This is a genomic window from Burkholderia sp. 22313, assembly GCF_052045245.1.
Classification (GTDB): Bacteria; Pseudomonadota; Gammaproteobacteria; order Burkholderiales; family Burkholderiaceae; genus Burkholderia.
In genome coordinates, this window is the sequence record NZ_JBQEON010000010.1 from 111,166 (window position 1) to 168,453 (window position 57,288).

Genomic DNA, 57,288 nt, shown 5'->3' on the forward strand with positions numbered 1-57,288 from the left:
GGCCTCGGACTGCCCACGATCGCGATGGGGCTGCTCACGCTCGCGATGCCGCCATCGGCCGCCGCCAGCCTGCTGCTCGTGCCGTCGTTCATCACCAACGTGTGGCAGCTGTGGCTCGGCCCGTCGTTCGGGCCGCTGCTGCGGCGCCTGTGGCCGCTACTCGTCGGGCTGACGATCGGCACGCTGACGGGCGGGCTGCCCGCGCTCGCCGCCGGCAGCGCGTGGACCCACGCGGCGCTCGGCGTCGTGCTGGTCGCATACGGCTGTTGGGGGCTCGCCGCCGCGCGGCTGCCGGCGCCGGGGCATCACGAAAAGTGGCTGTCGGCGGTGGTCGGCTATCTGACGGGTGTCGTGACGGCCGCGACCGGCGTGTTCGTCGTGCCGGCCGTGCCGTACCTGCAGGCACTGCGCCTGTCGAAGGACGACCTGATCCAGGCGCTCGGGCTGTCGTTTACCGCCTCGACGCTCGCACTCGGCCTGCAATTGCGCGTGACGGGTGCGCTGCAGACGGTCGATCTCGGTGTCTCGGCGCTGGCGCTCGTGCCGGCGCTCGCCGGCATGATCGGCGGTCAATATGCGCGGCGCGTGATGAGCGAGACGATGTTCAAGCGCTGCTTCTTCCTCGGGATGATCGCGCTCGGTGCGTATATGGCCGCGACGGGGTTGCGGTAAGCGTCGTGCCGCCCGGCATCGTCACAGCTGCGCTTCGATCGCGGCCTTGTCGATCACCGACCAGACCTGCCGGATCCTGCCGTCGTGAAATTCGTAGAACACGTTTTCGGCGAACGTGACGCGCGTGCCGTCGACGGCGAGCCCCATGAACGTCCCTTTCGGCGCGCACGCGAAGCGCAGCCGGCATGCGACGCGCGGCGGCTCGCACACGAGCAGCCGGATCTCGAAATGGAGATCCGGAATGTCGCGGAAATCCTGCTCCAGCATCGCGCGGTAACCCGTGAGGCCGAGCGGCCGGCTGTTGTGGATCACGTTGTCGGCGACGTACTCGCCGAGCGCCGGCCAGTCCTGCCGGTTCAGGCAGTCGATGTACGCGCGGTAGCGCATCGCGAGGTCGGGTTCGGTCATGGTTGCGGGGCCTCCTCGGGTGTGTCGTCCGGTTGTGCCGGACGGTGCGGGTGGTTCAGCGCGGCGGCGTCTCGCCCGACAGATACGACACGAACGCCTGCGTGTATTTCGGCAGTGCGTCGAACGCGCGCGCGCAGAGCGTCAGCTTGCGGTGGCTCCACGGGTCGGACAGCTCGACGAGCCGCACGTCCATCGTCTGCATCGCCCGCTCGGCCGCATGGCGCGACACGATGCCGATCCCCACGCCGCTTTCGATCACGCGGCAGATCGCGTCGAAACTCTTCAGTTGCACACGGTAGCGGATCCGCTTGCCGAGCGCACGCGCCTGGTCCGCGAGATGGACCTGCAGCGCGCTGCCGTCGGTCAGCCCGATGAAATCCGCATCGGCGATCTCGTCGAACGCGACCGTGTCGCGCGCGGCGAGCGGATGCCCGGCCGGCACGACCGCGATCAGCCAGTCCTCGCGGAACGGCTTCTGTTCGAGCCCGCCGAGCCCGACCGAATCGGCGACGATGCCGACCTCGGCCGTCTTGTTGCGGATCGCATGCACGATCTCCTGGCTCGAGCGCTCCTCGACGCTGATCGACAGTGTCGGATGGTGCGGCAGATACGCGGCGAGCGCGTCGGGCAGGTATTCGCTGAGCGACGCCGTGTTGCACAGCAGCCGGATATGTCCGCGCAGCCCCTGGCCGTATTGCTGCAGTTCGCCGCGCATGTGATCGATCTGCTGCAGCACCGTGCGTGCGTGGTGCTCGAGCGTGCGGCCGGCGTCGGTCGCCTGCGCGCCCGACTTGGTCCGGTGCAGCAGCGGGACCCCAAGCTCGTCCTCCATGCCGCGGATGCGCTCGCTCGCGGCCTGCAGCGTGATGTGGGTCCGCTCGGCGCCGCCCGTGATCGTGCCGGCCTCGCAGATGTTCAGGAAGAGCCGCAGGTCGGTGAGGTCGAAGCGCATGGTGGGGTTGGGGACGTAAGGATCGGGCTTGGCCGATAAGTTAGCAGGAACCGCCGCGCCAGTCTCAGTCTGGGCTTGAGGCCCCGTTCGGCGGTTCCGCATTTTCGGGGCGGGATCGATGCCGGATCATGGCCGCATATCAACCGCGGAGACCGTCATGCGCATCGATTCGTCATGGGGCGTGTCGTTCAAGCTCGCGTTGCACCTGTTGTTCCTGTGCATCGGCGTCGCGTGGGCCTGTGCGGAGCTGGTCGACTGGCTGCGTTGAGCGGGCGGCCGGCGCTGGCTGATCCGGCGGTCCGGCGCGGCCGCTCGCGGATTGAAAGGCATTCGAAATAAGAGCGTGCCACGAAATTTTTTCCGCCCGACGTGCCGAAACACGTCAAGTTTTTCCGAATTCGACCGTATTACCGGTAGCAAGTCGCTGCCGGCGTCGGATTCGTGATCGTTTGTCATCAATGTTTGCATCCGGTTACACGTCGGCCGTTCCGTTTTTGAGATGCTTGAAAGATTGTCAAACCGGAGTCGATCGTCCATGAAACAGCGCGAGATTTACCGCAAGGCGGCCTGGCTGTCCGGCCTGGCCGCCGTGCTCGTCATGGCCGGTTGTGCAAGCACGCAGTCCGTTGCGCCGAGCGACACGCTGGCGGGGGCGCCGTCGGGCCAGCCAGCCGCTGCGCCGTCGGCCACGCCCGTCGCACCGCCGCCGGCACCCATTCTCGTCGCGCAGAAGTACGTGGTGAAACGCGGCGACACGCTGTCGGGCATCGCGTCCGCGAACGACTGCAGCGTCGCCGACCTGCGCACCTGGAACAAGCTCGGCGCGCGCGTCAAGCTGCGCCGCGGGCAGGTGCTGCGCATCGTCCGGCAGCAGCCGCTGCAGGCGGCGGGCGCGATCGCCAGCGCACCGGCTGCCGCGCCGGCCGTCGGGAGCAATGCGACGGGCGGCGCGCAGGCGGGCGCGTCGTCGGCGAGCGATCGGCAGGTCGTGAAGGAAACGAAGCGGCATGCCGGCGGGGTGGCGCTCACGTGGCCCGCGCGCGGCAAGATCGTCGATGCGTTCCGGCCGGGGCAGAACCGCGGCATCCAGATCGCCGGCCGCCCGGGCGATCCGGTGCGCGCGGCCGCCGATGGCCGCGTGATGTATGCGGGCACGGGCCTGAACGACTACGGCAGCCTGATCATCGTCCAGCACAACGCGGATTTCCTGACGGCCTATGCGCACAACCGCAAGCTGCTCGTGAAGACCGGCGACATCGTGCACCAGGGCGACGAGATCGCCGAGATGGGCGACCTCGACAACGCGCGTGTCGCGCTGCTGTTCGAATTGCGGCGCGACGGCAAGCCCGTCAATCCGATGCCGTACCTGCCATCGTCGCAAGGCTGAAGCGGGCCGCGCCGCTGGAACGCGGCCGCGGTCGCTGATACGCTAGGATCTGTTCATGCGAGTCCCGCGCGTGCGGGCCGACGGGCGTCTTTGGGGGATGCGCGGCGAATGCCGTCGCGAGCCGGCCGTCGGCATGAACGCGCGCACATCGCGAATGTGCGCGCGCGTTGCTTCGTGCCACCGTTTCCGACAGACCACCATTCATCCATGGAACATTCTCCGACACGCCGCTCGCTGTTGCTCGCCGCCGTCGCCGCGCCATTCGTCGCCGCGTGCTCGTCGGCACCCGTCGCCGACCAGGGGCGCGCCCATGCCGCCCAGGCCGAACTCGCCGCGCTCGAAAAAGCGTCGAACGGCCGGCTCGGCGTCGCCGCACTCGATACGTCGGGCGGCACGCGCATCGCGCACCACGCGCGCGAGCGCTTCCCGCTGTGCGGCACCTATGCGGTCGTTGCCGCCGCCGCGATCCTCGCGCGCGGTTCGCTCGACGCGTCACTGCTGCCGCGCCGCATCCTGTATCGTCGCTATGACGTCGTGGCCGGCTCGCCGGTGACGGAAAACCACGTCGACACGGGGATGACGATCGCGCAGCTTTGCGCGGCGATGCTGCGGTCGGGCGACAAGGGCGCGGGCAACCTGCTGATGGGCGTGCTCGGCGGCCCGCAGGCCGTCACGTCGTTCGCGCACGAAAGCGGCGACACCGCGTTCCGTCTCGACCGCTGGGAACCCGAGCTGAACGAGGCCGCGCCCGGCGACGTGCGCGACACGTCGACGCCGGTCGCGATGGTCGACATGCTGCAGCGGCTGCTGCTCGGCGACACGCTGGGCGAACCGCAGCGTGCGCAGCTCACCGAATGGATGACCGGTGGCGCGCGCGGCGCGACCGGGATCGCGGCCGGCGTGCCGCCCGGCTGGCGCATCGCCGACAAGACCGGCAGCGGCGGCTACGGCACGACGACCGACGTCGCGGTGCTGTGGCCGCCGTCGCGCGCGCCGATCGTGCTGGCCGTGTCGTTCACCCAGCCGCGTGCCGACGCGGCGGCACGCGCGGACGTCGTCGCGTCGGCGGCGCGCATCGTCACGGGCGCATTCACCGCCACGGCCTGAGCGTCCGGCGCACCTCGCGCAAAGCCGGCGTTTGGCTTATCGTGTCGATCAGCGCGCGCCGGTGTCGGCGCGCGATCTTGCCGCGCCGTCGTTCGGCGCGGTCGATCCGTCTACCCCTTCCTCATGCGCCGACTTCCGCCCCTGCACGCGCTGCAGATTTTCTCGACGGTGGCCCGCCACCGCAGCTTCACGCGCGCGGCCGAGCAGCTGTGTCTCACGCAGGGCGCGGTGAGCCGGCAGATCCAGACGCTCGAGGCGCACTACGGCTTCCCGCTGTTCAAGCGGCACGCGAAGGGCCTCACGCTGACGGCGGAGGGCGAGCAATTGCTGCCGGTCGTCAACGAGAGCTTCGCGCGGATCGAGGACATCTCGATGAAGCTCACGCGGCAGCGCACCGATCTCGCGCTGAAGGTACCGACCTGCGTGATGCGCTGGATGCTGCCGCGCATCATGCGCTTCCAGGGCGAGCATCCCGAGCTCCACGTGCAGATCACGACCGCGTGGCAGCACGTCGTCGATTTCTCGACCGAGCCGTTCGATGCGGCGATCGTCTACGGCACGTCGCCGGGCACGGGCGTGTGCGCGCTGCCGCTGTTCGACGAGCGGTTGACGCCGGTGTGCGCACCCGAGCTGCGGCAGGCCGCGCCGCTCGACGCGGTTGGCGATCTCGCGCGCCATACGCTGCTGCATCCGACGCGCGACCATCGCGACTGGCGCGCGTGGCTCGATCACGCGGGCGAGCGCGCCGTCGACGCGGAGCGCGGGCCGACCTTCGACACGCTCGATCTCGCGACGAACGCGGCGATGCAGGGCTTCGGCGTCGCGATCGGCGACGTGACGCTCGTCGACGACGACGTCAGCGCGCGCCGGCTCGAACGGCCGTTCGACATCGTGCTCGAGACCGGCGCCCGCTATTTCTTCGTCTATCCCGAGACCATCGGCAGCCAGCAGAAGATCCGCGCGTTCAGCGACTGGATTGCCTGCCATCGCGACTGACGCGCGACGCCTCCGGCAACGGGCTTTACTGGTAGGTCACGACGGCGATCATCGGCGCGTTCGCGTTGCCCGGGCGATCCGGTAAAACGATTGCGCGCGAGGCCTGCGTAAAGGTCGTGGTCTTGATCGTGCGCAGGCTGGCCGCGTCGACGAACGCGACTTGCCCATTCGCCGGGCGCGGGCAGTCGGGGCGCACGTGCGCATGCGCGGCGTCGGCCGTGTCGAGCGCGAACGAGCAGGGCGGCTCGACGATCATGCCGGTGAAGTGGATGATGCCGGACGCGCCGGCGGCAAATGAAGAGGACGAGGCCAGAAGCGAGGCAGCCAGGGCAAACGAGGCGGCAAACAGGCGATGCTTCATGACAGGCTCCAGAGAGGAAGCGCGTCGCAGCGGGGCCGCTCGAATGGCAGTCCGTCAACGCCGCGGTGCTGTATGCGTAAACGGCAACTTCATCGAACCTCTTGAGTGGAAAACCGGAAATAGCGGCGATAAGCAAATGACGCCGTATTCCTTCAATCAATTTATCTCAAATTTGTATGGGCGCAAGACAGGGTATTGCCGATGGCGTAGCCTCTGGGGGCGCGCGCCAGTGGATGCAGGATTTGCCGGCAAATCGTTGAGGACTCAACGAATCCACGATCCTGCGAATGACGATGCGCCAAAAGAAAACGGCCGCTCGTGCGTGACGAGCGGCCGTGTAGCGCCGGAGCGGGCGAGGATGGCCGTCAGCCCGCGCGCTTGCGCACCGCGCCGACGATCACGAGCAGCACGATCGCGCCGATGATCGACGCGATCCAGCCGGCACCCTGGCCCGGCGCATACCAACCGGCAGCGCGGCCGACGTAGCCCGCGACGAGCGAGCCGACGACGCCGAGCACGATGGTCATCACGATGCCCATCTTGTCGTCGCCGGGCTTGAGCGCGCGGGCGAGGAGGCCGACGATGAGCCCGACCACCAGGGTTTCGATGAATTGCAGCATGAACGCCTCCCTGTTGCGTTGTTGACGAAAGAAGATGGACTCGTCAGGCACACCGTGGTTCCCCGTGGAGCCGGACCAGCGCGCGGCGTGCCGAGGATCGCGCGCCACCGGGTCGCGCTCGGGTCAGGTGATGCGACGCGCGCGCAGGGCCGTACTGTCGTCGTCCGGCGCGTATCAGGCCGCCGGCGCGTCGACGGCCGGGTCGAGCCGGCGATAGCCTTCGGTCGCGCGCAGCAGCGTGCGCGTGTAGTCGCGTGCGACCTGTCCGGCACGCACGTCCTCGATTCGCAGCTGTTCGACGATCTCGCCATGCTGCATCACCGCGATGCGCTGGCACAGGAAGCCGATCACCGCGAGGTTGTGGCTCACGAGGATCATCGTCAGGTTGCGCTCGCGATGCAGGCGGCGCAGCAGGTTCAGGATCTCGGCCTGTACCGACACGTCGAGCGCGGAGGTCGGCTCGTCGAGCAGCAGCACGCGCGGCTCGACGATCAGCGCGCGCGCGATCGCGACACGCTGGCGCTGGCCGCCCGACAACTGGTGCGGATAGCGGAAGCGGAACGCCGGGCCGAGCCCGACTTCGGACAGCGCGCGGGCGATGCGCGCGTCGGGTTCGCCGATCCCGTGGATCGACAGCGGCTCGCGCAGCGTCTGGTCGACCGTGAAGCGCGGATGCAGCGACGCATACGGATCCTGGAACACCATTTGCACGTGGCGGCGAAATGCGCGATCCGGCGTGCCGCCGACGGGCCGGCCGTCGATCGACAGGCTGCCGCCCGCGAGCGGCACGAGGCCGGTCAGCGCGCGCAGCAGCGTCGACTTGCCGGAGCCCGACTCGCCGACGAGCCCGAACACCTCGCCGTCGCGCACCGCGAAACTCGCATCGCGCACGGCGTCGACATGGCCCGTGCGGGTCGGGAAACGGATCGAGGCGTGATCGACGTCGATCATCGTGTGGACTCCTGTTGCTCCATCGGCGCGCTTGCCGGCGAGACGGCGTCGAGCCACGCCGGATCGCGCCGCAGCACCGGCAGTTCGTCGGGCGGGTTGGCGAGCGGCGGGTTCGCCGCGAGCAAGCCGCGCGTGTACGGATGCGTTGCATCGCGCAGGTCGCGCGCCGCGCAGGTCTCGACGACGCGGCCCGCATACATCACCGCGACGCGATCGCAGAACGACATCACGAGCGGCAGGTCGTGGCTGATGAACATCAGGCCCGTGCCGTGCCGCGCGATCATCGCGTCCAGCACCGCGAGCACCTGCATCGACACCGCGACGTCGAGCGCGGACGTCGGTTCGTCGGCGATCAGGAGGCGCGGGCCGGTCGACACCATCATCGCGATCATCACGCGCTGGCCCATGCCGCCCGACAGTTCGTGCGGATATGCATCGGCGACGCGCGCCGGATCGCGGATCTGCACGGCCGCGAGCGCGTCGACGATCCGCTCGCGCAGCGCACGGCCGCGCAAGCCGGGCGTGTGCAACCGGAACGCTTCGCCCATCTGCTTCGCGACGGTCATCACCGGGTTCAGCGAATACTTCGGATCCTGCAGGATCATCCCCATCTGGCTGCCGCACAGGCGCTGGCGTTCGCGCGCCGGCATCGCGATCAGGTCGTGGCCCGCGAAGCGCATCGTGCGGGCCGAGCAGTGCGCGGCTTCGGGCAGCAGGCCGAGCAGCGCGCGGCCCGTCAGCGATTTACCGGAACCCGATTCGCCGACGATGCCGAGCCGCTCGCCGGGCGCGAGCGTCAGCGACAGGTCGCGCACCGCGTCGGTGACGACGCCGTCGTGCCCGCGAAAGCCGATCTTCAGGCCGTCGATCTCGCAGAGCGGCGCGGGTGCGTTGACGGAATTCAGTGGCATGTCACGCTCCATGACGCGGATCGAAGACGTCGCGCAGCCCGTCGCCGAGCAGGTTGAACGCGAGGCTGACGAGCAGGATCGCGATGCCGGGCAGCGTCGCGACCCACCAAGCGTCGAGCAGCACGTTGCGGCCCGACGCGACCATGAAGCCCCATTCCGGGCTCGGCGGCTGCGCACCGAGGCCGAGGAAGCCGAGGCCGGCGACGGTCAGGATGATGCCGGCCATGTCGAGCGTCGCGCGCACGATCACCGACGACATGCACAGCGGCATGATGTAGCGCAGCAGGATTCGCGGGCCCGACGCGCCTTGCAGCCGCGCCGCGTGGATGTAGTCGGCCTGCGCGATGCGGATCGTTTCCGCGCGCGCGAGCCGTGCATATGCGGGCCACGCGGTGATCGAGATCGCGACGACCGCGTTGATCACGCCCGGCCCGAGCGCGGCCGCGAACGCGAGCGCGAGCACGATCTTCGGGAACGCGAGCGCGATGTCGGTGAAGCGCATCAGCACGCTGTCGACGAAGCCGCCGCAGTAGCCGGCGGTCATGCCGATCAGCAGGCCGATCGGCACGACGATCACGACGACGAGCAGCGCGATGCCGAGCGTGAGGCGCGAACCGGCGATCATCCGCGAAAGGATGTCGCGGCCGAGCTGGTCGGTGCCGAGCCAGTGCGACGTCGAACCGGGCGGCAGCAGGCGGTCGGGCAGCACCTGGTGCAGCGGGTCGTGCGGCATGATCAGCGGGCCGACGATCGCGACGACGATCAGCGCGACCAGGATCGCCAGACCGAACAGGTTGAGCGGATTGACCGCGAAGCGGCGCCAGCGGCGGTACGCGAGGCCGAGCGCGGCCTGCGAGCGCGACGCGGGCGCATCGGACAGAAGCCACGCGCGCAGCGTGAGACGCTCGGCATTCATGATTGGACGGCCTTCGGCATGGACGGGGAAGGAAGCAGGGGAAACACGGTCATGTCGACGCAGCCCTCAGCGTGCACGCGGATCGAACACGCGGTACAGCGCGTCGGTCAGCAGGTTGACGGTGATGAACATCGCGCCGATCACGAGCGTCGCGCCGAGCACCGCGTTCATGTCGGCGTTCAGCAGCGCGCCGGTCAGGTACGAGCCGATGCCTGGCCACGCGAACACGATCTCGGTCAGCACCGAGCCCTCGAGCAGGTTGCTGTAGGTGAGCGCGATCACGGTGAGCAACGGCACCGCGATGTTGCCGAACGCATGCCGCCAGATCACGCGACGCTCGGACAATCCCTTCGCGCGCGCGGTGACGATGTATTCCTGGCTCAACTGGTCGAGCATGAACGAGCGCGTCATCCGGCTCAGGTACGCGACCGAGTAGTAGCCGAGGATCGCGGCCGGCAGCGCGATGTGCGACACCGCGTTGCGGAACACGTCCCACTCGCCCGCCAGCGCCGCGTCGATCAGCAGGCTGCCCGTGCGCGGATCGACCATCCCGTCGTACACGGGATCGAGCCGGCCGGGGCCGCCGACCCAGTGCAGCCGCGCATAGAACAGCAGCAGCCCCATCAGCCCGAGCCAGAACACCGGCACCGAATTGCCGATCAGCCCGACGAAGCGCGCGATGTGGTCGATCGGCCGGTTGTGCTTCACCGCGGCCGCGACGCCGAGCGGCACGCCGATCGCGATGCCGATCACCGTCGCGATCGTCGCGAGTTCGAGCGTGGCCGGAAACACGCGCCGGATGTCGTCGAGCACCGGGTTCGACGTCAGCAGCGACATGCCGAGATTGCCGTGCAGCACGTCGCGCGCGTAGATCAGGAACTGCGTGACGAGCGGCTTGTCGAGGCCGAGCGCGATGCGCTCGGCCGCGTATGCCTCGGCCGACGCGCGATCGCCGAGGATCGCGAGCACGGGATCGATCGGCACCTTGCGGCCGATCACGAAGGTCAGCGCGAGCAGCCCCGCGAACGTGACGGCGAGCGTGAGCGCCCAGCGCAGCACGCGCAGCGCCCAGCGGACGGCCGGGCGCCGCGCGGGCAGCGTGCGCAGTGCTTCGAGGGAGGAGGCGGGAGTCGACATGCGGCGAATCTTATGGCTTCTTCAGGTTACGGTACGACACGAGATCGTTGATCGGTCCGACTTCGAGCCCGCTCACGCCGGGCCGCGTCGCGACCTGCGCGACCTTCTCGAACATGATCACGAACGGCGAGCGCGCGAGCACGGCCTTCTGCATCGCCTGATACCGCTGCGCGCGTTGCGCAGGCGACGGCTCGGCGAGCGCGGCGTCGGTCTCCTTCGTCAGTTGCGGAATGTCCCAGCTGTTGCGCCAGGCCAGCATTTTATAGCTCGACTTGTCGGAGTTGTCGGGGTTCCATGCAAAACCCTGCGCGTTGCTGTGCGGGTCGATATAATCGGCCGACCATTCGCCGATGTAGATGTCGTGCTGGCGCGCGCGGTATTTCGCGAGCGTCTGCTTGTTGTCGCCGGGGATCAGCTGCACCTTGATGCCCGCTTGCGCGAAGTTCGCCTGCACGGCCTGCGCGATCTCCGTGTACGGATAGTCGTTGCGCACGTCCATTGTCACCGCGAAGCCGTTCGGCACGCCGGCCTTCGCGAGCAGCGCCTTCGCCTTCGCGACGTCGAGCTTGTACGGATTCGCATTCAGCGTGCCGAGGAAGCCTTCGGGCAGGAAGGTCTGGTGCACCTGGTAGGTCGTCTTCACGACGTTGGCCTGGATCCCCGCATAGTCGACCAGCCACTTCAGCGCTTCCTGCACGTCGGGTTTCGCGAGCGTCGGATTCCTCGTGTTCAGGCCGAGATACAGCAGCGTCGCCTGCGGCGAGGCCGTGACCTTCGCCTTGCCGGACTTCACGACCGCCGCGAGATCGTCGGGGCTCAGGTCGCGCGCCGCGTCGACATCGCCGTTTTCCAGCAGCAGGCGCTGGCTCGCCGCTTCGGGCACGTGGCGCAGCACGATGCGCTTCATCGCGAGCGGCAGCCGGTAGCCGTCGAAGCGCTGCAGCACGATGCTGTCGCCGGGCGACCACTTGACCAGCTTGTAGCCGCCGGAGCCGGCCTCGTTGGTCTTCAGCCACGCGTTGCCGAAATCGTTGCCCTGCTGGTGCGACAGCAGCAGCTTCCTGTCGACCACCGACGCCGGCCACGAGCCGAGCACGTTCAGCACGAAGGTCGGCGCGTACTTGTGGTCGGTCGTGATCGACACCGTCTGGTCGTCGAGCTTCTTCACGTTCGCCGCGACGTTCGCCTTCGTGAGGCCGATGCCGGTCAGCACCGCGGCCGGGCCCTTGTCGAGCAGCACCGCGCGCTGGATCGACCAGGCGACGTCGTCGGCCGTCAGCGGGTTGCCCGAGTGGAACTTGAGGCCAGTGCGCAGCTTGAACGTATAGGTCAGCCCGTCGGGGCTCGCCGTCCACGACTGCGCGACGTCGCCGTTGAATTTCGACGGATCGCGCAGGTCGACGCGCACGAGCCGGTCGTAGGTGTTCGCGACATACTCCTCCGGCACCAGCTCGTAGATCTCGCCGGGATCGAGCGTCGTGAATTCGTCGAGCAGCGTGGCCATCACGAACATGTCCTTCGGCGTTTCCGCGTGCGCGGCCGAAAGCGGAACGGCGGCGAGCACGGACGCGGCGGCCAGCGCCGCGACGAGCCGGGAGGTCGGGAGTTTCATGAGCGTTTCTCCTTCTGTCGTTGAAGTCGTGGAACGTGAACGTGCATGAACGACGGTGCGCGGGTGGTCGTTACATCAGCCGCCACGGGCCGCTCGCCGCGTTGTCGATCTGCGGCAACGCGCGCGAGCCCGGCAGCTCGTAGTGCCACCACTCGCTGTCGATATGTGCGAAGCCGGCCGCGTGCATCACGCCGAGCAGCAGCAGCCGGTTGCGCTGCACGGCTTCGGGCAGCCCCGCGTGGAAGTGGCCCGACGCGGCCACCATCTCGTCGAAGCCGGTGCCCATGTCGAGCGGCTCGCCGTTTGCGCCGATGAGCGTCAGGTCGAGCGCGGTGCCGCGGCTGTGGTTCGAGCCGCGGCCGAGATCGGCGATGAAGTTCGGATCGGGCAGGAAATCCCACAGCACCTGCTGTGCCTGCGGCGGCCGGTACGCGTCGTAGATGCGCAGCGTGAAGCCGGCCTGCGCGGCGACGTCGACCGCACGGCGCAACGCGGCTTCGGCCGGCTCGAGCAGCAGGCAGTGCGCGCGGCGGTAGATCGGCTTGCCGGTCAGGTTGCGCGCGGTCGCGTAGACGAGATCGATCTCGACGCGATGCGTGGCGGGCGTGATTTCGACGAGGCGGGAAGGGTTCATTGGCGGTCGGGGGCGCTCAGGATTCGCTCAGGATTCGAATTGGTCGAACGTGTGCTGCAGTTCGCGGTTGCGCGCGACGCGCCGGTCGATCGCGGGACCGAGGCGGTCGACCACGGCGGTGATCAGCAGGTTGAACAGGCAGGTGAGCGGCGCGAGCGAATCCCAGAACTGGCCGACGTCGGTTTTCACCTGCAGCAGGTCGGCCGGCCATTCGCGTGCCCACGGGCAGTACAGGTCGGTGACCAGCGCGAACGGCTGGCCGCGTTCGGCGGCCGCCTGGCAATAGCGGCGCGCGCTGCGCGAATAGGCGCGCGTATCGGTGACGATGCAGTACGGCCGCTCGAACTCGGAATTCAGCGAATCGACGTACGAGCCGGATTGCCCGTCGGAATAGAACACGCGCGGGCGCAGGTATTCGAGATAACTGCTGAACGCATTGCTGATGCCGCGGGTCGACTGGATGCCGAGGATGAACACGGCGTCGGCATGCGCGATCCGGTCCGCGACCTGCGCGAACACCGGTTCTTCGGCGAGTCGGTACACGTGGCGGATCGCGTCGAGTTCGCGATCGAGCGACGAGGCCAGCGTGCCGTCGCTGCGCGCGTGGTCACCGTTGCCGGCGGCCGTGGGCATGGCGGCGGTGCGGCGGTATTCGTCGAGGCGATCGGTGATCATCCACGGGCGGTCGCTGCCGCCGCGCAGTTCGCGCTTCAGGTCGTCGAGGTTTCGATAGCCGACGCTGCGCAGGAAGCGCCCGACCGAGATGCCGCTGGTGCCGGCCTGCTGCGCGATCTGGCCGGCGGTTTCGAGCCCGAGCCGGTCGAGATTCGCGAGCATGTAGCTCGCGATGCGCTTCGCGGTCGGCGTCAGCTCGGCAAAGCGGGATTCGACGGTATGGGCGAACGCGCAGGTCATCGGACGGTTAGATATTTGTCATCGGATGATTCGGTGTCATCCATCTAACAAAGCCAAAATCATCCGCGCCAGCAGATAAAAACTATGGATGGATGATGGGTGATAGGGATAGGTGACATTCCCAGGGAAGAGATTGCGGTAGCGAAAAAATATTTCTGACAGAAATATTTTGCGTTTATCTCTGGCGGGAATAATTTGCGTTTATGCCTGTCGGAGATATACTGCATTTATTCGCCAACTGGACCTGCGCCGTGAATCTCATCGTCAATACCCCTGGGCAGCTGGGTGAAATCCTGTCCTCCGCGCGTCAGGCCAAGGGGCTGACGCAAGCCGAGGCGGCGGCACGCATCGGCGTCGGCCAGCCGCGCCTGTCGTCGCTCGAGACCACGCGCACCGCAAGCCTGTCCCTTAGCCAATTGCTCGAATTGACCGCGCTGTACGGCCTCGAGCTCAGCATCCGCACGAAGGACGGGCGTGCCGCTTCCGACGTCGAGTGGTAAGCGATGGGGCGCAAATCACACACGCGCGCGCTATCGGTCTGGGCCAACGGGCAGCGGGTCGGAACATGGCGCATTCCGGCGCGCGGCGACATGGAGTTGCTGTACGACATCGGCTGGAAGCAGTCCGATGCCGGGCGTCCGTTGTCGCTGTCGCTACCGTTCGGCATCGGCGACGCGCCGTTGCGCGGCGAACGCGTGAACCACTACTTCGACAACCTGCTGCCCGACAGCGACGCCATTCGTCGCCGGCTGGCGTCCCGGTTCGGCACGGCGACGATCGAGCCGTTCGATCTGCTCGCCGCGCTGGGCCGGGATTGCGTCGGCGCGGTGCAGTTGCTCGGCGAGGATGAAACACCGACCGGCCATGACCGGATCGACGGTACGCCGTTGTCCGACGACGAGGTGGCACGCGTGCTCGATCAGGCGAGCGGGGTGGCGGGCAGTGCGCAGGATGACGACGACTTCCGCCTGTCGCTGGCGGGCGCGCAGGAAAAGACCGCGCTGCTGTTTCACGACGGGCGATGGATGCGCCCGCATGGCGCGACGCCGACGACGCATATCCTCAAGTTACCGCTCGGGCTGGTGGGCAACAAGCGTGCGGACCCCACGGCATCCGTCGAAAACGAGTGGCTGTGCCTGGCGATTCTGCGCGCGTTCGGCTTGCCGACGGCGGAGGCCGACATCGTGCGTTTCGGCGCACACACGGTGTTGTCGGTCGCGCGTTTCGATCGTGCGCTGCATCGTGACGGCGGATGGCTGTTGCGTTTGCCGCAAGAGGATTTCTGCCAGGCACTCGGCGTGCCGCCGCATCTGAAATACGAATCGCAGGGCGGCCCCGGTGTACCCGATCTGGCCGCGATCCTGCGCCGGTCGGAAACGCCGCAGGCCGACCTCGACACGCTGTTCACCGCGCTGATCGTGTTCTGGATGCTCGCCGCACCCGACGGGCATGCGAAGAACTTCAGCCTGCGCCTGCTGCCCGGCGGCCGTTTTCGCCTGACGCCGCTTTACGACGTGATGTCGATCTGGCCGGTGGAGGGGGATGGCGCGAACCAGTGGTCGTGGCACAAGGCGAAGCTCGCGATGGCCGTGCACGGCAAGCGCAAGCACTATGCGATGCGCGACATCACGCGACGGCACTTCAGCGCGATGGCCGAACAGTGTCTGCTCGGCGATATCGCGACGCCGATCGTCGAACGGCTCGTCGCCACGACACCGCACGTGATCGAATCGGTCGGCGCGGCGCTGCCGGCAGGGTTTCCGGCGAGGATCGCCGAACGCGTCCTGGGCGGATTGCGCTTTGCCGCCGAGCGCCTCGCCGACATGCCACGCACCTGACGTCGGGCGGCCACCCCCGCCGCATCTCCAACCGCTGACTGCTGGATGTCCGGCGCCTTGCGCAGCCGGCGTTATTTTGCCAGCGTCCGGTACGACACCAGATCGTTGATCGGTCCGATCTCGGGGCCGGTCGTGCCGGGGCGCGTCGCGACCTGCACGACCTTCTCGAACATGATGATGAACGGCGAGTTCGCGAGCACGGATTTCTGCAGCGCCTCGTAGCGCTGCGCGCGCTTCGCGGGCGACGGCTCGACGAGCGCGGCCTCGGTGTCCTTCGTCAGTTGCGGGATGTCCCAGCTGTTGCGCCACGCGAGCATCTTCGTCGTCGACCGGTCGGAATTGTCAGGATTCCACGCGAAGCCGCGTGCGTTGCTGTTCGGGTCCATGTAGTCGGGCGACCATTCGCCGATGAAGATGTCGTGCTGGCGCGCGCGGTACTTGCCGATCGCCTGCTTCGCATCGCCCGGGATCAGCTTCACGCGGATGCCGCCTTGCGCGAAGTTCGCCTGCAGCGCTTGCGCGATCTCGATGAATGGATAGTCGTTCGGCATGTCCATCGTCACGTCGAAGCCGTTCGGCAAGCCGGCTTTCGCGAGCAGCGCCTTCGCCTTCGCGACGTTGAGCTTGTACGGGTTCGCGTTCAGCGTGCCGAGGAAGCCTTCCGGCAGGAAGGTCTCGTGCACCTTGTAGGTCGTGCTGACGATGTTGCGCTGGATGCCGTCGTAGTCGACGAGCCACTTCATCGCCTGCTGCACGTCGGGTTTCGCGAGGTTCGGGTTCTTCGTGTTCAGGCTCAGGTACAGCAGCGCGGACACCGGCCACGACGCGACCTTGATCTTGCCGGCCTTGGTCAGCGCGGCGAGGCTGTCGGGGCTCAGGTTGCGCGCGGCGTCGACGTCGCCGTTTTCCAGCAGCAGCCGCTGCGCCGACGCCTCCGGCACGTGGCGCAGCACGACGCGTTTCATCGGGTACGGCGCGCGGTACTTCTCAAAGCGCTGCAGCACGATGCTCTCGTTCGGCGTCCACTTGACGAGCTGGTACGGGCCCGAACCCGCGTCGTTGGTCTTCAGCCAGCCGCTGCCGAAATCGTTGCCCTGCTGGTGCGACATCAGCAGCTTCTTGTCGAGGACCGACGCCGGGCATGCGCTCAGCACGTTGAGCACGAAGCTCGGCGCGTACTTGCGGTCGGTTTCGAGCACGAAGGTCTGCGGATCGACCGCGCGCACCTTCTGCATCACGTTCGCCTTCGTGAGGCCGAGATCGGCGAGTACGCCCGCCGGGCCCTTGTCGAGCAGCACGGTGCGCTGCAGCGACCAGGCGACGTCGTCGGCGGTGACCGGGTTGCCGGAATGGAACGCGAGGCCGGGGCGCAGCTTGAACGTGAAGGTGACGCCGTCGGCGCCGACCGTCCAGGACTGCGCGATCTGTCCGTTGAATTTCGTCGGGTCCTTCAGATCGACCCGCACGAGCCGTTCGTAGGTGTTCGCGACGTACTCGGACGGCACGAGCTCGTAGATTTCGCTCGGATCGAGGGTCGTGAATTCGGCGAGCTGGGTGGCGACGACGAAAATGCCGGGCGGCGTCGCGGCCTGCGCCGGCAGCGCCGGAACGAGTGCGACGAGCGCGGCGCTGACGAACAGCCGGGACAGCAGATGCTTCATGCGGGCTCCGTGGGAAGGGAATCGTGGTGCGATTCTCTCATCGACGGCGGCCCGGATGAAAATATTCGATGGGCGCGCAACGGCGCTCGGGGGGGCGCGGCTTGCGGGCCGGGCGCCTGGCGCCGGCGCCGGTCAGATCACGCAGCGCGCGATCGCGAAGCGCATCGCTTCCTCGGCCGGCTCGCTGCCCGAGCCGCGCACGACCTTGACGACGGAGCCGTTGCCCGACGGCGTGAGCGTGACGAAGTACGAGCGCGACCCGACCGTGATGTCGGTCACGCCGTTGTGCTGCGACCGCTCGGTGCCGGACAGGCGGCTGTCGAGGCAATTGGCGATCGCATGGGCCGGGCGTGCCGACGACACGTAGATCATCGGCGCCGAGCCGGACGCGGCCGAATCGGACGACGGCGCGGAACCGCAGGCGGCGAGCAGGGCGGCGGGAAGGAGCAGCAGGAATCGTTTCATGATCGGGATCGTCGTGTGTCTCGTGTCGAGGCTGGGGCGCGGGGTACGCGAAACGCGGAGCTTCGCGACGAAACCGCCGGGATCGTGCCGTTCTTGACGGCCGATGCGGGAGGCGGCTGACGTCGAAGTATACCCGCGGCACTTCACACGAACGACCTGCTGAAACGATTCGATACAACAACAAGCACCCGCTGTCGCGCGGCGGCAGCGGGCGTTTCAGGCGATGGCGAATCGACGTGTGCCGGCCTTACTGGCCGATCGTGTGGCTGACCGCATTTTCCTGCTGGTTCAGCACGTGCTTTTCGCTCTGCGTAATGTGGCCGCGATCCTGCCCGGCCATGTCCCGCTCTTCCTGGCGGATCTTGCGGTCGTCACGGTGCAGGCGCGCGGCCTGGGCGTGCGACATCTCGCCTTCCTTCACTTCGTGATGGATCCGGCGATTCTGGTTGGCGAGGCGCTGGTTGACCTCTTCGCGGCGCGCATGTGCGTGCTGCCACGGCGTGTCGGCGAACGCGGTGCCGGTCAGCACCGACATCAGGGTGGCGGCGATCGCGAGATGGCGGGTAAGGGCTCGCATGCGGTTTTCTCCTGTCGTTGCGCGTCACGAAACGTGTGCGCTTGTCGAAAAAACGCGCCGCGGGCCCCGGCTGTTGACGTTTCTGGCTGTATCGATTGCAAGTCTTTATTACGTTCGCGGACAGCGAATAGCGAGCACGCGTGATAACACCAACGACAGCGCCAACGACAGCGCGCCCGCTGCCGCCGCATCCGCATCGCCGCCACCCGAGCGCGACGGCTTGGTGATCCAGATCAGCGGAATGATCGCGATGAAGATGATCGCCGACACGTAGAAGATGTCGTTCAGCCCCATCACGGCCGCCTGCGAATCGACGGACGCGTTGAAGAACGCGAGCGCCGCATCGGGGCTCAGGTGCAGCAGCGACCGCGCCGCGTCGATCTGCTGCGCGAGGATGGGATTGCCGGCGCTCGCCTGTTCGGTGAGCCGCACATGATGCAGGATCGTCCGGTCGTTCCACGCATTGCTGATCAGCGACGTGCCGACCGCCCCGCAGAACGTGCGGCCGAAATTCGACAGGCCGGCGGCGGCAGGGATCTTCTCGGGCGGCAGCCCGGACAGGATGATCGCCGTGAGCGGCACGAAGAACATCGCCATCGGAATGCCCTGCAGCAGCGTTGGCAGCACGAGATCCCAGTGCGACACGTCCGAATAGAACGCCGTGCGCATCATGAACACGACCGCGAAGCCGATGAAGGCGAGCGTCGCGAGGTAGCTGGGATCGGTGCGCGGCAGGATGCGCCCCATCACCGGCGTCAGCACGATCGCGAAGATCCCGAGCGGCGCGGTGGCGAGGCCGGAATCGATCGCGCGATAGCCGAGATAGCCCTGCATCCACTGCGGCAGCAGCACCAGCGTGCCGAAGAACATCCCGTACGCGACCGAGATCGCGATCGTGCCGCCCGCGAAGTTGCGCTGCGTGAAGAGCCGCAGGTCGACGATCGGATTGGCCGCGGTCAGTGTGCAATTTCATCCTGTTGCCCGCGGTGTCGAGCTTCGAGATGCTCGCGTACACCATCGGCGTGTTCATGATCGGCACGGGGCTCGCGCTGCGTCATCCGCGCACCGCCGCGCTGGCGGATTTCGCGGGGCTCGAACGGAGCTGCGGCGCCGCCGCGCACGGCGGCTTCCTGCGTGGTCGCAGCGACTGAACGGCGCGAAGGTGGCCGGGTGCCGGAGGTTCAGGTGAGCCGATACGCCGGACCGGGCGTCACTTCGGCCGGCGCGGCCGCGCGGTGCAGCAGCACCGGCACCGACTTCGACGTCGGCGTGTTGCACACGTCGCCGACGCTGTCGAGCGGCACCAGCGGGTTCGTTTCCGGGTAGTACGCGCCGATGCAGCCGCGCGGGATGTCGTATTCGACGAGCAGGAAGCCTTCCGCGCGCCGCTCGATGCCGTCGTGCCACACGGTTTCCATGTCGACCCAGTCGCCGGCCGCCAGGCCGAGCATCGCGAGGTCGTCGCGGTTGGCGAACACCACGCGGCGCTGGCCGTACACGCCGCGATAGCGGTCGTCGAGCCCGTAGACGGTCGTGTTGTACTGGTCGTGCGAGCGCGTCGTCATCAGCGTCATCAACCGCTCGCCGTGCAGCGCGCGGGCGCGCTGGATCGGCGTGTCGGCCGGCAGCGCGTGCGCGATGAAGTTCGCCCTGGCGGTCGGCGTGAGCCACTCGCGATCGCGCGACGCCACGCGCAGGTGGAAGCCGCCCGGCCGAGCGATGCGCGCGTTGTAGTCGTAAAAGCCGTCGAGGGTCGCCTCGATCGCGTCGCGGATCTTCGCGTAGTCGTCCTTGTACGCGAGCCAGTCGATCTTGCCGCTGCCGAACAGCGCGTGTCCCATGTGCGCGACGATCGCCGGCTCCGACATCAGGTTCGCCGACGCCGGCTTGTTCATCCCGTACGACACGTGGACCATGCTCATCGAGTCCTCGACCGTCACGCCTTGCGCGACGTTGTCCTGCAGATCGATCTCGGTGCGGCCGAGCGTCGGCAGGATCAGCGCGTCGCGGCCGTGGATCAGGTGGCTGCGGTTCAGCTTGGTCGTGATGTGCACCGACAGATCGCAGCGGCGCATGCCTTCCCACGTGCGCGGCGTGTCGGGCGTCGCCATCGCGAAGTTGCCGCCGAGGCCGATCAGCACCTTCACGCGGCCTTCGAGCATCCCTTCGATCGTCTCGACGACGTCGTAGCCGTGGTGACGCGGCGGTTCGAAGTCGAACACGTGGCCGAGCCGGTCGAGGAAGGCCTGCGACGGCTTTTCCTCGATGCCGACCGTGCGGTTGCCCTGCACGTTCGAGTGGCCGCGCACCGGGCACAGGCCCGCGCCGGGGCGGCCGATGTTGCCGCGCATCAGCATCAGGTTGGTCAGCATCTGCACCGTCGCGACCGAATGCTTGTGCTGCGTGATGCCCATGCCCCACGTCGCGATCACGCGCTCGCTGCGCGCATACAGTTGCGCGAGGCCGTCGATCTGCTCGTAGGGCACGCCGCTCTCGGCGGTCAGCGCGGACCAGCTTTCGTTGCGCAGATCGTCGGCGAACGCGTCGAAGCCGGCCGTGTGCTCGCCGATGAACGCGGTGTCGAGCACGCGCGGCGCACCGGCGGCGCGCGCGGCGTCGTCGAGTTCGAGCACGCGCTTGGCCATCCCCTTGATCAGCGCGAAGTCGCCGCCGATCGTCGGCTGGATGAACGTCGACGCGATCTTCGTGCCGGACATCGTCAACATCTCGAGCGGGCTTTGCGGATCGGCGAAGCGCTCGAGCCCGCGTTCCTTCAACGGGTTGATCGACACGATCGTCGCGCCGCGCTTCGCGCATTCGCGCAGCTCGCCCATCATCCGCGGATGGTTGGTGGCCGGGTTCTGGCCGAAGATCAGCAGCGTGTCCGCGTGCTCGAAATCGTCGAGCGTGACGGTGCCCTTGCCGACGCCGACCGACGCCGGCAGCCCGCGGCTCGTCGCCTCGTGGCACATGTTCGAGCAGTCGGGGAAGTTGTTCGTGCCGTAGCGGCGCACCAGTAGCTGGTACAGGAAGGCCGCCTCGTTGCTCGCGCGTCCGGACGTGTAGAACGCGGCCTGGTTCGGGTCCGGCAGCGCGCGCAGGTGGCGCGCGATCAGTTCGAACGCGTCGTCCCACGCGATCGGCACGTAGCGGTCGGTCGGGGCGTCGTAGACCATCGGGTCGGTCAGGCGGCCGTGCTGTTCCAGCTCGAAATCCGTCTGTTCGAGCAGCTCGGTGACGGTGTGCGCGGCGAAGAATTCGGGCGTCACGCGCTTGCTCGTCGCTTCCGCGGCCACGGCCTTCACGCCGTTCTCGCAGAATTCGAACGTCGATGCGTGCTGGCGGTCGGGCCATGCGCAGCCCGGACAGTCGAAGCCGTCCGGCTGGTTCTGGCGCAGCAGCGTGCGGTAGTTGCCGCCGGTGACCTTTTCCTTGATCAGGTTGATCGTGACGGCTTTCAGCGCGCCCCAGCCGGCGGCCGGGTGGGTGTACGGTTCGATGCGCGCGGCGGCGGATTTCTTTCTCATGATGCGTGATGCACGTGTCAGGGTCGATGCACGCAGAGTACGTGCGGCGCCCCGGCCGCTGTGTGTACACCTTTCATCTTCAAAAAAGAGTACAGTTGCGCCCAATCAAGCAGTGCGGACCCGAACTGTGTTGTTGAAGCGACGTTGAAAGGGAGGCGCGTGAAGCGTTACGAACAACTGGCCGACGATCTGCAGGCGCAGATCGAGCGCGGCGTGTACCGCCCCGGCGAGCGGATTCCGTCGGTGCGGCAGGCGAGCCGGCAGCAGCAGCTCAGCGTCACGACCGTGCTGCGCGCGTATCTGGTGCTGGAGAGCCGCGGCCTGATCGAGAGCCGGCCGCAGTCCGGCTATTTCGTGCGGGCGCGGGCCACGTTGCCGGCCGAGGCCGAGCTGCACGTGTCGGCGCCGGCCGCCGAGCCGTCGGCGGTGGACGTGAGCCGGCTCGTGCTGTCGACGCTGCGCTCGATCTCGCGCGACGACGCGGTGCCGCTCGGCTCGCCGTATCCGGACGCATCGCAGTTCCCGGTGCAGCGTCTCGCGCGCTACGCGCAGGCGATCGGGCGGCGCCGCACGCGCTGGGGCGTGATCGACGACCTGCCGCCCGGCAACCAGGAACTGATCCGCCAGATCGCGCGGCGCTACGCGGAGCGCGGGATCGCGGTCGAGCCGGGCGAGATCGTGGTGACGATCGGCGCGACCGAGGCGATCAATCTTTGCCTGCAGGCGGTCGCCAAACCCGGTGACACGATCGCCGTCGAGTCGCCGACGTTCTACGCGATGCTGCACGCGATCGAGCGGATGGGCATGCGCGCGCTGGAAGTGGCGACGCACCCGGGCGACGGCATCGATCTCGGCGCGCTCGAACGGATCCTCGAGCGCGAGCGCATCGCCGCGTGCATGGTGATGCCCAATTTCCAGAATCCGCTCGGCTTCCAGATGCCCGATGCGCGCAAGCGCGCGCTCGTCGAGCTGCTCGCGAAGCACGGCGTGCCCGCGATCGAGAGCGACGTCTATCACGAGCTGCATTTCGGCGACACGACGCCGAGCGCGCTGAAGTCGTACGATCGGCACGGGCTCGTGCTGCATTGCGCGTCGTTCACGAAGAGCCTGTCGCCGCGCTACCGGATCGGCTGGGCGATGCCCGGACGCTATCGCGACCAGGTCGAGAAGCTGAAATTCCTGAACACGCTCGCGACGCCCGCGATCGAGCAGCTCGCGATCGCCGAATACCTGAAGTACGACGGCTACGATTTCCACCTGCGGCGCATGCGCAAGCAGTACGCACAGCAGGCGAGCCTGATGAGCGCGATGGTGCGGCGTTTCTTCCCGGAAGGCACGCGGCTGTCGCAGCCGCAAGGCGGGTACGTGCTATGGGTCGAGCTGCCGGCGCAGGTCGATGCGATGAAGCTGTATGCGCTCGCGCTCGCGCAAGGGATCACGGTCGGGCCGGGGCACATGTTCTCGGCGACGAACGATTACCGGCATTTCATCCGGCTCAACTACAGCTATCCGTGGTCGCGGCAGATCGAGGACGCGCTGAAGGCGCTGGGGCGGCTCGCGACCGAGTGCGCGGGGCGGTGAGCGGCGCGATGCGCGGTGGCTGCCCGGTAACTGCCCGGTAACTGCCCGGTAACTGCCCGGTAACTGCCCGGTAACTGCCCGGTAGCCGGCGGCGGCCCGTGGCTGGCCGCCGCGGCATGCATTACTGCGCGTTCGTGGCCTGCAGTTCGGCTTGCACCGCGCCGACCATCCGGCGCATGTCGAAGCCCGACGGGTGCTGGTACACGCGCAACCCGAATTCCGGCAGCACCGCGATCAGGTGATCGAACAGGTCGGACTGGATCGCCTCGTAGTCGACCCAGGTCGTCGTGTCGGTGAAGCAGTACAGTTCGAGCGGAATGCCCTCGGCCGTCAGCGGCAGCTGGCGCGCCATCGACGTCATGTCGCGGCGAATGCGCGGATGGCCCAACAGGTAGTTCGCGACGTACGCGCGAAACGTGCCGAGATTCGTCAGCTGGCGGCGGTTCGCCGGGCAGTCGCCGGCCGCGCCGAGCGTGCCGTTCCATTGCGCGATCGCGTCGACCTTGTCTTCCAGGTAATCCTTCAGCAGCGTCAGGCGCTCGAGCCGTTCGATCTCGTCGTTGGCGAGAAAGCGCACGCTGGTCGCGTCGATGAACAGCGCGCGCTTGATCCGGCGCCCCCCGGCTTCGGTCATCCCGCGCCAGTTCTGGTAGCTCTCGGTGATCAGCTTCCAGGTCGGCACCGTGATGATCGTGTGATCGAAGTTCGCGACCTTGACCGTGTTCAGCGTGATGTCGATGACGGTGCCGTCCGCGCCGGCCGACGGCATCGTGATCCAGTCGCCGATCCGCAGCATGTCGTTCGACGACAGCTGCACGCCGGCGACGAGGCCGAGCAGCGTGTCCTTGAAGATCAGCATCAGCACCGCCGACATCGCGCCGATACCCGACAGCAGCAGGCCGATCTGCTTGCCGGTCGCGTCGCCGATCACGACGAGCGCGGCCGTGATGAACATCACCAGCTTGACGAGCTGCATCGCGCCTTTCAGCGACAGGCGCGGCTGGTCGCGCTGGCTCGTGCGGTGCGCGTGTTCCAGCGCGGACAGCGTCGCGCTGATCGTCATCGACACCAGGAACACGATCAGCGCGAACAGCACCTTGTCGGCGGCCTGCGCGGCAGCGGCCGGGATGCCGGGCACCGCGCCGAGCCCGAGCTTGATCACGACGAACGGCACGATGCGGTTCAGCCACCTGAAGGCGCCGAACTCGAACAGCGCATCGTCGATACGGGTCGCCGACAGCCGCGCGAGACGCGCGACCACGCGGAACAGCAGGAAATGGACGGCGGCCGTGATCGCGCCGGCGGCCGCAAGCAGGATGAGGAGGCCGGCGAGCGGCGCAAACCAGGGTTCGTTCAAGGTCATAAGGTCAGGCAGGGTCATTCGCGTGCGTTGAATCGGCGCCGCGATGCGGCGCGCGCCCGATGAAGGGCACATGAAAGGGACCGTGATTGTGCCATCGGGTTCCGGTCGGGGGCGGGACATGCCAGCCTGTCGTCGGGGCTCCCGAACATCCTCACCGTCGTGCGGGTTGCCGTTGCGTCGTGGCGCCTCGTCGTTCAAGCCGCGCAACATACTGTGTACTTGCCACGCGCGGCCCGCTCGGGGCACGATGCGCGAACGACTTCGCAAACCCCGTTACCCCGTTACCCCGTTACCCGGTCAATCCGCTCAGACACGCATTTCACGCATGCCAGATTCCAACGAAAGCCGGTCGTTTCCCGTGCGGCTGCTGAAGGGCATTCTGCCGATTCATCGCGCGTCGGCCATCCGCGACGTGTTCGCGGGCATCTCGCTCGCATCGATGGATATCCCGCAGGTGCTCGGCTATGCACGCATCGCCGGCATGCCGGCCGTGACGGGCCTCTATACCGTGTTCCTGCCGCTGATCGCGTTCGCGTGCTTCGGCGCGTCGCGGCATCTGGTGGTGGCCGCCGACTCCGCGACCGCGACGATCTTCGCGAGCCGCCTGTCGTCGATGGCGCCACAAGGTAGCGCCGAGTATGTCGCGCTGGCCGGCATGGTTGCGTTGCTGACCGCCGCGATGCTGCTGCTGGCGCGCATCTTCAAGCTCGGCTTTCTCGCCGACTTCCTGTCGCGCACGGTGCTGGTCGGCTTTCTCGCCGGTGTCGGCGTGCAGGTGTCGATCGCGATGCTCGGCGACATGCTCGGGCTGGCCGTGCCGTATCCGGCCTCGCGCAGCGTCGCCCAGCTCGACTACGTCGTCACGCACGCCGTTCATGCGCACCGGCCGACGCTCGCGCTGGCGGTGCTCGTCGTCGTCGCGATTCTCGCGTGCAAGCGCTTCCTGCCGCGCGTGCCGATGCCGATGATCGCGGTCGCGGGCAGCATCGCGGCAAGCGCCGCATTCGGCTTTTCCGCGCATGGCATCGCGGTGCTCGGGCCGGTCGCGGGCGGCTTGCCGCCGCTGCGCTGGCCGTCCGTCACGTGGCAGCAATTCCTCGATCTCGTGCCGGTCGCTGCGTCGTGCTTCGTGATGATCATCGCGCAGAGCGCGGCGGCGGCCCGCGTGTTCGCGCAGCAGTACGGCGAGGACGTCGACACCAACGCGGACATCCTCGGGCTGGCGGCCGCGAACGCGGCGGCGGCGGTGGGCGGCGCGTTCGTCGTCAACGGCAGCCCGACGCAGACCGCGATGGCCGACGGCGCGGGCGTGCGCAGTCAGATCGGACACCTGACGTTTGCGGCGGTCGTCGCGGTGGTGCTGCTGTTCCTGAGCCCGACGCTGCAATACCTGCCGCATGCGGTGCTGGCCGGCATCGTGTTCACGATCGCGCTCGGGCTGATCAACGTGCGCAGCCTCGCGGCGATCCGCAAGGAAAGCCCCGGCGAGTTCACGCTCGCGCTCGGCACCGCCGTGGCCGTCGTGACGGTCGGCGTCGAGCACGGGATCCTGCTGGCCGTTGCGTTGTCGTTGATGCGGCACGTGCGTCACAGCTATCAGCCGCACACGATGGTGCTCGAAGCCGCGCAAGGTAACGGGCGATGGCTGCCGGTGCCGGCGCGACCCGGCGCGATGACGGCGCCGGGGCTGATCGTCTACCGGTTCGGCTCCGACCTGTTCTTTGCGAACGACCATCTGTTCGCCGCCGAAGTGATCGAGCTCGTCGACGCGTCGCCGGTGCCGCTGCGCTGGTTCATCGTCGATGCGGGGGCGATCACCGATCTCGATTACTCGGCCGCGCGGACCCTCACCGATCTCGTCGAGGTGCTGCATGCGCGCCGGATCGGCGTGCTGTTCGGGCGCGTGAACCGCTATCTGCACGCGGACATGGAGCGCCATCGGATCACCGGGATCGTCGGCGCGTCGTGCATCTTCCCGACGCTGCATCAGGCGCTGGAAGCGGCGGGCGTGACGCCGGCCCAGCAGGAGCCGGGTGTGGTGTAGCGGGGCGCCCGTCTCTCAGCGCGAACCGGCTCGCGTGGCGCCCGCCGGCCGTCCGCCCGCGCCGCTCGACCACCGCGGCAGCCGCAGCGTCGTCACGAAGCTTGCCGCATGCAGCGCGCAAAGCAGCCCGAACGCCCATGCGTAGGCCGTGCCGTGCGTGCCGCCCGTCGTCGCCGGTTCGAGCTGCAGCCGCCACGCGAGAAACAGCGTGCACAGGGTCGTGAACGTCGGGCCGCCGAGACGCTGGACGATATTGAGCGACGTCGTCGCCATCGGCAGGTTGCGCCGCTCGACCGACGCATACGCGGCGGAAATCGACGGCACGCCGATCGCGCTTTGGCCCATCCCGCGCAGAAACAGCGCGGGCACGAGCGCGTACGGATCGTAGCCGGCCAGGGCGAGAAACACGAACGGCAGCGTCGCGACGAGCGCGAGCAGCGCGCCGGCGGCGGCCAGCCGGCGGACGCCGAACCGGTTCGTCAGCGCGCCCATCGACGGATAGGTGACGAGCATGCCGAGCCCGAGCGGCGCGAGCAGCCAGCCCATCTCGCCGGGCGAGCGGCCGCACGCTTCGATCAGGAACACCGGAATCAGCATCTGGCCCGCGTAGATCGCGCCATTCGACAGGAACTGCGTGGCGGCGGCCGCGCCGAATACGCGCGAGCGAAACAGCGCGAGATCGATCAGTGCGTGCTCGCCCTTGCGTTGCTCGACGCGCAGGAAGGCCGCGAGCAGCAGCACGGACGCCGCGATCGCGGCGAGGCCGGGCGCGGCGTCGAGCCGCTCCGCGCCATACAGGAACAGCACGAGCGCCGGCGACAGCAGCGCGAGGCCGACCCAGTCGAGTTCGCGCCGCTGCGTTTCGTCGCGGTCGCCGGGCAGGAGTCGCGCGGCCAGCACAAGCGCCAGCGCGCCGACCGGCAGGTTCACGAGAAACAGCCAGCGCCATGACGCGTGTTGCAGGATCGTGCCGGCGACGACCGGGCCCAGGATCGGCGCGATCAGCACGGGCACCGCCGCATAACCGACCACGCGCGCCATCTGCTGACCGGCCACGCGCGCGATCATCATCTGCGCCATCGGCGCGAGCAACCCGCCGCTGATGCCTTGCAGCACGCGGAACGCGATCAGCGATGGCGCGGACCACGCGAGCCCGCACAGCGCCGACGTCAGCGTGAACGCGGAGAAGCACCACAGGTACAGCGCCTTGGCACCGATGCGGTCGACCAGCCAGCCGTTCAGCGGCAGCACCAGCGTGAGCGCGAGCAGGTAGCCGCTCGTCACCCACTGGATCGTCGACAGGCTCGCGTGCAGGTCGGTCGCGAGGCTCGACAGCGACACGTTGACGATCGTCGCGTCGAGCTGCGACAGCAGCGAGCCGAGCGTCGCGACCGCGCTGACTTTCCAGATCGACGCATCGAGCCGGCCGGCCGCAGGGCCCGGCGCCGGCTGGGCGCGCGGGTCGCTCACGCGCCGCGCCGGCCGAGCAGCGCGACGATGTCTTGCGTCGAACCCGTTTCGCCGAGACGCGGGAACAGTCGTTCGACGCTGTTGATGTGTGCGTCCGCGTTCAGGTCCGTCATCGCGTCGACCGCGAGCGTCACGTTGTAGCCGAGTTCGTGCGCTTGCCGGGCGGTCGATTCGACGCCAATGCTGGTCGCGATGCCGGCCAGCACGATCTGCGTGACGCCGGCCGCCTTCAGGTAGGCGTCGAGACCGGTGCCGGTAAACGCACCCCAGGTCTTCTTCGTCACGACGTGGTCGCCCGGCTGGCGGTTCAATTCGGGCACGAGTTCGGCCCAGTCGGCCGGGAACGGATCCTTGCGCGGCGGTTGCTGCGTACGGCCCGGTGCGCCGCCGTCAACGTTGACGAGCACGACCGGCAGGCCGCGGCTGCGGAATGCGTCGAGCAGTTCGCGCGTGCGCTCGATCACCGGCGCGACCGGGTGCGACGTGGGCAGGGCGACGATGCCCTTTTGCAGGTCGATGACGACGAGTGCCGTGTTCGTGTCGAGACGGGTTGTGCTCATGATGTCGATGCTCCGGGAATGGGGCGAAAGGAAGCGTGCGCGCGGATGGCGCGCGGCACGCAGGTGGAGGTCACTGGTCGCCGATGCGGCGGATCAGCGGAATCGCGGCGGCGAGCGTGCGGATGTCTTCGGGGTCGAGGTTCCCGATCGCGGCGCCGAGCCACTTGTGCTTCGCGGTGTCGCGCTTGCGCCGTGCTTCCAGGCCGGCCGCGGTCAGCAGGAACAGGATCTGGCGGCCGTCGGTCGGGTGCGGCTCGCGTTCGACGAGCCCGTCTTCCTCGAGGCTCGCGAGAATCGCCTTCATCGACTGCGGTTTCATCGCTTCGGCGCGGGCGAGATCGGCGGTGGTCATCGGGCCCTGTCGTTCGAGCCGCGCGAGCGCACTCGTCTGTGACATGCCGAGCCCCTCGGATTCGATCTCGGAACGCAGCCGGCGGATCAACTGGCCGACCGCGAGGGTCAGGTCGGCGGCGACGGCGTCGGCGCAAGCGCCGGTGGTGCGGGGCGGTGTCATGCGGCGGATCATAGAACACGACAGTCAAACTTGCAAGTTTAACTGTTGAATCGGGCGTGGTTTCACGACATGCGGTGTGTCAGGGCGGTCGGCGCGCGGGGGAGAGGATGGCAAGGCGGCCGCCGGTTTGCGACAGGGCCGTTGCGGGCGACGTGACCGGGCGCTACGCGTGGCGCGGCACCGGCACCGGCACGACGTCGTTGTACCTGGGCGACGCATTCTCGTGCAGCAGGTCGCCGAGATATTGCGCGAGCTCGCCGGCGGCGAGCGCTGACGGAATCTGCAGGTTGGCCGGACGCCGCTTGCCGTCGGTGCCGAGATCGAACGCGGCCCAGCGACCGTTCGAACGCACGACGGCGAGCAGGCGTCCGAACGCGTTGAAACGGTATTCGTCCTGCATCGCGTCGCTCCTTCGTGGTTGAGCGCGCCGGCCGCGTGCGCCGTGTCGCGCTTACTGGATCGAGCAGGCCAGCCAGCGATGGATCTTCAGCGCATCGCTCGACACGCCCGCGCGCGTCGGCGCACCGAGCAGCACGATCGTTTCGCGGCGGCCCTTCACGCGCATGCGCATCACGACGCCGTGCCCCGATTCGTTGATGAAGCCGGTTTTCTGCAGTCGGATCGGCAGGCGGCCGTAGCGGACGAGCGGATCGGAATTCACATACAGCAGTTCGGTGTCGCCGGCCTGCACGGTGGTCGACGTGTCCGTCGAGAAATAGCGGATCAGCGGATCCTGCGCGGCCGCGCCGACGAGCCGCGCGAGATCCTCGGCCGTCGACACGTTGTGCGGCGACAGGCCGGTCGGTTCGCGGAAATGCGTGTTGCGCATCCTGAGCCGGCGCGCTTCGCGGTTCATCGCCTGCACGAACGCGGCGCGCCCACCCGGATAGTCGCGGCTCAGCGCGGCCGCCGCACGATTTTCCGACGACATCAGCGCGATATGGAACATCTGGCGGCGCGACAGTTCGGCGCCGACCGGCAGCCGCGAACCGGTGAACTTGATCGTGTCGCGGTCGCGTGCGGTGACGCGCAGCACGCCATTCAGCGGCCGGTCCGCGTCGCGCGCGACGACGGCGGTCATCAGCTTCGAGATCGACGCGATCGGCCGCACGGTGCGCGCGTTGCGGGCCAGCAGCGGCGTGCCGGAATCGACGTCGACCACGTAGGCCGCGCGCGAATGCAGCGAGCGCACCGCGCGCGGGCTGTAGCCGCAGCTCGCGAGCAGACGCGGCTTCGCGGTGGGGCGCGGGCGAACCGCGGTCGTGCGTTTCGCGCGCCGGTGTTNGGCACCGCGTGACGCTTGACCGCGTGATGCTTCACACGCGGCTGGCGGCGCTTGATGGCGTGCTTCTTGCGGTGGACGGGTTGCTTCTTGACGACTTTCGCATGCGCATGCGGGGCCGTGGCGCGATGCGGCTGCGCGCGCTGCTGCGCGGACGCGTTCGTTGCGAACGCGAGTGTCAGGAACGAGAGGGCGATGAGCAGGGTGGTCCGGGCGCGGGGCAGGCGCGCGATGAGGCCGGTCAAGCGAAAGTCTCCTTTTCACGCGCGTTGCGGCGGCGCGAAATGCGTGGGCGGTCAGCGGGTGCGGGAAATTATAAGGTCGATCGTGGGGCGATGACGATAGATGCGCACGCATTGGCGCGTGATACGGGCGGATTTCTGCTGTTCTTTTGCGGTGGGTCGAGGGTGCGCACTGAGAGCGGAATGCGCGCGAGGCGGTGGCTCAGCGCGGCCAGTTCCGCCGCGACACGACGGCGAAACTGATCGCGATCGAACCGGTGACGACCCGCGGCGGCGCGTCGTCCAGCACATCGCCGAAGCGAAAGCGGCGGCTGCGGCCGTCGACGCGTGCAGCATCGGCAGTACCCCGCTCGGGCGCCGGCACCTCGGGCTCGGCGCCGCTAACGCCTGCGACAACCGTGTCGCACGACACGTCGGTCAGACACTCGGACGCATGATCAATGGACATGACAGTGAATTCCAGGAGGGGCATGTCCGTATTGAACGTCAACTCATTCGATCAGTAAAATGAATGTTTCGATCGCTACGATTCCTTAAAAGAATGGAATTAAAACTGCTGCGTACCTTCCTGACGGTCACCGAGCTCAGCCATTTCAGCCGCGCGGCCGACACGCTGCACATGAGCCAGCCGGCGCTGAGCAAGCAGATCGGCGCGCTCGAGGCGAGCCTCGGCGGCAAGCTGTTCGAGCGCGGGCGTCACGGCGCAGAGCTGACGCCGTTCGGCGAACGCTTCCTGCCCGACGCGCAGGCGCTCGTGCGCGATGCCGACGAAATCCTCGCGCGTGCGCGGGAGCTGGCCAGCGGACAACGCGGGCATCTGCGGCTCGGCATCTGCCTGTCCGTGCTGACGCTCGTGCCGAAACTCGTCGCGGAATTCCGCCGCCGCAATCCGGGCATCGCGGTCACGTTGAGCGACCTGTCGTCGTCCGAGCAAACGCGGCGGCTGCGCGCCGGCAAGCTCGACGCCGGTTTCCTTCGGTTGCCGTCCGACGAAGGGCTGTCGTCGTTCAAGGTGATCGACGAGGCGCTTGCGCTCGCGGTGCCGCCGCACCTCGGGTTCAAGCGCGTGCCGGCCGACCTCGACGTGCTCAACGAGATCGGCTTCATCGCGCTGCAGCGTGCACGCGGTGCCGGGCTCGCCGCGCAGATCGACCGATGGTGCGTCGAGCGGCGCTTCGTGCCGCACATCACGCAGCAGGCGGAGGACGTGCAATCGGTGCTCACGTCGGTCGCGGCCGGCGTCGGCGTCGCGTTCATCCCGTCGCGTGCGCAATACCTGCTGCGCGATGCGACCGTCCTGCCGCTCGACGGCCGGGACGCGAAATGGCGTGTCGGGCTCGCGTGGCTGTCCGGTCGCGACGATCCCGTGACCACCCGTTTCGTCTCGTTCATGCGCGCCGCGATCAAGGGTGCGTGACCGGGCGTATAGTGTCCGCGATTGCCTTCCGCCTGAATCGCCGGCCCCGCGCCGGCACACGAACCCGAACGATGATGTCAGAATCCGACGATTCCCCGCTCGATCCCGCCATCGTTGCGACGCTCGCGACGCTGAACGAGGCCGCGACCGATCCGTCCGGCAAGCGATGGTCGCTGCCGAAGATCGCGAAGCGCACGCAATTGCCGATGAGCACGTTGCGCCGCGTGCTGACTCAGCTCGATGCCGCTGGCCTGAGCACGACGACGTTGAACGACGACGGGACGGGCGCGGCTGCATTGACCGAAGAGGGGCGCGCCGTGTGCGCGCAACTGTTCGGCGCGAACGACGGCAGCTGAAAAAACGGGCCGCCCGAAGGCGACCCGTCGTATCGCGGTGCGACATGGGACATGCGACATGCGACGTCGGCCGCCTCACCGCAGCCTCACCACCGCGNCGGCGTGACGGCAGGTCTGGTCGTTCAGCCCGTGCCGGTAGCCGACGTCCAGGTCGAGCCAGCGCGTCGGCGCATAGATCGCGCCCGCGATCGCGAACGCCGGATTCGCGGCGGCGGTGCTTTCGGTATTGCGCGACATACCGATGTCGGCCACGAACTGCAGCGTGTCGGTCGCCTTGTAGAGCGCGGCGGCTGACACGGCCCAGGCCGAGCGCAAGTCGCCCTGGCGATTCGGCTGGTAAGTCAGGCCCGCATTCGCGAGCAGCGAGACGCGCGCGACGTCGGCTTGCGCGAGCAGCGTCGCGCCGGTGCCGATACGCCCCGTGCCGAGCCCGCGGCTGTCGTTGCCGGTCGGCATCGTCACCGCGGGTTTCAGCGCGAGCGACAGCGGCCCGCGTTCGACGAAACGCCATTTCATGCCGATCTCGACGTCACCGATGCCCGCGCCGTTGTCGTCGGTCCGCGTTTGCAGATGCGTATAAGGCGCGTTCACGTAGAGATCGACGTGTTCGCCGAACCCGCGCGTGAGCGTCGCGTTCCACCGTTGATGGCGGCCGGTGTCGTCCTGTTTCGAGGTTGCCTCGCCGTTGAGCTCGACCTGCCAGTTCGCGTTGCCCTGCGTGCCCGTGTCGTCGCTGGTGAGCGGATGGGCTGCATACGCATCCGGCGGCGCGAGGAGGGCGCTCGCGGCTGCGAGCGGAAGCATGCTTCGTTTCATCGCGTTACCTGTATCGTGTCGGCGGCGGCCGACCCAGGCGGGCCGGCGCGCCGTCATTCGGAGGGAGTCAGAACCACTGCTTGTAGCGACGCACGTAGATCGTCTTGACGATCTGCGCGAGCAGGATGTAGCCGACCATCGTCGCCGCGAGCCACAGCCAGTAGGTGCCCGGCAGGTGCATGAAGCCGAGCGAATCCGCGAACGGCGAGAACGGCAGCCAGCAGCCGATCGCGATCGCGGTGAACGTCGACAGCAGCACCGGCAGCGCGGCCGTGCTCTGCAGGAACGGGATCTTCTGCGTGCGAAGCAGGTGGACGACGAGCGTCTGCGACACGAGACTCTCGATGAACCAGCCCGAGTTCATCACGATCTGGCCGCCCGAGCCGCCGTTCAGGTGATACATCGCACCGGCACCGAACACGGTCCACATCAGCACGTATGTCGTGATATCGAACACCGACGACGTCGGCCCGACCCACAGCATGAAGCGGCCGATGTTGCCGGCTTCCCACTTGCGCGGCTTCTTCAGGAACTCCGGATCCATCTTGTCCCACGGCAGCAGCATCTGCGACGTGTCGTAGATCAGGTTCAGCACGAGCAGCTGGGTCGCGAGCATCGGCTCCCACGGCAGGAATGCGCTGGCGACGAGCACCGAGAACACGTTGCCGAAGTTCGAGCTGGCCGTCATGTTCAGGTACTTCAGGATGTTGCCGAACGTCTCGCGGCCCTTGATCACGCCTTCCTCGAGCACCATCAGGCTCTTTTCGAGCAGGATGATGTCGGCGGTTTCCTTCGCGATGTCGGCGCCGCTGTCGACCGAGATGCCGACGTCGGCGTCGCGCAGCGCGGGCGCGTCGTTGATGCCGTCGCCGAGGAACCCGACCGTGTGGCCGTTCGCCTGCAGCGCCTTCACGATGCGCGCCTTCTGCAGCGGCGTGAGTTTCGCGAATACGATGGTGCGTTCGACGACCTGTGCGAGCGTCGCGTCGTCGAGCGCCTCGATTTCGGCGCCGAGGATCGGCTTGCCCGGTTCAAGGCCGACCTGGCGGCAGACCTTCATCGTGACGGTCGGGTTGTCGCCCGTCAGCACCTTCACCGACACGCCGTTCTCGCGCAGCGCGGCGAGCGCCGGCGCGGCCGATTCCTTCGGCGGATCGAGGAAGGTCAGGAAGCCGCGCACGACGAGGTCGCGCTCGTCGGCGGTGCGGTACTGCTCGCGTTCGTCGCCGCGCGGGATCACGCGCGTGGCGAGCACCAGCACGCGGAAACCGTCCTCGTTGTACGCGTTCGCCTGTTCGAGCAGCCGCTTGCGCGCGACGAAGTCGAGCGGGCGCACGCCGTCTTCGTCCTGCACGTGGGTGGACACCGCGAGCATTTCCTCGACCGCGCCCTTGCAGATCAGCAGGTGCGTGCCGTGCGTGTCCTCGACGACGACCGACAGGCGGCGGCGCACGAAGTCGAACGGCAGTTCGTCGATCTTCTTGTAACCCTGCGGCTTCACGCGGTCGCCGATCTCGTCGGCGCGCGCGACGACCGCGATATCGATCAGGTTCTTCTGGCCGCTCTGATGGAAGCTGTTCAGCCAGCCGAGCCGCAGGATGTCCTCGTTCTTGTGGCCGGACAGGTCGAGATGGTGTTCGAGGATGATCTTGTCCTGCGTGAGCGTGCCGGTCTTGTCGGTGCACAGCACGTCCATCGCGCCGAAGTTCTGCACCGAGTTCAGCCGTTTCACGACCACCTTGCGGCGGGCCATCGCGATCGCGCCGCGCGCGAGGTTCGCGCTGACGATCATCGGCAGCATCTCGGGCGTGAGGCCGACGGCCACCGCGAGCGCGAACGTGAGCGCGCTCAGCCAGTCGCCCTTGGTCAGGCCGTTGATCATGAACACGATCGGCACCATCACGAACATGAACTTGATCAGCAGCCAGCTCACGCTCGCGACGCCGCGGTCGAAACTCGTCTCGATGCGCTTGTGGCTCACGACGTTGCGGGCGAGCGACCCGAAGTAGGTGTCCTCGCCGGTCGCGACCACGACGGCCGTCGCGGTGCCGCTCACGACGTTGGTGCCCATGAAGCATACGTTCTCGAGATCGAGCAGCGACGTCGACGCGCCTGGCGTGCCCGCCGTGCTCGCCATGCCGGCCACGCCCGTGCCGGCCGACTTGCCGGCGACCGCGCCGAGCGTGTCGTACTTCTCGACCGGCAGCGCTTCGCCGGTCAGCACGGCCTGGCTGATGAACAGGTCGCGCGACGCGAGCAGGCGCACGTCGGCGGGGATCATGTCGCCGGCCGACAAATGCACGATGTCGCCGACGACTACTTCGCGCATCGGCACCTCGCGGCGCGCGGGCTCGGACACGTCGGTCACCGCGCGTTGCACGGTCGCTGTCGTGCGGACCATCGCCTTGAGCTTCTCGGCCGCACGCAGCGAGCGGAATTCCTGCACGAAGCGCAGCAGCGCGCTGATCGTGACCATCGTCAGCAGGATCGTCATGCCGACGTAGTCGCGATCGTCGGGCGCCGCGAAGTAGACGTCGGTGCAGAAGCTGATCGCGGCCAGCACCAGCAGCACGTAGACGAACGGATTGTGGAACGCGTGCAGCAGTTGGCGCGTCCAGTGCGGCGGCTTGTCGTGCGCGATTTCGTTCGGGCCGTTGCGCTGCAGGCGATCGGCGGCCTGATCGTAGGTGAGGCCGCGCGTGCTGGTGCGCAGCGACTTGAAGGTTTCCTTGAGCGGACGGACCGCTTCCTGCGCGGCGCGCATGATGCGCGGATCGTTCTGCTGACCGGGGCCGGCGTTGATGAAGCCGCGCTGTTTCTTTTGCGAAGTGTTTCGTTGTGTCATGAGTCGCTCCTTGCGCACGAGGCGGCGGGCGGGGAGCGGCCGTGACGTTATCGACGCACGAGCGCTCCCCGCCGCGTCGCGTCAGGCGCGATCGGCTGTGAGTCGGTTAAGGGAGGGGCGCTCGCCGGCGCGTGGAGCGCGGTCGGGGGGACGATGCGCAGCGTCGCACCGGCGAGCGGTAATCGACTACTGTCGTCTGAGTTCATCTGCACTCCTGTCAGTTTCGGGTAGGCGGCACGGACGATCGCTGGCCACGCACGCACGAGGGCGCGCGGCCGGATGGCACGCGAACGGAACACGCACGCAGCTCGCGCTGCGCGCAGCACGAACGCGCGCGGCAGCACAGGGCTGCGCGGACATTCGGCGATATCGAAAAAATTCGGCGGGGATTCTGGCCGGTCAGGCCGGAAGGGCGCCGCATCCTGCTTCCCGGGATGCGGCAGAAGACGAGGCTCTGCGCGGTTTCCTCAGGCAGCAGTCAAGTTGGTCGGGGACCAACTACAACTCGCATCGGTGTTCACAGAACACTCCATGTAATTAGACGGGGGCGATGGTAAAGGGTCGTCGTGCGAAGCGTCAACCTTTTTTGTGCCCCTTTTTTACGGCAATTTCTTGCAGAACGTTAGCGCGACGCCGCTCGCGCCGCGAATAAAAAAAACGCGCGCACGCCGGACAAGGCATGCGCGCGGTGGCATCGCGTCGACGCGCCGGTTACTGCGTGGCCGCCGTGACGGCCGCGCCGGCATCGGCAATGCCGGAGCCGGCCGGCAGCGCGGTGCACGACGTGCCGGCCGGCAGCATCGCCGCGCGCGTGCTGCCCTGCAGCTTCTGCTGGATCTGCGCGGGCGTGAGGTTGCCGTTCATCGCCAGCATCAGGCCGACGATGCCGGTCACCTGCGGTGTCGCGAGGCTCGTGCCGCTCGCGGTGCCGTACGTGTCCGAACCCGGCGTCGTCGCGCCGCTGTTGGCCGTCGACAGGATGCTGACGCCCGGCGCGCTCAGTGCCACGTCGGTGCCGAAGTTGCTGAACGAGGCGCGGCGGCCGGTCGCGTCGGTCGCGCCGACGCTGATCACGCCGCGGCAGTTCGCGGGCTGGTCGAGCCCGGTCGACAGGCCGTCGTTGCCGGCGGCGACGACCACGGTCACGCCTTTCGCGGTGACGTCGTCGATCGCCTGCTGGAACGTCGTGCTGCACGCGCCGATGCCGCCGAGGCTCAGGTTGATGACCTTCGCGGGATTCGGGTTCGCCGGCACGCCGTTGACCGGGATGCCGGCCGCCCAGCGCATCGCGTCGGCGATGTCGCTCGTCACGCCGCCGCACTTGCCCAGCACGCGCACCGGCAGGATGCGGCCGAGCCACGAGACGCCGGCCACGCCGACACCGTTGTTGGCGCTCGCGCCGATCACGCCCATCACGCGCGTGCCATGCCAGCTGCTGTCGCTCGGTTCGCTCGCGCAGTGATAGAACGGGCCGCTGGCGTTGTCGAGCTCCTGCTGCGTGACCCAGTCGCCCGGATCGGTTGCATCGGTGCCGCGCGTCTGGCCGTTGTTGCTGGTGTTGACGTTCGAGATGAAGCTGTAGCCGGGCAGCAGGTTGCCGACGAGGTCGGGGTGCGGCCGGTAGCCGGTGTCGAGCACGGCCGTGACGACGGTCGGCGAACCCTTGGTCCGCGTCCATGCGGGCGGGGCATTGATGCCGGCGCTCGGGTCCGACAGATACCACTGCTGGCTGTAGTCGGGGTCGCTCGGCGTGTCGCGGATCTGCATCGGGTGATCCGGTTCCGCGTAGTCGACGTCGGCGTCGGCCGCGAACGCCTGCGCGAGCGCCGCTGCGTCGCCGGACGCGATGCGCTGGCCGATCGACAGCACGGCCGCGCCGTTCGACAGGGTGCGCTCGACCTGGACGTTCAGCAGTGCCTGCGACGTCGTCGCCGCAGCATACGCGCGGGCGGCGCCGGTGGCGGTCGGTGCCGACCAGCGCGTCATCGAGCGCTGGATCACCGCATCGAGCCGCGTGCCGGTGTCGAGGGCCGCCATCGCGCGCGTGGCCGCCAGCGTCTTCAGCTTGACGATCAGGTGATCGATCGGCGGCTCGGCCGACTCGGTCGCGTGGGCGGCCATTTGCGCCGCGGCCTGTTGCGTCGCGCACGCGTTGCTGCCGGAGGATGGGGGCGGCGTCGTCGGGGCGGGTGCCGGGGCCGGCGTGGGGGCCGGTGCCGCGTTGGAGGAAGACGGGTTGCTGCCGTCGCCGCCGCCCCCGCCGCAGCCGGCGAGGGGAAGCAGGGCGGCGGCGGACAGCATGCCGGCGAGCATGCGCGCGTGCGCGGACCGGGCCGGCGCGAAATGGGAACGTTGGGCTCTCATGGTGAAACTCGATCCTCGTGGATGACCGTCGTGCCGGCGGTGATGCGTGGGTCCGGAGGAACACCGGACCGTGTCGTTTTAGTCTGACGGTCGCGGCAAGGTTGCTGCGACGCGTCATGCATGGGGTAACGGCCGCCAAGGGCGCTTCTTGAGTCTGTTGCATGAGAAAAAAACGGACCGCCGCAAACGATTGCCGTGCCGCGTTGCAGCACGATGGCGGATCTGGAGCGGCCGCCGCGACAGGCGGGACGCGACCGAATGCGGCCGGCCCGGCGCAACGCGGGATGCGCGCGTGGTTGCGCCACGGCAGCCGGCGCCCCGGGCGTGGCCGCAAAGGGCGCTTGCTTACGCTTTCCCTGATGCGACGCGAATTTTGTCGGGCGTAGGATCGCGATTCGATCAACGTTTCGTCAGGAGAAAAGCATGGATCGCCGCTTTCGTTGGCTGGCCGTTGCGCTGACCTGCGCGCTGGCGGGTACCGCGCACGCCCAGGCCCTCACCGGCACGCTGAAGAAGATCAAGGACACGGGCATCGTGTCGCTGGGTATCCGCGAATCGTCGGTGCCGTTTTCGTATTCGGACAACCAGCAGAAGAACATCGGCTACTCGCGCGACATCGCCGCGCGCATCATCGACGCGCTCAGGATCGACCTGAAGGCGCCGAACCTGACGGTGAAGGAAATCCCGATCACGTCGCAGAACCGCATTCCGCTGCTGCAGAACGGCACGATCGACTTCGAGTGCGGGTCGACGACCAACACGCTGGAGCGGCAGAAGCAGGCCGCGTTCTCGAACAGCATCTTTCTCTACGGAATCCGCTTCAGCACGCGCAAGGATTCCGGCGTGAAGGATTTCGCGGATCTGGCCGGCAAGACGGTCGCGACGACGGCCGGCACGTCGGACGAGCGCCTGCTGCGCAAGCTCAACGAAGAGAAGGCGATGAACATGACGATCATCAGCGCGAAGGATCACGCCGAAGCGTTCATGAACGTCACGACGGGGCGCGCGGTCGCGTTCGTGATGGACGAGCCGCTGCTGTACGGCGAGATCGCGAAGGACCGCAACCCGGGCGCGTACACGGTGGCGGGCACGCCGCTCGTCCATGAAAACTACGCGTGCATGATGCGCAAGGACGATCCGGCCTTCAAGCACGTGGTCGACGGCGTGATCGCCAAGCTTCAGACCTCGGGCGCGGCCGAGAAGCTCTACGACCAGTGGTTCATGCAGCCGATTCCGCCGAAGGGCGTGAGCCTCAACTATCCGCTGTCGCCGGAGATGAGGCAGCTGTTCAGGAATCCGACGGATCAGGCGCAGTATTGAGCGGATTCGACAGGCGGCGACGGGGGCCAGCCTGGCCCCTTTAACCTTTCGCCGAGCCGTCAGTCTCTTCCCGTGGACCGAGTGCACGACGCAGGTCCGATGCCGTCGCCGAACCGACGACAACCTCAATTCAGATTGCTCGAGCTTGACGATTCGCTTCATGCATGCGATAAACTATCCGATCGGATAATTAATGTCGTGCCACGCATCGATCCAGTGCAACCCTGGATCGCGAACGGCGCGTCGTCGATCGAATGCGGCCGGCGGGCTGTGCCGCATTTCGAGTTCGGCGCGGCTGCGAGCACGGTGAAAAGACGGAGACATCATGAAAGCAATCGTCGTCATGTATGACAGCCTCAACCGGCGCATGCTGCCGCCGTACGGCTGCGACTGGATCAAGGCTCCCAACTTTCAGCGCCTTGCGATGCGGAGCGCGACGTTCGACAACTGCTACGTTGGCAGCATGGCCTGCATTCCGGCGCGCAGGGAGTTGCACACCGGACGCCACAATTTCCTGCATCGCAGCTGGGGGCCGCTCGAACCGTTCGACGATTCGATGCCCGACCTGCTCGGCCGGAACGGAATCCATACCCATCTCGCCAGCGATCATCCGCATTATTGGGAAGACGGCGGATCGACGTACCACACGCGCTACGGCAGCTGGGAGTTCTTTCGCGGGCAGGAGGGCGATCCGTGGAAGGGGGAGGTAAATGATCCACCGCGCCCGTTTCCGATGAAAGGTGCGTCGAAGCCGAAGGCGGCACGGCAGGACTGGGTCAATCGGCAGTATTTCCCGACCGAGGATCTTCATCCTCAGACGCTGACGTTCGATGCGGGGGAGCACTTCATCCGCAAGAATCACGACGCCGGCTCCTGGTTCCTGCAGATCGAAACGTTCGACCCGCACGAACCTTTCGTGAGCTACCCGCGCTACCGGGAACGCTATGCGCACGAGTACCGCGGGCCACATTTCGACTGGCCGTCATACGGCCCTGTCTGCGACGACGACACCGACGAGGAAATCCGCCATGTCCGCGCGGAATACGCAGCGCTCGTCTCGATGTGCGATCACTCGCTCGGCAGGGTGCTCGACCTGATGGACGAATTCGATCTGTGGAAGGACACGATGCTCATCGTGTGCACCGACCACGGCTTCATGCTTGGCGAACATGGCTGGTGGGCAAAGACGGCCCAGCCATGGTTCAACGAGCTGGCCAATACGCCGCTGTTCATCTGGGATCCACGCAGCGCTTGCGCGGGCGTGCGCCGCAACGCGCTGGTGCAGACGATCGACCTGGCGCCGACGATTCTCGATTTCTTCGGCATTCGTCCGACGCCGGACATGCAGGGCGTATCGCTTCGGGACACGATTCATGCCGATGCGCCGGTCCGCACGGCTGCGCTGTTCGGCATGCACGGCGAGCACGTCAACGTCACCGATGGTCGATACGTCTACATGCGCTCCGGACCCGATCCGGACCACCCGGCGCCGATATATGAGTACACGCTGATGCCGATGCACATGAAGGGGATGTTCGGCGTCGACGAGCTGGCGGACATCCAGCTGGCCGAACCGTTCTCGTTCACCAAGGGCGTGCGCACGATGAAGATCGCGGCCCGGCCGCTGGGTTATTCGTACCGCGCCGGGACGTTGCTTTTCGATCTCGCAACGGATCCGGCGCAGGCGCACCCGATCGACGACCCTGAAGTCGAGCGTCGCATGGCCGTCCTGCTTCGCGATCTCATGGTGCGAAGCGATGCGCCACTGGAACAATATGCTCGCATCGGTCTGCCGGTCGACGGAGCGATTACCGACGATCATCTGCTCGCGCGTGTCCATGCAGGGCGTGCCGAGGCCTTGCGGCGAACCCTTGCCAGGCAGGCAAAGGCCATGCGTGCCATGGCGGGCGGTGCCACGCCGAGCCGGCAACCCGATCAACCCGGCGCGGGCGCCTGACTGTCATGTACGGACCAATCGAGGTACGAGAAGCCCCGGCGGGGGCGGGCGACGTGCAGAAGGCCGTGCCGGTGGTGAAGAACCGCTGGCGCCACATGGGCATCCTGACTGCCGCTCAAGCGCTCGACAACAGCGAGGCGAGCGTTCTCCCGGCGCTCTTTCCGGTCATCAAGGCGAGCCTGGCACTGTCGTTGTCGAGCCTGGGCATGATGATGGTTTGCAGCAAGATCGCCGCGGCGCTGTTCAGCCCGTTCTGGCTTTGGCTCGCGAGGCGCTGGAATCGCAAGGGCGCGCTTGTCGTCTGTACCGCGGTGTGGGGAGCGTGGGGTGTCGCGGCGGGGTTCTCGCACAACTTCACGATGCTGCTCGCATGCACGTCGATTCTCGCGGTGGGTACCGCGGGAGCGAGTGCGCTGATTACCTCCATTTTCGCGGACCTGTTCGACGACGCAATGCGCGGTCGGGCCATCGGCTACATGTTTGGTGCCACGGCGCTCGTCAGTGCGCTGGTCGGGCCGATGCTGGGCCATCTCGCGGAGATCAATGGCGGCTGGCGAATCGGATTCTGGCTGCTCGGTGGCGCCAGCATGCTTGCCGGGTTCGCGGTGCTCGTCTGGTTCCGTGATCCGGGAGTCGGTGCGTCACAAGCGGCGATCGCACGCCCGTCAGTCGTCGAAGCGGCGCCGGCCTGGCGTGACGTGCTTGCATTGTTTCGTATCCCGACGTTCAGCGTCATGATCGTGTCGAGGTTGCTTGCGGGCCAGCTACTGATCATGTCGTTCGGGGTTGTCTACTTGACGCAAGTATTCGGGTTTCCAAACCGGACTGCCGCGATCGTCATCGCACCGACCGGTATCGGCTATCTGATCGGCACGATTGGCGGGGCGGTGATTTTCGACCGGATGCATCGGGCATGGCCCGCGTTCGGGCGGGTGGCGTTCCTTCAGATCATGCAGGTTGCCTTCGGTGCGATGGCGTTCCTCGGCACGCAGTTCAACTGGGGCAACATCTACGTGTTCTGCGGCTTCTTCTTCATGATGGGATGTGCGATGGGCACGCTTCCGGGCGCCAACAGACCGATCGTGATGGCGGTCGTGCCGCCGCGTTTGCGCAGCCTGTCGTTCGTGATCCTGATTGCGATCGTCGAGTCGCTGACGTGGGCCGCGTACAATGCCGGCGCAGGCTGGTTCGGCGACCGCTACGGCCTGAAGAGCGTATTCATCGTCGTGGTGGTCGGTCTCGTGCTCGTCAATGGCGTACTCATCACGGTGCTGTACCGCACCTATCCGCGCGACGTTGCGCGCATGCAGGACGGCCTGCGGGAGAACGAACGTGAACAAGTTCGATAAGCCCGGACGGGCATGCTGTGCGCCGCGTCGGGACGACGTGCATGCGCCTGGCGACGCGGCGTGCATGCCGGTTCCCGTCACGCCTGTCGTCGCGCCGGACCATGGGCACGCGCATCGTCCGGACGTCGCCAGGTTTGATGGAGGCGCCACCTGGCTCGGAACCGATCGCCCGGCGATCAAGGCGGATGGCGAGGGGCCCAGGCGCAAGGTTCATCTGAAGCCCTTCGGCATCGAGTGTCATGCGGTAACGAACCAGCGATTCGCCGAGTTCGTTGCGGCAACCGGTTATCGTACCGACGCGGAGCGGTTCGGATGGAGCTACGTATTCCATGCCTTCGTCGCCGCTGGCGTCGCTACCGATGCGCCGGAAAGCGTGCCGTGGTGGCGATCGGTTCCGGGTGCGTGCTGGGCCACACCCGAGGGACCGTCATCATCGCTGGTCGGGCGCGAACTGCATCCGGTGGTGCATATTTCCCGGAACGATGCGCTCGCATTCGCGAAATGGTGCGGCGGACGACTGCCGACGGAAGCGGAATGGGAGCACGCGGCACGGGGCGGCACGGACGATCGCCGCTTTCCGTGGGGCAGCGACGAGCCGGCCGAGGGCGCGATGGTCTACTGCAACATCTGGCAAGGTCGCTTCCCCGATCTGTACATCGGTGGCGACCGGCGCTTCGGTACGGTTCGCGTGGATGATTTCGCGCCTAATCCCGCCGGCCTCTACAATTGCAGCGGCAATGTGTGGGAGTGGTGCGGCGATCCGTTCCGGGTCAGGTCGCTTTCGAGCGCCGGCAAGGCACGGGACCGGCAAGCGGTCTCGGACAAGGAGTACACGCTGAAGGGCGGCTCGTATTTGTGCCATCGAAGCTACTGCTATCGCTACCGTATCGCGGCCCGGACGGGACGTCCGAGCGATACGTCCGCCGGACACACCGGCTTCCGTGTCGCGTACGACCTGTCCTCGACGTGATGGCGCGCTTGCCGCATGCCCATCCGTGCCGAATGGGTAACGATGCGGGATCTCAGCGGAAGATGAACGCCAGGACGGCGTCGCAATGGGCATCGATGGCCTTTTCACGTAGCGCATCGATGCCGTGAACATATTTCATCTCGGCGGTCAGCAGGTACGGAATCTGTGCGATCGCCGTGACCATGTACAACAGCAGGATCGGGTCGATTTTTTCCAGCCCTTTTGTCTGCGCGCAGACGCGCTTGATGAGCGGAATCGTCAGGTCGTGCCGCGGGCGAATGAACTTCTGCGCCATCCACTTCAGCCGCTCGGAATCGCGATTGGCTTCCTGCATCATCAGGCGTGCGTGCTCGGGATACTCGGCGCAGTACCGAACGTAGTTCCGGATGTAGTCCTTGACCGCATCGAGAGATAGCTTGCCGCCATCCGGCGCGGGCGGCGCTGCTTTTTCCATGAAGCGTTCGAACAGATAGGCCACGCTTTCGCGCCACAGGTTTTCCTTGTTCCCGAAGTAGTAGCGAATCATCGCGTGGTTGACACCGGCCTGATCGGCGATGTCACGGACGCTTACCGCGTCGAAGCCGCAGGTGGAAAACTGCTCGAGTGCTATCCCCAGAATTTCCGCGCGAGTCTGCTCGCTTCGTTCCTGTTGCGCTTGTCTGGCAATCGTCATCGCTGCTTCCGGAAAATGGACTATCCGGATTGTGCCTTCGCTCCGATAACGCCGCAACGTCCGGTATCGCGTCCGGCAGCTCGCCGACGCAAAACTGTCGTGCAGGGCATCGGCCCGCCGATTCTCGGGGAAAGTCCCGACATCGATCAGCCGGCATCCGGCTTGACCGCGGCACTGGAGTCCAATTAAATTATCCAAGTGGATAAATATCGGACAACAGGAGCCGCATCAACATGAAATTCGCCCCCGACGGTGTCGACACCGAAGAGACGACCCCCGCTGTTTTTGCGTCGTCGTCAGGTTTCGGCGCATCGGCCTACGATCCCGACGAGCGGGCCACGGAAACCGAAGCCCGCATGACGGACGACGAGCGGTTCTCGATGCTGTACAGCCTGATGGTGCGCATCTTCGGCACGCATGCGCGCGAACCGCGCGTACCGGCAGACGTGCCCGGCATCGCCGGATATGTGCGCGGCGTGGCGCGGCTGGGCATACCGCCATTGATGCTTGCCGACACGAGCCTCGGTGTGCGTGCGACGGACGATCCGCATGCCGGCGCGACGGCGTTCCCGGCCGCGCTGGCGCTTGGCGCAACGTTTGATCCGGAACTGGCGAGAGCGCAGGGGGCGGCGATCGGCAGGGAAGTGCGCGCGTTCGGGTTCAACGTTGCGCTCGGCGGCGGGATCAATCTCGTGCGCGAAGTGCGCAACGGCAGAAATTTCGAATACGTGTCCGAGGACCCGCTCCTGTCGGGAAAAATCGGCGCCGCGATCGTGAAGGGCACGCAGGCGGAAGGGGCGATCGCGCTGGTGAAACACGTGTCGCTCAACGCGAGCGAGACGAACAAGTTCTTTCTCGACGCGATCATCGATCCCGCCGCGCATCGCGAAAGTGACCTGCTTGCGTTTCAGATCGCGATCGAGGAGGGCGAACCCGGTGCGTTGATGGGGGCGTACAACCTGGTCAACGGCGAATACGCATGCGGCAACAAGCGTATTTTGCAGGACGTCGTGAAAGACGCGATGCGTTTCAAGGGCTGGGTCATGTCGGACTGGCGCGCGGTCAACCACTGGGACTTCGCGCTGAAGGGCCTCGACCAGCAGTCCGGCGCGCAACTCGACGAATGCGAGTGGTTCAACGAACCGCTGCGGCGCGCTTATGCGGAAGGCCGGATCACGAAGGAGCGCATTGGCGAGATGGTCCGACGCATGCTGCGCTCGTACTACGCGATCGGCATCGATCGGCCGCGCGCGGCCGGCGCGGTCGATTGGGCCGCGCATCACGACGTCGCGCTGGAGATCGCCCGCAAGGGGATCGTGCTGTTGAAGAACGATGGCGAGACGCTGCCGCTGGCGCGCAACCTGAAGCGGATCGCGATGATCGGCGGTTTCGCGCAGGCCGGGGTTTTGTCGGGATCAGGCTCGAGCCAGGTCCGGCCGCGGGGTGGGTATGCCGCCGAGATACCGCTCAGGAGCCATCCGCTGCTGGGGCCGACGTCAATGTGCCTCTTCGGGCCGTCGCCGCTTGCCGAGTTGCGCTCACGCATGCCGCAAACGGTCATCGATTTCGACAGCGGCGCGCATATTGCCGATGCGGTCGCGTTGGCCGAGAAGGCGGAGATCGTGATCGTCAATGCGATCCGGCACGAGGGCGAACGCTTCGATTGCCCTGACATGGGGCTTCCGTTCGGACAGGACGAACTGATCGAAGCCGTTGCGCGCGTGAATTCGAACGTCGTCGTGGTGTTGCAGACCGGCAATCCGATCGAAATGCGATGGCGAGACAAGGTGCGCGCCGTGGTTCAGGCCTGGTTCCCCGGGCAGGCCGGCGCCCAGGCAATCGCCGAAATCCTGACGGGCGCGGTCAATCCGTCCGGACGCCTGCCGGTCACCTTTCCGGTCTGCATCGAACAAACGCCGCATCCGCGTTTGCCGGGGGCGGACGTCGAGCTTGGGACGCCGATCAAGGTGCATTACCACGAAGGCGCCGAGGTCGGCTATCGCTGGTTCGCGCGGCGTGGAGAAGAGCCGTTGTTCTCGTTCGGTCATGGGTTGGGCTACACGCGATTCGAATACGGCAACTTTTCGGCATGTGGAGGCGACACCGTGACGGTGAACTTTACCGTCACCAATACCGGTGAACGGGAAGGCGATGACGTTCCGCAGGTGTATCTGATCGATGCCGGCGGGGAGCGGCGTGTGCGTCTGCTCGGCTTCAAGCGCGTGACGCTGCGCGCCGGCGCGTCGGTCGAGGTCAGCATGCAGGCCGACCCGCGCCTGCTGGCTCGCTTCGACGAAACGTCCGGGAGCTGGCACATCGGCGAAGGCGCCTACCGGATCGTACTGGCACGCTCCGCGGTGGATCACGCGGCGGAGGCAGTGGTGCAGCTGGAAGCGCGCCGATTCGGTACCTGAAGTCGTATCGCGGAACCCATGCACGGGTAATCCGGGCGTTACGGATATGCCGGACGGAGTGTGAGCAAAGTTCGATCGCTGGCGCGCGGTCGACGGAGAAAGGAAAGAGGGATTTTTTCGGAGCAATCTAATAAGCAGTGCAAAACAGGAGGAGACGGGTGAGAAAAGAGTTCATTTTGGCCACGATGGTGGCAATGATGGCCGCGGGAGCGAAAGCGCAGTCGAGCGTGACCTTGTTCGGGACGGTTGGCGGAGGTATCCGATGGGTCGATGGCTTGAAGGGAGGGCATCAGATCGGGTTCGACAGCAACATCCAATCCGGCAATAGTTTCGGCCTGAAAGGCGTGGAGGATCTCGGGCAGGGCCTGAAGGCGATCTTCACCCTTCAAAGCGGATTCGTCACGGGAACGGGCGGACTGCCGAGCACGTCGGGGCCGTTCTTTTCGAAGGCGGCCTATGTCGGACTCGGCACCGACGTGTGGCGTATCACGCTGGGACGGCAACTCAGCGCGGCCGAAGACGTTGGCGTCTCGCTCGATCCGGACGCGGGGCAGGGAACGTCGCTGGCCATTGTCCCGGGCGTGGTCTGGGGCGGGAACTTCTTTACACTCGATTCCCGGTTCAACAACGTAGTGAAGGTCGTGGGCAAGGCGGGCGGCCTGACGCTCCGCGGAAGCTACTCGGCCGGCGGCGTGGCCGGCAACATACACGGGGGATCGAACCTCGCCATTGGCGCAACCTACCAGTATCAAACCGTGATGATCGGCGCCGCTTATCAGAAGACCTATAACGCCGCGGCATCTCAATGGGCACAGACCGCGATCGGTGGGGCAACGTGGCAACTGGGGCCGGCGAAGCTGTACCTGAGCTACAGCGGGCTGTGGGTGAATTCCCCGACGCTTGCCGGCATTGAACGCCGGGACGACATCCCGGCGGTCGGCCTCGTCTACCGGGTCACGCCGTTTCTTCAGTTCAGCACGGCGACCTATTACGACATCGGCAAGAACCTGAAATACGCACACGGATCGGACGGGCGCAAATTGACCACGTACGCGATGCTCGATTATTTCCTGTCCAAGCGTACCGAGTTGTACCTGGAGTACGACAGAAACGGATTCTCGGGTGCGTACAAGCGGGATCCGGCCAACGTGTCGGGCTTGAACCTGCGGCCGGATGGCCGGGCGGTGACCGGCGTATCGGTCGGGATGATCACACAGTTCTAGTCGCGATGCGGCACAACAGGATTTGACGGGAGAGAAAGGAATGGAGATTCGAAAGCATGTCGTCCGGGCGGCGCTCGCGTGGCTGTGCGTGGCAGGCGCGACGAGCGCGTTCGCGCAGGACCCGATTCCGGGCAATAACCCCCGGGCCGACTCGGCGGCGTCGCAAACGAGTCGCGCGGCCGGAACCGGCGCCACCAAAAAAGCGAACAGAAAGGCGAATCGGCAATTGGTCAAGCGCGTCAGCCAGGCGATCGCCCATGCCAGGGGGCTCGACTCGACGCGCATTTCGGTGAGTGCGAAAGCGGGCGTGGTGACGCTGTCGGGCACGATTGCCGACAATGTTCAGGCAGGCATTGCCGTCGACGCGGCGCAAAAGGTACCCGGTGTGGTGTCCGTCAAGAATCAACTGCGCATCAGTACGCAAAACTGGTAGGCCGGGGCTGCGGTGGACCGCCGTTCAATGATGCGGTCCATCCTCGGCCGGACTGCAAAACAATTTCGAACCGGCCGTCAAAGGCTGGATGATGGGAAACGACAAGCCATGAGACTGATTTACTTCGACATCGATACATTGCGTGCTGACCACCTCGGCTGCTACGGGTACCATCGTCGCACCAGCCCGAACATCGACAGGCTGGCGGCCGATTGCGTGCTGTTCCGGAACGTGCATGCGTCCGACACGCCATGCCTGCCGAGCCGCACGGCCTGGTTGACCGGCCGTTTCGGCATTCACAACGGCGTCGTCAATCACGGCGGGGTCGATGCCGATCCGGTGATCGGCGGCCCCGATCGCAAGTTCTGGTCGCAGCTGCATTTCGACAGTTTTCCGTTTCGCCTGCAGCAGGCGGGCCTGAGGACCGTCAGCGTCAGCTCGTTTGCGCATCGGCATTCGGCTTTTCACTGGTACGCCGGCTTCGACGAGGCTTACAACGTCGGCAAGTTCGGGCGCGAGACCGCGGACGAGGTGTTCGCGATCGCGTCGGACTGGCTGGCCCGGCATGGCAGCGAGGACAACTGGTTCCTGCATGTCCATATGTGGGATCCTCACACGCCATACAGGGCGCCGGCGAGCTATGGCGAACCTTTTGCCGACGATCCGCTGCCGCCGTGGCTGACCGAAACGGTGCGCGCGAACCACTGGCAAGGGTGCGGCCCGCATAGCGCTCAGGAATGCACGGGGTTCGCGCCGAACGATGCGGCGTTACGGCGCTATCCGCGCCAACCCCAGCAGGTTCCGGACATGGCGGCGGTGCGAGCCATGTTCGACGGCTACGACACGGGCGTCCTCATGGCCGACGACTATGTCGGCAGACTGCTCGGACAACTCGCGGAACTCGGCGTGGTGGACGACACGGCCGTGCTGCTGTCGTCGGATCATGGCGAGACGCTCGGCGAGCTGGGCATCTACGGCGACCACCAGACGGCCGATCAGTTCACGACGAACGTCCCGCTGCTGCTCAAATGGCCGGGCCTGGAACCGGGCCGCGAATACCATGCGTTCCACTATCAGATCGATGTCACCGCAACCATTCTGGAATTGCTTGGGCAGCCTGTTCCCGATTCGTGGGACGGCGCTTCGTTCGCGAAGGACTTGCGGGACGGCATGGACGAAGGGCGCGACTACCTCGTCGTGTCGCAGGGCGCGTGGACGTGCCAGCGTGGCGTTCGTTTCGGGAACTGGCTGATGATCGCCACGCTGCATGACGGATATCACCTCTTCGACGATGTCATGCTGTTCGACCTCGATCGCGACCCGCACGAATTGCAGAATCTGGCCGCCGATCGTCCGGATGTCGTCGCCGAAGGGACCGCGCTGCTCAAGGAATGGGAAGCGCGGATGCTGCCCGATGCGGCGCGTGGCCGGGATCCGCTGGTCAACGTCGTCGAGGAGGGCGGCCCTTACCACGTGCGCGGCAAGTTGCGGGCTTACCTGGAGCGATTGACGCAAACCGGGCGAGCGGAGAAGTGTGCCGCGCTGCTCCGCAAGCACGAAGCCGAATTGCAGAATGCGGAAGCACCGAGTCAACCCCCGATTCCGATTCGGAACTTCGCGGGGTGACGCGGAAGGTTCGTTTTTCGAATCGGCAAGACGCAACTGAACTGCAGGACGATGATGGCGGAAATTTCACAATCCATGCCGGCGCCGGGAGGCGCTGGCGTCGGCGAAGCGGCGAGCGCCAGGCTGCCGTTCGTACGCAAGATCGGTTTCGGTATCGGCGATTTCGCGTTCAACCTGTACTGGCAGAGCACGACGCTCTATCTGCTGTATTACTACACCGACGTGGTCGGGCTTTCTCCCGGGATCGCCGGTGCGATATTCGGCGGCGCGATGCTGTGGGACGCCGTTTTCGATCCGGTCATGGGATATATCGCCAACCACACGAGGACGCGCTGGGGGCGCTATCGGCCTTACCTGCTGTTCGGATGTGTTCCGCTTGCCGTCAGCTTCGTGGCGATGTTCATGCCGAACCGTCTCGAAGGCGTCGCCCAGTTGGCGTTCGTCGTGAGCACCCATGCGCTGTTCAGGACGACGTATACCGTGTTGTCGATGCCGTACAACGCATTGATGGCGACGCTGACGGTCGACAGTCGCGAGCGAGGCAGCCTGGCCGCGTATCGGATGGTATGCGCGGCCACGGCCGGCGTGCTGGTGGCCTTGTCGACACTGCGGCTCGCGCAGGTGCTCGGCGGCGGCGACGCGAAAACGGGGTTTCTGTTCGTCAACCTCTTGTACGCAACGGTGGCGGTTGGCGTATTCGTGGTGACGTTCCTGTCGACGAAGGAGGCGGTCGTGCCGGACCGGCACGGTGTTTCGATACGTGAGGCGTGGCTCGTGGTCGTCGGGAACCGCGCGTTCGTCATCGTGTTTGGCTTCGCGATCCTGACCATGACGTCGTCGACCGTGCTGTCGAAGACGCTTCCGTACGTGCTGAAATACTGCATGCATCGAGAGGACCTGATCGGTTGGGCACTGGGTGCCGTCGCGCTTCAGGTATTCGTGTCGATTCCGTTCTGGGCGTGGGTGATGCGCAGGACCTCGAAGCGTCGGGTCGCGCTGATCGGCGCCTGCATCACGGCGGCCTGCTACGGTTTGCTCGGCGTCACGGGGCTCTCCGGCCTGGGTGCGTTGCTGGCGATTCTCGTGGCGATCGGATTCGGCAATGCAGCGATGCTGCTTGCGCAGTGGGCGATGATTCCCGATACCGTCGAATACGGCGAGTGGCGCACCGGCATCCGCGGCGAGGGCGTGATTTTCGGTGTCGTGGCGCTGGCCCAGAAAGCGGCGCTCGCGCTGGCGGTCGGCGCCGTCGGCCAGGTACTGGAGGCGATCGGATTCGTCGCCAATCGCGTGCAGTCACCGCGCACGCTCGATGGCTTGTGGGCCATGTTGTGGAAGGGGCCGTTCGTGTTCACGGCGATGGCGATCGGGTTGGGGCTGCTCTATCCTGTCTCGTCCGACGTGCATGCGCGGATACTGGGCATTCTCCGCCTGAGACGTTCCGCCGGCGGATGAGTGCCGGGTCGGCCGGCGTTTATCCGAAGCCGGGTTCGCGACGCATGGCCCCGCTTGCCGTGTGAACCGGCCAAGGGAGCGCCAGCAGTTCGTGAGCCGCGTGAAAAGGGCCGGGTCCGCATCGGACTCGGCCCTTTTCGTTCGAGCGCACCGTGCTCATCGCGCCGATTCGCGCCCCATGCTGCAAGCGGCCGTCGTGCCCTTGCATGTGTCGTACCGTATCGGCTGTTCCCGCCGGCAATGCCGACGCACCGCCGGTGCGCAGCCTTCGTCCCCTGCCCGTCGGCGCCAACGCTCGATCGTCATCGTGGTGTCGACCTTGCTGACGATCCATGTCGGTAATAAAAAACCGCCGGCGTCGGCCGGCGGTTTCGGTATCGCGTGCGGACGCTCGCGCGACGCGACGCGACGTTGCGTCAGGCTTTGACTTCCGGCCCGCGCGCGGCAGGTCGGGCGGGTGCCGCCGGGGCCGGCGCCATCGACCGTGTGGACGGCTGCGCGGGCACGAGGATGACGACCGGTTCGGGCATCGCCCACGGCGGCATCGCGAAGCCGACCGGTTGCGGCATCGGCGTCGCGAACGCGTTGGCGAGCGCGGCGTGCTGCAGCGCCATCATCTGCTGCTGCATCGCGACGATCTGTGCCTGCGCGGCCTGCATCTGATACTGCGCGGCCTGGATCTGCCGCAGCGCGGCCGCCGGCGGCACGCCGCCGGTGCCGCCCGTGCTGGAGGTCTGCATCTCGAAGCTCGCACCGCCATGCGGGCTGTGCCAACTCCACGTGCTGACCTTCATCGGGCCGACGGCCGTCTGGACGACGTGCGTGCTGGTCTTCACGGGCACGGCCTGCCCGTCGACGTTGACGAACATCGGTTGCGCGGGCTGGGTGGCGGCCTGCCCGGCCATGGCGAACACGGGCATCAGCGCCAGCGCGCCCGCCGTCATATACGAACGGAATCGCATCTTCGTATCTCCATCAAACGATACTGATCGAATCAACAACGAACGAATCGTGCGGCTCACGGATAGAGCCATGACAGAGAATGCGAGCGCTGGCTTAAATCAGGATTAAAACCCGCGCCGCGCCCGCGGGAACGGAGAAATGGACGATCGGCAAGGGGATGCCCCAATCGACATTCAACCTCGCCCATGAAATGGGATTCCTGTCGCGGCGCGCAACAACAGGCACAATACGCGATTCACCGCGCACCACTGTTCGCCATTCGAACAAGCCGGCGCGTGTCGCTGCCGTCCGAATCCTTCCCCGTTGTCATGAACGTCTCGCTCATTCCCGCGCGCGAATCGAATTCGCCGCGTTTCCTGCTGTTCCTGATCTGCCTGTTCGCGTCCGCCGGCCAGCTCGCGATCGACATCTACGTGCCCGCGCTGCCCGACATGGCGCGTTCGTTCGCGACCACGCCGCAGGCGATCCAGTCGAGCGTGTCCGGCTACATGGCCGCCTATGCGCTCGGCCAGCTGATCTTCGGCCCGGTCGCCGATGCGTACGGACGCAAGCGCGTGCTCGCGTTCGGGCTCGTGATCTACACGATCGGCTGCCTGCTGTCGCTCGGCGCGCCGAACCTCGAGACGTTCGTGCTGGCGCGCTGCCTGCAGGGCTTCGGGATTGCGACCACCAACCTGCTCGCGAAGGCCATCATCACCGACTCGTTCTCGGGCCAGGCGCTGATGCATGCGTTTACCTACATGTCGATCGCATGGGGGCTCGCGCCAATCGTCGCGCCGGTGATCGGCGCGCACCTGCAGGAATGGTTCGGCTGGCGCGCGTGCCTCGTGTTCCTGCTGGTGTATTCGCTGGTGATGTGGGCGCTGCTGTGGCGGTACCGCGAAACCTTGCCGAAACCGGTGCATCTCGAGCCGCGCACGCTGATGACGAACGCGGGCAAGGTACTGGCGAGCCCGGTGTTCCAGAGCTGCTTCCTGGCACAGGGGCTGTGCTACAGCATCCTGCTCGTGTTCAACATCGTCGGGCCGTTCATGGTGCAGACCACGCTGCACAAGCCGCCGACCTTCTTCGGCTATCTCGCGCTCGGGATCGGGCTGATGTATTTCCTCGGCGGCCTGTCGAACCGCATCCACGGGCGCGGGCTGCCGAGCGCCGAGCAACGGCTGCGCATCGGCGCGCGCGTGATGGCGGGGGCGTCGGTCGCGATGCTGGTGCTGGCGCTGACCGTCGGGCTGCGCGTATGGACGCTCGCGACGCCGGTGCTCGTGATGGGCTTCTGTGCGGGCGCGATGTACCCGACGCTGATGGCCAAGGGCAATTCGCTGTTTCCGCATATCGCCGGCCTGACCAGCGCGATCCTCGGATGCGCGCTGCTGCTCGTGTCGTCCGCGATGATGGGGCTGGCCGGTTTCGTGTCGATCCACGTCCTGACGCCGCTCGCGGTGTTCTTCGTCGCGCTGTCGTGCATCGTCGTATGGATGGTGACGAAGCTGCTGCGCTACCTGACGCAGCAGCAGGCCGCGAGCGTCGCCTGCGGGAGCGGGGAAGCGGCGTAAGCCGGGCAGCGCGCATGGCGGCGTGCCGCAACGGCATGCCGGCCGCTCACAGCGGGTGCGCCGCGCCCGCCTGCATCAAGAGCGACACGGCGGCCGGATCCGGCATCCCGTTCGAATCGATCGCGCCGGCCTTCGCCAGCGCGTCGAGATCGCTGTCGACGCCCGGTTGGCCGACCACGAACGGCGTCGTCAGGAACGCCGGCGTCGACAACGTCACCGAATAGCGCTGCTGCAGGTTCGTCGCGACCGCCGATTGCGCGGCCTGTACCGTGCCCGGGCTGTTCATCACCTGCTGGAAATGCGCATTGCCCTGGAAATTGCCGATCAGCCCGGCCGTGTCCGTGCCGAGCTGCGCGGCGAGATAGACGAGCATCAGCTCGGTCTCGGGCGTCGTGTTGAAGGTGCCGCCCGCGTAGGCGAGCGAATGCAGGCTCGTGCCGCCCGACGCGACGGTGATCACGCAGGGCAGCGCGGCGTTGACCGACCCCCGGTAGTTGCCGCCGCCGTCGGTCAGCGTCGTGGCCGAGCCTTGCGCGCAACTCACCGTCACCGCCGCGCTCGCGAGCGCGGCGCCGGTGGCCGCCGTGCCGGACAGCGTGACGGTCTGCGTGTTGGTGTCGTTGAAGCAGACATCGACGCCGAAGCAGGCGTCGCCGTTGCAGCCGGCCAGCGACGCGAGGGCGGCGACGCACAGCGTGCCCAGCGCGGGGTGGGTGAAGCACGAATGGCGAAGGTTCATGGTCGCGGGGAATCGGGGGAAGGGACGCGGCAGGGCAACCGGTGTGCGCCGATGCATCGACGCACTGTTCCTATTCTAGGTCTGCGATCCGGGGATTGCTTGCCGGTTCGTTCACTGTCGGCCGGGGGCTTGCTACGGATTGCGTGAGCCCGGCTTCGCGAACGCGCCGCGCACCTCGAAGCCGATCGCATCCGCAACGTTGCCGCGCGCGTCGACGAGTTCGAGCCGGTGCCGGCCCGGCCACGGCATCCACGCGATGCGATCGGCATGTCCGATCACCTTGTCGTCGAGCCGCCACGCGAACTTCGTGGCGTGCCCGGACGAGCGTTCGAACCAGATCCGCTGGTTCTTCGGCGGAATGTCCGGATCGATCGCGAAGATCGTGCCGTCGGTCGGCGCGCCGATCGTCAGCGGTGCGCGCGCGCCATCCTTGCCCGGCGTGACGGGCGCCGCCAGCCGGATCGTATCGAGTGCCGTACCCGCGATGAACCACTCGTTGCGTGACGGCTCGACGTCGCGCTCGAACGTGATGCGGCGCGTTTCGACACCGGCCGGCGCGCGTGGCGCGCGGCTCGGCACATCGCGGTGCAAATAGCCGACGACGGCCGACCACACCGGCGACGCGCCCGTGACGCCCGACACGTCCCACATCGGCGAGCCGTCCGCATTGCCGACCCACACGCCGACCGTATAGCGCGAGGTGAAGCCGACCGTCCAGTTGTCGCGCATGTCCTTGCTCGTGCCGGTTTTCACCGCCGAGAAGAAGCGCGTCGCGAGCGGGTTGTCGAAGCCGAAGGTGCGCACGCGTGCGTTGTTGTCGGAGAGGATGTCGGTAACGACGAAGCTGGCCGCTTCGCTGAACACGCACGTGCCGTCGTCCGCACGGCGCGGCGCCGACGCGCCGGAAGCGGGCGCTGCCGCCGGCAGGTCGACGACCTTGCGTGCGACACCGCCGTTCGCGAGCGCGCGGTACGCGTTGGTCAGCGACAGCAGCGTGACGTCCGCGCTGCCGAGCGCGAGGCTGAAGCCGTAGTAGTCGCCTTCCTGCGCGAGCGGCAGGCCGAGCGCGGTCAGCGTGCGCGCGAAACGGTGCGGCGTGACGAGCACGAGCGTGCGCACGGCCGGCACGTTCAGCGAGCCGCCGAGCGCGGTGCGCACGCTCACCCAGCCCTTGAAATCCTTGTCGTAGTTCTGCGGAATATAGAGGCCGCCGCCGGCGGCGAGGTTGATCGGCGCATCGTCGAGCAGCGACGCGGCCGTCAGCCGCTTCTCGTCGATCGCCTGCGCATAGAGGAACGGCTTGAGCGTCGAGCCGGCCTGGCGCGGCGCGAGCACGGCGTCGACGTCGCGCGCGCTCGACAACGCGCCCGACGAGCCGACCCATGCGCGAATCTCGCCGGTCGCGTTGTCGATCACGACGACCGCGCCGTCCTGCACGTTGCGCCGGTGCGCGGGTGCGTTGAGCTCGGTCAGCGCGCGCGTGAGCGTGTCGCGGGCGAAGCGCTGCAGCGGCGCATCGAGCGTCGTGCGCACCTGCGCGCCGGCCGCCGGTTTGACCTCGGCCGCGATACGGCGCGCGAAGTGCGGGGCGAGCGCCGCGCCGTCGTCGCGCACGGCGTTGGCCGGCCGCGCGATCACGAGCTGCACGTAACCGTCGAGCGACGCGCACGCGGGTTCCGCATGCATGTCGCGCAGGATCCGGCACGCGCGCTCGGCGACTTTCGCGGGCGCCGCATTGGGCGCGCGCACCAGCGCGGCGGCGATCGCGGCCTCGCGTGCGTCGAGCCCGGACGGCGCCTTGCCGAACAGCACCTGCGACAGCGCGGCGAGCCCGACCGTCTCGCCGCGGAATGGCACGAGATTCAGGTAGGCCTCGAGGATCTGGTCCTTGCGCCAGCCGCGTTCGAGCAGCAGCGCGTTCATCGCCTGCGCGGCCTTCTGCGGCAGCGAGCGCTGGCCCGAGCGGCGCGGCGAATCGCTGAGCAGCCCGGCGAGCTGCATCGTCACGGTCGACGCGCCGCGCGTGCGCTCGTTCCACAGATTGCCCCACGCCGCGCCGGCGATCCCGCGCCAGTCGACGCCGCTGTGTTCGTAGAAGCGCTTGTCCTC

General features: G+C 67.1%; 50 protein-coding genes and 2 pseudogenes (2 of these 52 cut by a window edge). 22 read left to right on the plus strand and 30 right to left on the minus strand.

What is annotated here, in order from left to right; genetic code table 11:
• Positions 1-672 carry the 3' portion of a sulfite exporter TauE/SafE family protein gene (locus ACTJKF_RS10960; protein WP_440623555.1) on the plus strand. Its footprint begins 69 nt before the window's first position, so 672 of the gene's 741 nt are visible here — the last part of the coding sequence; its start codon lies off the left edge, out of view; its stop codon occupies positions 670-672.
• 21 nt (positions 673-693) lie between these two features.
• On the opposite strand, the gene ACTJKF_RS10965 is transcribed toward ACTJKF_RS10960, so the two are convergent.
• Positions 694-1,080, minus strand: a complete 387-nt coding sequence (locus tag ACTJKF_RS10965; RefSeq protein WP_440623556.1) for an ester cyclase — start codon at positions 1,078-1,080, stop codon at positions 694-696.
• Between the two features lie 55 nt (positions 1,081-1,135).
• The gene (locus ACTJKF_RS10970) at positions 1,136-2,032 is read right to left on the minus strand and encodes a LysR substrate-binding domain-containing protein (protein WP_440623557.1); all 897 of its coding nucleotides are present in this window, start codon (positions 2,030-2,032) and stop codon (positions 1,136-1,138) included.
• Between the two features lie 535 nt (positions 2,033-2,567).
• On the opposite strand from ACTJKF_RS10970, the gene ACTJKF_RS10975 reads away from it, so the two are divergent.
• From ACTJKF_RS10975 to ACTJKF_RS10985, 3 genes are all read left to right on the plus strand, one after another.
• Positions 2,568-3,419, plus strand: coding sequence for a peptidoglycan DD-metalloendopeptidase family protein (locus ACTJKF_RS10975; RefSeq protein WP_440623558.1), 852 nt, complete (start codon positions 2,568-2,570; stop codon positions 3,417-3,419).
• A 207-nt stretch (positions 3,420-3,626) separates the two neighbouring features.
• Entirely contained in the window at positions 3,627-4,526 is a 900-nt protein-coding gene (bla, locus tag ACTJKF_RS10980; protein WP_440623559.1) for a class A beta-lactamase, read from the plus strand.
• Positions 4,527-4,649: 123 nt separating this feature from the next.
• A complete protein-coding gene (locus ACTJKF_RS10985) occupies positions 4,650-5,522 on the plus strand; it encodes a LysR substrate-binding domain-containing protein (RefSeq protein WP_440623560.1) in 873 nt (290 codons plus the stop codon).
• Positions 5,523-5,547: 25 nt separating this feature from the next.
• Here the strand turns inward: ACTJKF_RS10985 and ACTJKF_RS10990 are convergent, their stop codons facing one another.
• The 9 genes from ACTJKF_RS10990 to sapR form a co-directional block, all read right to left on the minus strand.
• A complete protein-coding gene (locus ACTJKF_RS10990) occupies positions 5,548-5,883 on the minus strand; it encodes a type 1 fimbrial protein (protein WP_440623561.1) in 336 nt (111 codons plus the stop codon).
• A gap of 365 nt (positions 5,884-6,248) precedes the next feature.
• Positions 6,249-6,503 (minus strand): GlsB/YeaQ/YmgE family stress response membrane protein, encoded by a 255-nt coding sequence (locus ACTJKF_RS10995; protein WP_440623562.1) that lies wholly within the window; start codon positions 6,501-6,503, stop codon positions 6,249-6,251.
• Between the two features lie 174 nt (positions 6,504-6,677).
• Positions 6,678-7,454 carry an ABC transporter ATP-binding protein gene (locus ACTJKF_RS11000; RefSeq protein WP_440623563.1) on the minus strand — a complete coding sequence of 259 codons (777 nt, stop codon included), beginning with the start codon at positions 7,452-7,454 and terminating at the stop codon, positions 6,678-6,680.
• The gene (locus tag ACTJKF_RS11005) at positions 7,451-8,365 is read right to left on the minus strand and encodes an ABC transporter ATP-binding protein (protein ID WP_440623564.1); all 915 of its coding nucleotides are present in this window, start codon (positions 8,363-8,365) and stop codon (positions 7,451-7,453) included. The genes ACTJKF_RS11000 and ACTJKF_RS11005 overlap by 4 nt, the downstream gene beginning before the upstream one ends.
• 1 nt (position 8,366) lies before the next feature.
• The gene (gene nikC / locus ACTJKF_RS11010; RefSeq protein WP_440623565.1) at positions 8,367-9,281 is read right to left on the minus strand and encodes a nickel transporter permease; all 915 of its coding nucleotides are present in this window, start codon (positions 9,279-9,281) and stop codon (positions 8,367-8,369) included.
• 66 nt (positions 9,282-9,347) lie between these two features.
• Positions 9,348-10,418: an ABC transporter permease gene (locus ACTJKF_RS11015; RefSeq protein ID WP_440623566.1), complete on the minus strand. Its 1,071-nt coding sequence runs from the start codon at positions 10,416-10,418 to the stop codon at positions 9,348-9,350.
• 10 nt (positions 10,419-10,428) lie between these two features.
• Positions 10,429-12,030, minus strand: a complete 1,602-nt coding sequence (locus ACTJKF_RS11020; protein WP_440623567.1) for an ABC transporter substrate-binding protein — start codon at positions 12,028-12,030, stop codon at positions 10,429-10,431.
• Between the two features lie 70 nt (positions 12,031-12,100).
• Positions 12,101-12,664 (minus strand): D-alanyl-D-alanine dipeptidase, encoded by a 564-nt coding sequence (gene ddpX, locus ACTJKF_RS11025; protein ID WP_440623568.1) that lies wholly within the window; start codon positions 12,662-12,664, stop codon positions 12,101-12,103.
• Between the two features lie 27 nt (positions 12,665-12,691).
• Positions 12,692-13,579, minus strand: a complete 888-nt coding sequence (sapR, locus tag ACTJKF_RS11030; RefSeq protein WP_440623569.1) for a sap1 transcriptional regulator SapR — start codon at positions 13,577-13,579, stop codon at positions 12,692-12,694.
• A 251-nt stretch (positions 13,580-13,830) separates the two neighbouring features.
• On the opposite strand from sapR, the gene ACTJKF_RS11035 reads away from it, so the two are divergent.
• Positions 13,831-14,079: a helix-turn-helix domain-containing protein gene (locus ACTJKF_RS11035; RefSeq protein WP_440623570.1), complete on the plus strand. Its 249-nt coding sequence runs from the start codon at positions 13,831-13,833 to the stop codon at positions 14,077-14,079.
• A 3-nt stretch (positions 14,080-14,082) separates the two neighbouring features.
• Complete coding sequence (locus ACTJKF_RS11040; protein WP_440623571.1) at positions 14,083-15,417, plus strand: type II toxin-antitoxin system HipA family toxin; 1,335 nt, start codon at positions 14,083-14,085, stop codon at positions 15,415-15,417.
• A 71-nt stretch (positions 15,418-15,488) separates the two neighbouring features.
• Here ACTJKF_RS11040 and ACTJKF_RS11045 read toward each other — a convergent pair whose 3' ends face one another.
• From ACTJKF_RS11045 to ACTJKF_RS11060, 4 genes and pseudogenes are all read right to left on the minus strand, one after another.
• Entirely contained in the window at positions 15,489-17,078 is a 1,590-nt protein-coding gene (locus ACTJKF_RS11045; RefSeq protein ID WP_440623572.1) for an ABC transporter substrate-binding protein, read from the minus strand.
• 132 nt (positions 17,079-17,210) lie between these two features.
• A complete protein-coding gene (locus ACTJKF_RS11050) occupies positions 17,211-17,543 on the minus strand; it encodes a sugar ABC transporter ATPase (RefSeq protein ID WP_014899031.1) in 333 nt (110 codons plus the stop codon).
• Positions 17,544-17,790: 247 nt separating this feature from the next.
• Positions 17,791-18,120 carry a hypothetical protein gene (locus ACTJKF_RS11055; RefSeq protein ID WP_440623573.1) on the minus strand — a complete coding sequence of 110 codons (330 nt, stop codon included), beginning with the start codon at positions 18,118-18,120 and terminating at the stop codon, positions 17,791-17,793.
• A gap of 171 nt (positions 18,121-18,291) precedes the next feature.
• A pseudogene (locus ACTJKF_RS11060) lies at positions 18,292-19,080 on the minus strand (MFS transporter); the annotation flags it as partial.
• On the opposite strand from ACTJKF_RS11060, the gene ACTJKF_RS11065 reads away from it, so the two are divergent.
• Entirely contained in the window at positions 19,080-19,271 is a 192-nt protein-coding gene (locus tag ACTJKF_RS11065; protein WP_440623613.1) for a hypothetical protein, read from the plus strand. The pseudogene ACTJKF_RS11060 and the gene ACTJKF_RS11065 overlap by 1 nt on opposite strands.
• A 30-nt stretch (positions 19,272-19,301) precedes the next feature.
• On the opposite strand, the gene ACTJKF_RS11070 is transcribed toward ACTJKF_RS11065, so the two are convergent.
• A complete protein-coding gene (locus ACTJKF_RS11070) occupies positions 19,302-21,647 on the minus strand; it encodes an FdhF/YdeP family oxidoreductase (RefSeq protein WP_440623574.1) in 2,346 nt (781 codons plus the stop codon).
• Positions 21,648-21,806: 159 nt separating this feature from the next.
• Here ACTJKF_RS11070 and ACTJKF_RS11075 point away from each other — a divergent pair, with 159 nt between their 5' ends.
• Complete coding sequence (locus ACTJKF_RS11075; protein WP_440623575.1) at positions 21,807-23,228, plus strand: PLP-dependent aminotransferase family protein; 1,422 nt, start codon at positions 21,807-21,809, stop codon at positions 23,226-23,228.
• Between the two features lie 121 nt (positions 23,229-23,349).
• Here ACTJKF_RS11075 and ACTJKF_RS11080 read toward each other — a convergent pair whose 3' ends face one another.
• Positions 23,350-24,591 (minus strand): mechanosensitive ion channel family protein, encoded by a 1,242-nt coding sequence (locus tag ACTJKF_RS11080; protein ID WP_440623576.1) that lies wholly within the window; start codon positions 24,589-24,591, stop codon positions 23,350-23,352.
• A 325-nt stretch (positions 24,592-24,916) separates the two neighbouring features.
• Between ACTJKF_RS11080 and ACTJKF_RS11085 the strand changes: the two genes are divergently transcribed.
• Positions 24,917-26,635, plus strand: coding sequence for a SulP family inorganic anion transporter (locus ACTJKF_RS11085; RefSeq protein WP_440623577.1), 1,719 nt, complete (start codon positions 24,917-24,919; stop codon positions 26,633-26,635).
• Positions 26,636-26,650: 15 nt separating this feature from the next.
• On the opposite strand, the gene ACTJKF_RS11090 is transcribed toward ACTJKF_RS11085, so the two are convergent.
• The 6 genes and pseudogenes from ACTJKF_RS11090 to ACTJKF_RS11115 all read right to left on the minus strand — a co-directional run bounded on the left by ACTJKF_RS11090 (position 26,651) and on the right by ACTJKF_RS11115 (position 31,193).
• Positions 26,651-28,105, minus strand: a complete 1,455-nt coding sequence (locus tag ACTJKF_RS11090; RefSeq protein ID WP_440623578.1) for a DHA2 family efflux MFS transporter permease subunit — start codon at positions 28,103-28,105, stop codon at positions 26,651-26,653.
• Positions 28,102-28,665 carry a cysteine hydrolase gene (locus ACTJKF_RS11095; RefSeq protein WP_440623579.1) on the minus strand — a complete coding sequence of 188 codons (564 nt, stop codon included), beginning with the start codon at positions 28,663-28,665 and terminating at the stop codon, positions 28,102-28,104. The genes ACTJKF_RS11090 and ACTJKF_RS11095 overlap by 4 nt, the downstream gene beginning before the upstream one ends.
• A gap of 70 nt (positions 28,666-28,735) precedes the next feature.
• Entirely contained in the window at positions 28,736-29,191 is a 456-nt protein-coding gene (locus ACTJKF_RS11100) for a MarR family winged helix-turn-helix transcriptional regulator (protein ID WP_440623580.1), read from the minus strand.
• A gap of 151 nt (positions 29,192-29,342) precedes the next feature.
• Positions 29,343-29,579, minus strand: a complete 237-nt coding sequence (locus ACTJKF_RS11105; RefSeq protein WP_440623581.1) for a DUF7661 family protein — start codon at positions 29,577-29,579, stop codon at positions 29,343-29,345.
• Between the two features lie 51 nt (positions 29,580-29,630).
• Positions 29,631-30,706 (minus strand): annotated as a pseudogene (locus tag ACTJKF_RS11110) (serine hydrolase).
• A gap of 199 nt (positions 30,707-30,905) precedes the next feature.
• Positions 30,906-31,193 carry a hypothetical protein gene (locus ACTJKF_RS11115; RefSeq protein WP_440623582.1) on the minus strand — a complete coding sequence of 96 codons (288 nt, stop codon included), beginning with the start codon at positions 31,191-31,193 and terminating at the stop codon, positions 30,906-30,908.
• 51 nt (positions 31,194-31,244) lie between these two features.
• Here ACTJKF_RS11115 and ACTJKF_RS11120 point away from each other — a divergent pair, with 51 nt between their 5' ends.
• Both ACTJKF_RS11120 and ACTJKF_RS11125 read left to right on the plus strand, forming a co-directional pair.
• On the plus strand, positions 31,245-32,120 hold the full coding sequence (locus ACTJKF_RS11120; protein WP_440623583.1) for a LysR family transcriptional regulator: 876 nt from the start codon (positions 31,245-31,247) through the stop codon (positions 32,118-32,120).
• Between the two features lie 71 nt (positions 32,121-32,191).
• On the plus strand, positions 32,192-32,476 hold the full coding sequence (locus tag ACTJKF_RS11125; protein ID WP_440623584.1) for a transcriptional regulator: 285 nt from the start codon (positions 32,192-32,194) through the stop codon (positions 32,474-32,476).
• Between the two features lie 75 nt (positions 32,477-32,551).
• Here the strand turns inward: ACTJKF_RS11125 and ACTJKF_RS11130 are convergent, their stop codons facing one another.
• From ACTJKF_RS11130 to ACTJKF_RS11140, 3 genes are all read right to left on the minus strand, one after another.
• Positions 32,552-33,292, minus strand: a complete 741-nt coding sequence (locus ACTJKF_RS11130; RefSeq protein ID WP_440623585.1) for a transporter — start codon at positions 33,290-33,292, stop codon at positions 32,552-32,554.
• 67 nt (positions 33,293-33,359) lie between these two features.
• On the minus strand, positions 33,360-36,137 hold the full coding sequence (mgtA, locus tag ACTJKF_RS11135; protein WP_440623586.1) for a magnesium-translocating P-type ATPase: 2,778 nt from the start codon (positions 36,135-36,137) through the stop codon (positions 33,360-33,362).
• Positions 36,138-36,848: 711 nt separating this feature from the next.
• Positions 36,849-38,501, minus strand: a complete 1,653-nt coding sequence (locus ACTJKF_RS11140) for a S8 family peptidase (protein ID WP_440623587.1) — start codon at positions 38,499-38,501, stop codon at positions 36,849-36,851.
• 423 nt (positions 38,502-38,924) lie between these two features.
• On the opposite strand from ACTJKF_RS11140, the gene ACTJKF_RS11145 reads away from it, so the two are divergent.
• The 4 genes from ACTJKF_RS11145 (at position 38,925) to ACTJKF_RS11160 (ending at position 44,097) form a co-directional block, all read left to right on the plus strand.
• Positions 38,925-39,821 (plus strand): glutamate/aspartate ABC transporter substrate-binding protein, encoded by an 897-nt coding sequence (locus ACTJKF_RS11145; protein WP_440623588.1) that lies wholly within the window; start codon positions 38,925-38,927, stop codon positions 39,819-39,821.
• 325 nt (positions 39,822-40,146) lie between these two features.
• On the plus strand, positions 40,147-41,778 hold the full coding sequence (locus ACTJKF_RS11150) for a sulfatase (RefSeq protein WP_440623589.1): 1,632 nt from the start codon (positions 40,147-40,149) through the stop codon (positions 41,776-41,778).
• Between the two features lie 5 nt (positions 41,779-41,783).
• A complete protein-coding gene (locus ACTJKF_RS11155) occupies positions 41,784-43,127 on the plus strand; it encodes an MFS transporter (RefSeq protein ID WP_440623590.1) in 1,344 nt (447 codons plus the stop codon).
• Positions 43,111-44,097 (plus strand): SUMF1/EgtB/PvdO family nonheme iron enzyme, encoded by a 987-nt coding sequence (locus tag ACTJKF_RS11160; RefSeq protein ID WP_440623591.1) that lies wholly within the window; start codon positions 43,111-43,113, stop codon positions 44,095-44,097. The genes ACTJKF_RS11155 and ACTJKF_RS11160 overlap by 17 nt, the downstream gene beginning before the upstream one ends.
• A gap of 52 nt (positions 44,098-44,149) precedes the next feature.
• Here the strand turns inward: ACTJKF_RS11160 and ACTJKF_RS11165 are convergent, their stop codons facing one another.
• Entirely contained in the window at positions 44,150-44,770 is a 621-nt protein-coding gene (locus tag ACTJKF_RS11165) for a TetR/AcrR family transcriptional regulator (protein ID WP_440623592.1), read from the minus strand.
• 503 nt (positions 44,771-45,273) lie between these two features.
• On the opposite strand from ACTJKF_RS11165, the gene ACTJKF_RS11170 reads away from it, so the two are divergent.
• The 6 genes from ACTJKF_RS11170 to ACTJKF_RS11195 all read left to right on the plus strand — a co-directional run bounded on the left by ACTJKF_RS11170 (position 45,274) and on the right by ACTJKF_RS11195 (position 52,348).
• Positions 45,274-47,184: a beta-glucosidase family protein gene (locus ACTJKF_RS11170; RefSeq protein ID WP_440623611.1), complete on the plus strand. Its 1,911-nt coding sequence runs from the start codon at positions 45,274-45,276 to the stop codon at positions 47,182-47,184.
• A gap of 158 nt (positions 47,185-47,342) precedes the next feature.
• The gene (locus ACTJKF_RS11175) at positions 47,343-48,407 is read left to right on the plus strand and encodes a porin (RefSeq protein WP_440623593.1); all 1,065 of its coding nucleotides are present in this window, start codon (positions 47,343-47,345) and stop codon (positions 48,405-48,407) included.
• A 40-nt stretch (positions 48,408-48,447) separates the two neighbouring features.
• Positions 48,448-48,840 (plus strand): BON domain-containing protein, encoded by a 393-nt coding sequence (locus tag ACTJKF_RS11180; protein ID WP_440623594.1) that lies wholly within the window; start codon positions 48,448-48,450, stop codon positions 48,838-48,840.
• Positions 48,841-48,867: 27 nt separating this feature from the next.
• Complete coding sequence (locus ACTJKF_RS11185) at positions 48,868-50,466, plus strand: sulfatase (RefSeq protein WP_440623595.1); 1,599 nt, start codon at positions 48,868-48,870, stop codon at positions 50,464-50,466.
• 75 nt (positions 50,467-50,541) lie between these two features.
• A complete protein-coding gene (locus tag ACTJKF_RS11190; protein WP_440623596.1) occupies positions 50,542-51,921 on the plus strand; it encodes an MFS transporter in 1,380 nt (459 codons plus the stop codon).
• Positions 51,922-52,099: 178 nt separating this feature from the next.
• Positions 52,100-52,348 (plus strand): hypothetical protein, encoded by a 249-nt coding sequence (locus ACTJKF_RS11195; RefSeq protein WP_440623597.1) that lies wholly within the window; start codon positions 52,100-52,102, stop codon positions 52,346-52,348.
• Here ACTJKF_RS11195 and ACTJKF_RS11200 read toward each other — a convergent pair.
• Positions 52,338-52,883 carry a hypothetical protein gene (locus ACTJKF_RS11200; protein WP_440623598.1) on the minus strand — a complete coding sequence of 182 codons (546 nt, stop codon included), beginning with the start codon at positions 52,881-52,883 and terminating at the stop codon, positions 52,338-52,340. The two genes, ACTJKF_RS11195 and ACTJKF_RS11200, sit on opposite strands and share 11 nt — an antisense overlap.
• A 309-nt stretch (positions 52,884-53,192) precedes the next feature.
• Here ACTJKF_RS11200 and ACTJKF_RS11205 point away from each other — a divergent pair, with 309 nt between their 5' ends.
• Entirely contained in the window at positions 53,193-54,440 is a 1,248-nt protein-coding gene (locus ACTJKF_RS11205) for a multidrug effflux MFS transporter (protein ID WP_440623599.1), read from the plus strand.
• 46 nt (positions 54,441-54,486) lie between these two features.
• Here ACTJKF_RS11205 and ACTJKF_RS11210 read toward each other — a convergent pair whose 3' ends face one another.
• Both ACTJKF_RS11210 and pbpC read right to left on the minus strand, forming a co-directional pair.
• The gene (locus tag ACTJKF_RS11210; RefSeq protein WP_440623600.1) at positions 54,487-55,179 is read right to left on the minus strand and encodes a hypothetical protein; all 693 of its coding nucleotides are present in this window, start codon (positions 55,177-55,179) and stop codon (positions 54,487-54,489) included.
• Positions 55,180-55,311: 132 nt separating this feature from the next.
• Positions 55,312-57,288 carry the 3' portion of a penicillin-binding protein 1C gene (pbpC, locus tag ACTJKF_RS11215; RefSeq protein WP_440623601.1) on the minus strand. The gene runs 261 nt beyond the window's last position, so the window shows 1,977 of its 2,238 coding nt (coding positions 262-2,238); its start codon lies off the right edge, out of view; it ends in the stop codon at positions 55,312-55,314.

Coding starts and splice junctions, on each gene's coding strand:
- ACTJKF_RS10965 (WP_440623556.1), bottom strand. CDS start 1,080: ATGACCGAACCCGACCTCGCGATGCGCTACCGCGCGTACATCGACTGC.
- ACTJKF_RS10970 (WP_440623557.1), bottom strand. CDS start 2,032: ATGCGCTTCGACCTCACCGACCTGCGGCTCTTCCTGAACATCTGCGAG.
- ACTJKF_RS10975 (WP_440623558.1), top strand. CDS start 2,568: ATGAAACAGCGCGAGATTTACCGCAAGGCGGCCTGGCTGTCCGGCCTG.
- bla (WP_440623559.1), top strand. CDS start 3,627: ATGGAACATTCTCCGACACGCCGCTCGCTGTTGCTCGCCGCCGTCGCC.
- ACTJKF_RS10985 (WP_440623560.1), top strand. CDS start 4,650: ATGCGCCGACTTCCGCCCCTGCACGCGCTGCAGATTTTCTCGACGGTG.
- ACTJKF_RS10990 (WP_440623561.1), bottom strand. CDS start 5,883: ATGAAGCATCGCCTGTTTGCCGCCTCGTTTGCCCTGGCTGCCTCGCTT.
- ACTJKF_RS10995 (WP_440623562.1), bottom strand. CDS start 6,503: ATGCTGCAATTCATCGAAACCCTGGTGGTCGGGCTCATCGTCGGCCTC.
- ACTJKF_RS11000 (WP_440623563.1), bottom strand. CDS start 7,454: ATGATCGACGTCGATCACGCCTCGATCCGTTTCCCGACCCGCACGGGC.
- ACTJKF_RS11005 (WP_440623564.1), bottom strand. CDS start 8,365: ATGCCACTGAATTCCGTCAACGCACCCGCGCCGCTCTGCGAGATCGAC.
- nikC (WP_440623565.1), bottom strand. CDS start 9,281: ATGAATGCCGAGCGTCTCACGCTGCGCGCGTGGCTTCTGTCCGATGCG.
- ACTJKF_RS11015 (WP_440623566.1), bottom strand. CDS start 10,418: ATGTCGACTCCCGCCTCCTCCCTCGAAGCACTGCGCACGCTGCCCGCG.
- ACTJKF_RS11020 (WP_440623567.1), bottom strand. CDS start 12,030: ATGAAACTCCCGACCTCCCGGCTCGTCGCGGCGCTGGCCGCCGCGTCC.
- ddpX (WP_440623568.1), bottom strand. CDS start 12,664: ATGAACCCTTCCCGCCTCGTCGAAATCACGCCCGCCACGCATCGCGTC.
- sapR (WP_440623569.1), bottom strand. CDS start 13,579: ATGACCTGCGCGTTCGCCCATACCGTCGAATCCCGCTTTGCCGAGCTG.
- ACTJKF_RS11040 (WP_440623571.1), top strand. CDS start 14,083: ATGGGGCGCAAATCACACACGCGCGCGCTATCGGTCTGGGCCAACGGG.
- ACTJKF_RS11045 (WP_440623572.1), bottom strand. CDS start 17,078: ATGAAGCATCTGCTGTCCCGGCTGTTCGTCAGCGCCGCGCTCGTCGCA.
- ACTJKF_RS11050 (WP_014899031.1), bottom strand. CDS start 17,543: ATGAAACGATTCCTGCTGCTCCTTCCCGCCGCCCTGCTCGCCGCCTGC.
- ACTJKF_RS11055 (WP_440623573.1), bottom strand. CDS start 18,120: ATGCGAGCCCTTACCCGCCATCTCGCGATCGCCGCCACCCTGATGTCG.
- ACTJKF_RS11070 (WP_440623574.1), bottom strand. CDS start 21,647: ATGAGAAAGAAATCCGCCGCCGCGCGCATCGAACCGTACACCCACCCG.
- ACTJKF_RS11080 (WP_440623576.1), bottom strand. CDS start 24,591: ATGACCTTGAACGAACCCTGGTTTGCGCCGCTCGCCGGCCTCCTCATC.
- ACTJKF_RS11085 (WP_440623577.1), top strand. CDS start 24,917: ATGCCAGATTCCAACGAAAGCCGGTCGTTTCCCGTGCGGCTGCTGAAG.
- ACTJKF_RS11095 (WP_440623579.1), bottom strand. CDS start 28,665: ATGAGCACAACCCGTCTCGACACGAACACGGCACTCGTCGTCATCGAC.
- ACTJKF_RS11100 (WP_440623580.1), bottom strand. CDS start 29,191: ATGATCCGCCGCATGACACCGCCCCGCACCACCGGCGCTTGCGCCGAC.
- ACTJKF_RS11105 (WP_440623581.1), bottom strand. CDS start 29,579: ATGCAGGACGAATACCGTTTCAACGCGTTCGGACGCCTGCTCGCCGTC.
- ACTJKF_RS11120 (WP_440623583.1), top strand. CDS start 31,245: ATGGAATTAAAACTGCTGCGTACCTTCCTGACGGTCACCGAGCTCAGC.
- ACTJKF_RS11125 (WP_440623584.1), top strand. CDS start 32,192: ATGATGTCAGAATCCGACGATTCCCCGCTCGATCCCGCCATCGTTGCG.
- mgtA (WP_440623586.1), bottom strand. CDS start 36,137: ATGACACAACGAAACACTTCGCAAAAGAAACAGCGCGGCTTCATCAAC.
- ACTJKF_RS11140 (WP_440623587.1), bottom strand. CDS start 38,501: ATGAGAGCCCAACGTTCCCATTTCGCGCCGGCCCGGTCCGCGCACGCG.
- ACTJKF_RS11145 (WP_440623588.1), top strand. CDS start 38,925: ATGGATCGCCGCTTTCGTTGGCTGGCCGTTGCGCTGACCTGCGCGCTG.
- ACTJKF_RS11150 (WP_440623589.1), top strand. CDS start 40,147: ATGAAAGCAATCGTCGTCATGTATGACAGCCTCAACCGGCGCATGCTG.
- ACTJKF_RS11155 (WP_440623590.1), top strand. CDS start 41,784: ATGTACGGACCAATCGAGGTACGAGAAGCCCCGGCGGGGGCGGGCGAC.
- ACTJKF_RS11165 (WP_440623592.1), bottom strand. CDS start 44,770: ATGACGATTGCCAGACAAGCGCAACAGGAACGAAGCGAGCAGACTCGC.
- ACTJKF_RS11170 (WP_440623611.1), top strand. CDS start 45,274: ATGCTTGCCGACACGAGCCTCGGTGTGCGTGCGACGGACGATCCGCAT.
- ACTJKF_RS11180 (WP_440623594.1), top strand. CDS start 48,448: ATGGAGATTCGAAAGCATGTCGTCCGGGCGGCGCTCGCGTGGCTGTGC.
- ACTJKF_RS11185 (WP_440623595.1), top strand. CDS start 48,868: ATGATGCGGTCCATCCTCGGCCGGACTGCAAAACAATTTCGAACCGGC.
- ACTJKF_RS11190 (WP_440623596.1), top strand. CDS start 50,542: ATGCCGGCGCCGGGAGGCGCTGGCGTCGGCGAAGCGGCGAGCGCCAGG.
- ACTJKF_RS11195 (WP_440623597.1), top strand. CDS start 52,100: ATGCTGCAAGCGGCCGTCGTGCCCTTGCATGTGTCGTACCGTATCGGC.
- ACTJKF_RS11200 (WP_440623598.1), bottom strand. CDS start 52,883: ATGCGATTCCGTTCGTATATGACGGCGGGCGCGCTGGCGCTGATGCCC.
- ACTJKF_RS11205 (WP_440623599.1), top strand. CDS start 53,193: ATGAACGTCTCGCTCATTCCCGCGCGCGAATCGAATTCGCCGCGTTTC.
- ACTJKF_RS11210 (WP_440623600.1), bottom strand. CDS start 55,179: ATGAACCTTCGCCATTCGTGCTTCACCCACCCCGCGCTGGGCACGCTG.